Here is a 56988-nt window from a genome sequence, read left to right on the forward strand (position 1 = left end):
ACAGCGCCGTCATCACCTACCTCAACCGCGTCGGACTCGCCGCACGCGACCCCTTCGACTGCCCCATCATCAACCAATACCGCCGACGCTAGACACACACCGAGCGCCCTCGATATCGCATCATGCACCCTGAAACGCAAGCGGTCCGGGATACAGGCTTCGCAGGTTCGTCCGCGACGGCTGATTCGCTACGGTTGGGACATGTTCTTCCTCTTCGGCCTCACCACGCGTGAGAACCTTCAGTTCACCCGATCAGCAACCTGCCATTACTGCGGACTGCACGCTCCGCAACAGGTGATCCTGCGGAAGACCAAACTGTCCGTGTTCTTCATTCCGCTCCTGACCCTGAAGAGGACCCGGCTGCAGGTCTGCACGAACTGCGGCGGCACTTCCCGGCTCAGCGGCTCCGAGCAGCGAGCCCTCGCCCACTAGCCGTACGCACCCTCAGCACCGCAGCTGCGCACCGTCAGACCGGGTCATTCCTCGCCAGGGTGCTACGGAATCTCATCCCTACGGCATCCGACGAATGTCAGCTGCTGGGAAGCTCGACGGTGCCCCTGATCATGCTGACGCTCGAGTGCGCGGGGTTGCCGTCGAATGGTTCGTCAGAGATATCCACGATCGGAAACTGCGCGAGGTCGATATCGGTGGGGACGGCGAAGCTGCCGCTGTCCCCTTCCATCAGGCCGATGCTGTACATCTCCTGAAGGTCCGGGGCAATGAGCCACACCTCGCGGTACCCCTGCGGCTGCGTTCCGGTGATCGCGACGTCCAGGCTGCGCGTTCCATCCTCGGCAAGCGAAACGATCGCCTCACCCGACCCCGAGTATCCAGGCAAGGGTGTCAGCTCCGTCTCGGCCAGGGTGACCCCTTCGCCTCCTCCGCCCAATGACACGATTCCCCACAGCACGCCTCCTCCGATGGCAACACCTACCACCGCAGCTGCCGCAAGTCCCCAGACCGAGAATCGGCGTACCGGCCGGTCGGCACCCTTCGCCTTCAACGGGATCGGGAGCGCGACCCGGCCCGGAACCGCGACGCGGGGCTCGGGGGTGGCCGACGGCAGGTCCACCGAAAGACCGAGCTCGGCCTTGATGGCCTCCCACACCGCCGGTCCGGGTTGCTCGAGCGGACTCACCGACCGGCCGTCCTTTCCGATCACGACGATATTCCGTAGTCCTTCCAGGTCATGGGTGCAGGCGGGGCAGTTTTCGAGATGCTGCCGCGACCATGCATCAAGGGGCTCATCCAGTGCTGCAGGGCCGATGGATTCCGGGTCAAGATGCCGCATTCCATGCCCCCAGTCGATCGCGTAAGTGGATGAGACTCCTTCGTATGTGGCTCTTGACGGTTCCCAGTGGTAGATCGAGCCGGGCCGCGATCTGCTGGTGCGTCATGTCTTCGTAGAAGGCCAGCCTGAGGATGGACTTCTGGGGCTCTCCGAGCAGTTCGAGCTCTGTACCCAGCACTACCCGGTCCGTGATCGTGTCGACATCCTGATGCCGCGTGTCGCCGGCTTCGGCGTTCGCCCCGGTCTGCACCACCAGACGATGTTGCGTGTTCCGCGCGGACAAACCGTCGAGGATGACATTCTTGCTGATGCCGAGGATCCATGCGGGTACCGCCCCTGAGTTCGGGTCGAAGCTGTCCCTGAACCGCCAGGCCCTGACGAAGACGTCCTGGGTGATGTCCGCGGCCGCTGCTCGGTCCTGCATCGCCCTCAAGGCCAACGTGTAGACAAGCGGTGAGAAACACCGGTATGCCGCGGCCATCGCTTCTTCGTCTCCCTCTGAAAATTGCACGTCGAGCTGCCGCGTCCACTCAGTGCCTGGAGGGGTCAAGCTGCACTCCTAAAGCGCGGGCGCCGGTGTCGGTGCCACGCTCGACCGACGCCCTGCGATCCTTGGCACTTACCCCACAAGACTCAGAGCGGTAAGGCTGTGAGCACTACATTATCCTCATAGTCGCCCTCCTCCGGCAGCCAGTCGCCCCCACAGGTGATGATCTTGAGCTGGTGATCGCCGTCACGCTTGAAGATCTCCGATCCATTCAGGGTGGCCTTGGGGACGTTCCGCACATCGGAAACCCGGTAGGTCAGTGAGCGGCCGTCCTCCAGGCCGACCGTCACGATCGTCCCGATGCCCACGTCCTTCAGCTGGGCGAAGGGCATTACCTCCGTGAGGCTGTCGACATGGGCCGCCATCACCGCGTTCCCGGTCTCCGCGCCGGGGGCAGGCCCATACCGATACCAGCCCGCCTCCCAGAAACTATCCGGGATCTCCATCGCGTTCTTGTCGTCGATCCCGACATCGAGCACCCTCACGGAGATGTCGGTACCCGCGATGTCCAAGGCCACGGGCGACGGGTCCCGTGGCTCCCAGGCGGCGTCGGCCGGTCGAACCGGGACGGGCCCCACGGCGATACCAGCGGAGGCGCCGACCGTCGGCTCGGGCGTGGCATCCGCCGCGGCCGGCGCGACAGGATCAGCCGCTGCCGGCGCCACAGGATCCGGCGCGGCCGGCGCCGCAGGATCCGGCGCGGCCGTGAGTGCCGCTGAGGATGGTTGCTCCGCGGGCAAAGAACCAGGACCCTGCGCACATCCACCGAGGAAGAGAGCGGCGAGGACGGCCAGGGAGACCGATGCGTGTCCGGGTTGCACTGTCGAGATCCTTCCGGGAGGAGCGGTATGGGTGTGGGGAGGAGGGGCTGCCCTCCTCCCCACTGAACTGCTGGTTCTAACTCCGCACGGCACGCCTGCGGGAAGCGGCAACTGCACCGCCGAGCAGGACGACCAGGAAGGCGCCGAGGCCGAGTGCTGCTGCGTTGTCATCCTCCGCCGCGAGTCCGGACTGGCCACCGGGCACAGCACCGGGAGCTGAATGCAGTCCTTCGATCACTTGGGTGGCGAGCGCCAGGTTGCCGGCCTCCAGGCTCCCCCAGGCGTAGACGATCGTCGACGTTCCCTCAGCGAGGTTGAGATCTGCAGGGCCGATGACGGGCTCGGTGGTGCCCGTCGCCGCAACCGCTGCCGACACCGTGCCGGCATCGGTGGTCAGTGTCGCCTCGGCCGGATTGCTCAGGTTCTGGACGACTGCCGCGCCACCAGCCAGGACATCGACGGCGGGGGCGGCGGCTACATGCCTAACCGTGAGCCGTGACTTCCCCGCCTCGACGGCCGAGACGTCGTTCGTGAAGAAGTTGGCCGTGGGGTTACCGCCGGCATCGAGATTCGCTGTCGCGGTGTAGTTCCCACCCGCGGCGAGGGTGACGTCGACAGGGCCGATCACGGCCGCGCTCGCATCAGGAGCGTCGGACGCGGTCACGGCAAGCTGGTAGTTTCCGGCGGGCAACTCGAGCGGACCTGCCAGCTCACCCGGGGCGAAATCGTCCAGCGTGAGAGCACCATTGACATACACGTCGACGGTGAGGTCGGGGACCCCGTGCAGGACGGACAGGGACGCGGTCGTCGGTGCCTCGGCGGCAGATGCCGGGGCGGCCAGGGTGGCTCCTCCCAGGATGACGGCGGCTCCTACGGCGTACAAGCTTCTTTGCATGACAACTCTCCTTGATTGGGGCCCGACAGGGGCCACTTTCGCTGACACCCGGTATTACCCGGACGAGCGGCGCTTTGGATGCAAGGAGATGAAACTTTTTCGCCCGCCAGTTTTGGATCAGGCGTTCCAGAGCCCGTAGGAGTCGGCCAGCGAAGAGATCTTCTGTGCGCGTGCCAGCCGCGGCAGGTAGGACCCGTCACCGACGATGGCACCCGCGGCGTGTTCGCGCAGGAGCTCCGTGGCCCAACTGATCTCGGACTCGCTCGGTGACAGGCCGCGGTTGATCGTGTCGGTCGCATCGGTCAGCAGGCACAACTTGCCCGTCATGCCCATGGATGCCGTGACCTTGCATGCCTCGAGCAGCTCGTCACCCAGAGCACCGACGGTGGGCCCGTCGATCGGACCGGGAAGCTGCCCCACGCGCGAAGCCACGACGAGCTTGGACCGCGCATACGCGAGCGCCATCGGATCATCCGAGGCCCCGGTGTCCCGGCGGAAATCGCCGACGCCGAAGGCCAGGCGGAACGTTCCGGGAGCACTGGCGATCGCCGTCGCGTTCTCGATGCCCAGCGCGGACTCGACCAGCGCCAGGACCGGCGTACCGGCCTGCAGGCGCATGGCGGTGTGGGTCACCTGCTCAGGCTTCTCGGTCATGGCGAGCATGACGCCGCGCAGGCCGGGGGCCTTCGACAGGGCGGCCAGGTCATCGGCCCAGTACTCCGTCTCGATCCCGTTGACACGGACCCAGGCGGTCATTCCCGTGGACAGCGCCTCGACGACGCGCTCGCGGGCCTCGCCCTTGCCTGCTGCGGGAACGGCGTCCTCCATGTCGAACACCACGGAATCGGCCTCGGAGGTGAGGGCGGGGATGAAGTTGTCCTCGGAAGCAGCGGAAGCAAGCAGCCAGGATCGGGAGAGCTTGGCGGGCAGCGCGGCGGCGCGGCTGTTTCTGAGGGAGGTGGCCATCCTCAAACAGTACTGAGGACTGCTGCGCATTATCCACCGGAGACGGAGGGTGGCCTGTGAACACTACGACCAAAAGGAGCCCCCTCGGGACCCGGACCTGCACTCCCGACGACCAGCGCCTCCCTCTGCTGACGGCGGACGGGATCCTCGAGCGTCGGCTCGGCTATAGTGACGACGTCGGACGCCATGGGCGTCGTGCCTGAAAAAGAGGCAATAAGGGCGAAGCGGCTCGAGGCACATACGGAAAGCACCCACCAACGTCCGGGGTGACCGTGTGCATCCCTCGCCGCTGCCCCGACGTCCGTCCTGAAAAGATTCCTGATGGCCACTGTCTCCGCCCGTATCGTGTCCGCTCTCCAACCCGCTGTCACCGAGGTATTCGGTGTGATGGGCAACGGGAACGCCCACTTCCTCGACGCCGTCATGGCGCTACCCGATTCCATGCACTACACAGCCGTGCGGCATGAAGCGGGTGCTGTCGCTGCCGCGGACGCCTACTTCCGCGCCAGCGGGCGACTCGCAGTCGCCACCACGACCTATGGTGCGGGCTTCACCAATGCACTCACGCCCCTGGCGGAAGCGGTGCAGGCACAGATTCCCCTCGTCCTGGTGGTCGGCGACGCCCCCACCACCGGCGCCCGCCCCTGGGACGTCGACCAGGTCCATCTGGCGAAGGGGCTCGGTGCCACCACGTTCACCGTCTCCGCCACCCGCGCCCTCGCCGTCACGGCGGCGGCGATGGACCACGCGCTGCGCTACCGGCAGGCTGTGGTGCTCGCCATCCCGTATGACCTGGCGGGCATGGAAGCAGCTCACGAGGACCTGCCTCCCACGACGACGGCCGGTCCCCTGGCGATGCCCCATGCCGACGACATCGAGCGCATCGCGTCCCTCCTGTCCGCGGCGACGCGGCCGCTCATCCTCGCCGGCCGCGGCGCCTGGGTCAGCGGTGCGCAGGACGCTGCGACCAGCCTCGCTGAACGTATCGGTGCCCTGACGGCGACCTCCGGACTCGGTGCCGGATTCTTCGGCGACAACCCGACGGGACTCGGAATAGCGGGCGGCTGGGCATCCGAGCGCACCGCCCGCCTGATCGGGCAGGCCGATGTCGTCCTCGTTCTGGGAGCGCGGCTCAACCAGTTCACGACGCGCTTCGGACACTCCTTCGACAGCTCCGCCAGCGTCGTACAGGTCGATGTGGAGACCGGCCCCACCGCCCCCGAGGTGACGGATTACCTCCGTGGTGATGCCCGAGCGGTGGCTGAAGCGCTGCTCAGGACGGTGGACCGGGTGACGGACCAGCGATGGAGCGACGTCGCCGCAGCAGACGCCCACCACGCCCACCACGCCCGCGACGACGGGGACCTGACCGCCCCCGACGGGCGACTCGATCCACGGAGCCTGTGCCGGACCCTCGATCGGCTCCTCCCCGAGGACCGCTCGATCGTGCAGGACGGCGGGCACTTCATCGGCTGGGCCCCGGGTTACTTCCGCGTCCCGGCGCCGAACCGCCTGATCATGGTCGGGACGGCGTACCAGACCATCGGCCTCGGCCTTCCCAGTGCCGTCGGTGCCGCACGCGCCCTGCCGGAATCGACCGTGGTCCTCTGTACGGGTGACGGCGGCGCGCTCATGGCGCTCGCCGACCTCGACTCCTTCATCCGGACGGCGAGACGGGCGGTCATCGTCGTCTTCAATGACGCCGCCTACGGTGCCGAGATCCACCAGTACGCGGTCCGGGGCATCCATCCCGGGCCCATGATGATCGACGAGGTGGACTTCGCGGCGCTCGCAATCGCTCTCGGCGCCACCGGCAGGACCATCCGGACACTCGCGGACCTCGATGGAGTGAAGGACTGGCTGGCGTCCGACGACGACGGCGTGCTGCTGCTCGACTGCAAGGTCTCGCAGCAGGTCGTGGCGCCGTACATGGAGGAGATCGTCGCCGTCGCGACCGGCGGCAGATAGCCGCGCGACGTCGAGCCGTCGCTGCATCAGGCTGCCGGTGTAGGTTCCGGCGCTGCGGCTCCGGTCCTTCAGGTGCTTCCGAATCTTCCCCTGAGGGATTCCACGCCGGGGCCGGTGACGTGGGCCAGCCCGGCGGACCGACCGGCTGCGACGAGAAGCAGGTCCACCACGCGCCCCTGCACCTGCGGTCCCTCCCCCGATGACCAGCGTGCGTCGGTCGCGATGAGTTCGAGTCCCTGGAGGCGCTGGGGAGCTCCGAGCAACCGGTTTGCTGCAACGTAGGTCAGAACCGGTACCGCGAGGTCGGTGTGCACCGTGTGGAATCGCTTCAGCGGGCGTGCGATGTCCTGGCCGTGTACGAGCAGGTCCATCAGCGGGTCCATGGGACCACTGCCGGGAATCCGGCGGGACGACCTGGCGCTCTCACGCAACTGCTGGATGAGTTCAGCAGTCGTGTATTTCGATGCCCGGTCGCGCGCGGTGTCCGACACCATCCGGTGGAAACTTCCGCGGGCCTTGATCGCTGCCAGCGCGAGGAAACCGACCGACGCCCTGGTGGGGATCGTCAGGTGGGCCACTACCTCCCGCACGGTCCACGCCGAGCACAGGGACCGTGTGGTCCACTCGGCCTCACCGATGCCTTCCAGGAAGTCGCACAGATGGTGCCTTTCAGCTTTCACTGCCGCGTTGATCTCAGCTGGTTCCATGATGGAGGCTCCTCGGCTGGTGGTGCGGTGACACGAGCAGTGTTGCAGTCAGCACTCGGAAGTGCCAGAGGCTCTGGTGGTCCCGATCGACAACACCTTCCGTACAGGCGAGGCTGCGCCTCACTGACCGGCCGTCTGAAGCACAGCGTTATTCCGGCAGGTAGGGCCGGTAGGGGTCGAGGGTTCCGTCGACGACGGGGACGAGGAGGGAGACGTCCCCTTCGCTGGTCGAGGCGGTGAGAGTCGTCCTTGCGCCAGGCGCGTCCCCCGCGGTCCGGAGCACTGTCTCCACTGTGTCGAACCCGACCCTTCCCTGCGCCGGGATGGTGAGGGTGGTGTCTTCGTCGGAGTCGCTGATGGTGATGTCGATCGGCTGGTCGCCGTCGTTCTCGAGCGTGCCCAGGACTCGTGCGGGCTGTTCCTCGCCGGAGGTGACCAGGAGGACACTGCGGAGATCGACCCTGCCGACGCTCTCGTCATCTCCGACGGCTGTTGAATTCCAGTTGTCCCCGCCGCCCGTGGCACAGCCCGACAGCAGGAAGGCAGTAAGGAAGAATGCCCCGGCAGTCGACCTGGATCGGTTGACCGTCGGGCTGGCCTGAGCTGCTTCTGCAGTGTTCATCTGATCGAGTCCTTCGGAGGGAGTGGGGGTAAAGGTCCACTCCGACCGTACTCAGCCCGCGCGACCCGGGGTAAGGGGTGATGCGCGACCGCAACCACACTTCAGGCTCACGTCGAGGGAACACCCAGAGGACCTTCAGGATGACTCCTGGGGTACCGCACCCCTGCTTCGTCCAGAAACAGCCTCAGGCCCTCGGCCGGAGGTCATAGATGCGACGCAACTTGCCGCTGGAGCGGACGAGTGAGCCCTGCTCGACGATCCGGACGGTGCAGGTGGAGCCGATATGCGTCTTGATCTGGTGCTGCAGTTCCTTCGCGGCGGCCGCGCCGTCGGCCGGAGCGACGCCGTCGCGCACCTCGATGTTGATGGTGAGCTGATCCATCCGCTGGCCCTCGGGCCGGGTCAGTTCGAGCTGGAAGTGGGGGCTCAGTGCCGGGATGGCGAGCGCCAGTTCCTCCACCTGCGTGGGAAACAGGTTCACTCCGCGCACGATCACCATGTCGTCGCTGCGGCCTGTGATGCGCTCCATCCTGCGCATGCCCGGACGGGCCGTACCGGGGAGCAGTCGCGTGAGGTCATGCGTCCGGTACCGGATGATCGGCAGGGCCTCCTTGGTGAGCGAGGTGAACACGAGCTCACCCGCTGCGCCGTCGTCGAGCACCTTCTCCGTGAAGGGGTCGATGATCTCCGGTCTGAAGTGGTCCTCCCAGACGTGGGACCCGTCCTTGGATTCGACGCACTCGCCCGCGACACCCGGACCCATGACCTCGGACAATCCGTAGATGTCGCAGGCGTCGAAGCCCATGCGTCCCTCGAGCTCCTGCCGCATCCCTTCCGTCCACGGTTCGGCGCCGAGCACGCCAGTCTTCAGCGACGTCGACCTCGGGTCGATGCCGGCGGCGGCCATGGCGTCGAGGATGGTCAGCAGGTAGGTGGGCGTCGCGAGGATGGCGTCCGGCTCGAAGTCGCGGATGAGCTGTACCTGCCGCTCGGTCTGGCCGCCGGAGATGGGGATCACGGTGCAGCCGAGGCGCTCGGCGCCTGCATGGGCGCCCAGGCCACCCGTGAACAGGCCGTACCCGTAGGCGTTGTGGACCTTCCACCCGGCTTTCACACCGGAGGCCCGCAGGGAGCGGGCGACCAGGGACGCCCACCGTCCCAGATCGCCCGCGGTGTATCCGACGACGGTCGGCTGGCCAGTGGTGCCCGACGACGCGTGGATGCGGGCGATCTGATCCTGCGGCACGGCGAACATGCCGAAGGGATAGGTGCTGCGCAGATCCTCCTTCGTGGTGAAGGGGAACTTCGCCAGGTCCTCGAGACCGTGGAGGTCGTCCGGATGCACCCCGGCGTCGTCGAACTTCCGCTTGTACAGGGGCACGTTCGCGTAGGCGTGGTGGAGCGTGGCCCGCAACCTCTCGAGCTGCACCGACTCCAGGTGATCGCGCGTCCACGTCTCCTCCGGATCCAGCGTCGAGGGATCGGCCGCCGAGGCTCGCAGGGTCAGGGATGGCATGGTGCTCCTTGGAAGTGCAGGATGGCGACGGGACGGACGGGCGGCAGGACTGCCCTAGCTGTGGAGCGCGTTCGTGGCCGACGCCTCGTCCGCCTCGAGCGGTGCACCCTTCGTCTCCTTGGCCAGGGTCGCACCGATGAAGGAGATGACGCAGAGGGCCATGATGTAGAGCCCGATGGAACCGGACCAGCCCGTGCTGCCGAGGAGTGCCTGGGCGATCAGCGGTGCGAAGGCACCGCCGAGGATGGCACCTAGGGCGTAGCCGATCCCGATGCCGGAGTAGCGGACGTTGGCGGGGAACATCTCCGCGTACATCGCGGACATGGGCCCGTAGGACAGTCCGAGTCCGATGGTGAGGATGAAGATGGCGATGCCGTAGGCCCAGATGTTCCGGGTATCGATCATCATGAACATCGGGATCATCCAGACGAAGATGAGTGCGTACCCGATCTGGAAGGTGCGTACACGGCCGATGCGGTCGGAGAGGATGCCGCCGTAGAGGGTGAAGATCAGCCAGCCGAAGGATGCCAGCAGGGTTGCGAGGAGGACGGGTGCTGCAGGCATGCCCAGGCTCTTCTGCGCATAGGAGGAGAGGAAGGCGATGACGAGGTAGCCGGCGGCGTTGTTGCCGATGAAGATCACGGCAGCCAGGATGACCTGCTTCTTGTTGGTCTTCAGCAGGCTCCGCAGCGGGGTGGCCGTATCGCGCTTGCGGTCGATCATGCGCTTGAAGACGGGGCTTTCGGCGACGGCCGAGCGGATGAAGTACCCGACCACGATCAGGACGACGGACAGCAGGAACGGGATGCGCCACCCCCACGCGAGGAAGGCCTCGGCCGACATGGAGCTGCGCAGCAGGAACAGGACCGCGGTGGCCAGGATCATGCCGACCGGAACGCCGATCTGCGGGTAGGCGCCCCAGAATCCACGCTTGTTCACAGGTGCGTGTTCGACGGCCATGAGGGCCGCGCCACCCCACTCGCCACCGGCCGAGAAGCCCTGCAGGATGCGCAGCAGCATCAGGAGGATAGGGGCCCAGACGCCGATCTGCGCGTACGTGGGAAGCAGGCCGATCAGGGCCGTTGCCGAGCCCATCATGACCAGTGTGAAGACGAGCATGGCCTTGCGCCCGATGCGGTCACCGAGGCGTCCGGCGATGACGGCTCCGAGGGGCCGGAAGAAGAAGCTGATGCCGATGGTGGCCCAGGCGACGAGTTGGGCGAGGCCCTCGCTCTCCCCCTCGAGGGGACCGAAGTAGAGGGTCGCGAAGACGAGGCCCGCAGCCTGGGCGAAGATGAAGAAGTCGTACCACTCGATCGTGGTGCCGACCATCGTGCCTGCCAGGACCCTGCGGTCCGCGGCGCTCATGCGCGAACCGGGCTCTGCCTGCGGCCGCTCTGGTGCTAGTGCCATGAAAACTCCCTTGTTTTCCGTTGTGTGCTGCTGATGCCCGCGGGGCTCCGGTCCTTGCAGCAACCAGGGGTGGTCCGCGGTCGGTCGATGCCCCAAACATTACCGAACGATCGTTCATTCGGTATTGCCCCGGTGGATCGTGTTCCTTTTGTGACGTCCTTCCGATTCGTCCTGTGCGGTTCCTCAGAGCGAGGACTCGATCGCCCGAGCGGCTCGGGCGACACGCAGCCCGAACTCCTCGACGGGTGCGTCGTTCCGGACGTAGACGACGGCGATCGCGGCGGGCAGCTGACCCCGGACCTGAATCGGAGCCGCGACGGAGCTGACGCCGGGAAGAACCTCGTCATGGCTCGCTGCATACCCCAGGGCAGCCGCCACCCGTGACTCCTCCCGATAGGGCCGGCCCGGAGCGAGCTGCTCCCACCGCGCCTCGGTCAGGGCCGACTGGATGGCGATACCGGGTGCTCCTGCGTCGAACCGGTGGCGCGAGCCCGGCCGCTGGACCAGCGTGCCCACTCCGTGCGGGGGCTCGACCGCGACGAGCGTGACGCAGTGCTGCCGGTCCCACACCGCGATGAAGGCCGTCATCTGCAGGTCCGCCGCGAGGAGGGTCAGCTCCGGCAGGGCCGCGGTCTGCAGCCGCGGAGCCACTCCCCTGGCCAGGTTGGCGAGGCCGGGTCCCGCAAGGAACCGGCCACCGGCGTCCCGCACAACCAGGGCGTGCTCCTCGAGCGTCCGCAGGATCCTGTAGGCGATCGAGCGATGCACGCCCAGGGCCTCCGAGAGCTGCGCCGTCGTCCTGCCGTCCGGGGCGTCAGCGAGGATCTCCAGCGCGCGGATTCCTCGCGAGAGCGTCTGGGAGGGCGGCGTCGTCGTCGTGCCAGGTGTGCCATCCAGGGTGTCCATGTCAGGCAAATGCCCGTCCTCGCCGGCGGTCCGGCGAGGCGGTCAGGATCGGAGAGAAGAACGAGACCAGCCCTGCCGTGTCGGCCAGCGGCAGGACATGTGCCACGTACTGGTCAGGGCGGACGACGACGACGACGCCCGCGCGGTCCAGCCCACGAAGGTCGAAGATGTCGGCGTGCGGGTCCGCCGCGTACACCTTCTCGTAGTCGGTCAGGCCGAAGGGGCCGACCGCGGGCTTGAACTCCGGCGGTACCCGGGCGATGTCCACCTGGGTGTGGTCCTGCTGGTATACGACCTTCACATCGAACCACGCATCCCTGTCGATCCCCTCGGGCATCGCAGCGAGCGGAGAATCGGCGGCCGAGCCGATCCACCGTGCCAGGTCTGCGACCCCCGATGCAGCACCCGGCTCCGCGCGGTCGGCGAAGACGTAGATCCGCCAGCGGCCGTCTGCCGTCGCGTGGTGGCCGAGATGCACCGGAACGCCGTCGCCGACGCGCACCACGGGAGCGGACTTGAATCGCTTCCCGATGGGGAAGCCTGTCGCCAGTTTCTGGTGCTGGGCTTCTGCGACCAGGATGGAGGGCTGGTACTGGGTCATGAATCCGGCCGGGAACTCGGCGGTGCGTACGTAGAAGTCCTCGAGCTCGGACGGACTGGCGAACTCCTCCGGCCTACGCGCCATGAGCATCGACCATTCCTTGTCGAACTCGATGAGATTCTTCGCGACGACCTGCCGTTCAGCGGAGTACGTGGCCAGGAGCTCCTCGGGGCTCCGGCCCTCGAGCACGTGCCCGAGCTTCCAGCCGAGATTGAAGCCGTCCTGCATCGAGACATTCATGCCCGGGCCTGCCTTGGCGCTGTGCGTGTGGCAGGCGTCCCCCGTGATGAACACCCGCGGAGTGCGGGTGCCCACCTGCTCCGGCAGGACGTCGTCGAACCTGTCGGTGAGGCGGTGCCCCACCTCGTAGACGCTGTGCCACGCGACGTTCCGGACGTCGAGGGTGTACGGGCTGAGGATGGCATTCGCCTTCGCGATGATCTGGTCGATGGTCGTCCGCCGGACTGCGCCGTCGTCATCGGGGCTGGTCTCACCGAGGTCCACGTACATGCGGAAGAGGTGTCCGCCCTCGCGGGGGATCAGGAGGATGCTGCCGCCTCCGCCGGACTGGATGGCGCATTTACGGCGGATGTCGGGGAAGTCGGTGACCGCGACGGCGTCCATCACGCCCCAGGCGTGGTTCGCCTTGTCCCCTTCGAGTGTGCAGCCGATTGCCTGGCGGACCTTGCTGCGGGCGCCGTCGGCACCCACCACGTACTTCGCACGAATGGTGCGGGTTTCGCCCTCGTGCTCGCCCGAGGTGCGGGTGACGGTGACCCGCACCGGGTACTGGTGCTCGTCGTCGACCTCCAGACCTACGAATTCGAAGCCGTAATCGGGCTCCATACGGGTAGGTGCGTTCTTCATGAACTCGGCGAAGTAGTCGAGGACGCGGGCCTGATTGACGATCAGGTGGGGGAACTCGCTGATCCCGGCCGGATCGTCGACGGGCCTGGCCGTCCGGACGATGCGCGAGGGGTCCTGCGGGTCCGGCTTCCAGAAGGCCATCTCGACGATCCGGTACGCCTCCTCCGTGATGCGCTGGGCGAAGCCGAAGGCCTGGAAGGTCTCGACGCTTCGCGCCTGGATGCCGTCGGCTTGCCCGATGGGAAGCCGGCCCGGTCGCCGTTCGACGATGCGCGTGGTGATGCCCGGGAATTGCGAGAGCTGTGCGGCGGTGATCATGCCCGCGGGTCCCGTGCCGATGATGAGGACGTCGACCTCGTCGGGAAGGTCCCGCGGCCGGTCCAGGCCTACACCTGCTGGCGGCTGGACCCGGGGATCGCCCGAGACGTAGCCGTGGTGGTGGAATTGCACGGGCTGACCTCACTTCGTCGTGATGGGGTGCCGGAGGATGGGTTCGATAATCGAACTGCCTGTTCCACTATCGTTCGCCGATGCTAGACCCCGTAACGGTAGAACGTAAAGCCGCCTTTACGGGTCTGCAGTCTCCCGCTACTATTCGTATACGATTTCGTACTCGATGAGGAGTGTTGCGTGGAACCGGTAGCCGAAAGCCTCCTGGCGGCGACCCGCAAGATCATTGCGGTGCACATCAACTACCCCAGCCGAGCGGCACAACGGGGACGCACCCCAGAGCAGCCGTCCTACTTCCTGAAGCCCCCCTCATCCCTCGCTCTCTCCGGTGCGGGTGTCGAACGTCCCGCCGGATGCGAGTTGCTCGGATTCGAGGGCGAGGTCGCCCTCGTGATCGGCGCCCCCGCCCGTCGGGTATCCCCCGCGGACGCGTGGGGTCACGTGCAGTGGGTCACGGCCGGCAACGACCTCGGGGTCTACGACCTCCGCTACGCCGACAAGGGTTCCAACCTCCGGTCCAAAGGCGGCGACGGCTTCACACCGGTGGGGCCCGAGCTGATCCCGGCCGCCGACGTCGACCCTGCCGCTCTCCGCATCCGCACCTGGCACAACGGTGTGCTGGTCCAGGATGACACCACCGCCGATCTCCTGTTCCCGTTCGCCCGCCTCGTCGCCGACCTGTCGCAACTCCTCACCCTCGAGACCGGCGACATCATCCTGACCGGCACCCCGGCGGGCGCATCCGTCGCCCGACCCGGCGACCTCCTCGAGGTCGAAGTGACCTCTGGCGTCCTCTCCACGGGGCGGCTCACCACGCCCGTCAGCAATGGAACGACGCCGTTCGCGGACTTCGGTGCGCAACCCAGGGCCGACGACGTCCAGCGCGAGGAGGCCTACGGTTCCCGGGAGGCAGCAGGACTGGGCGATCCGGTACCGGTGCTCACTCCCGAGCTCAAGGCCCGCCTCGAACGGGTGTCCACCGCAACGCTGTCGTCGCAGCTACGCAAGCGCGGCCTGAACAACGTCAGCATCGACGGGCTCTCCTCCACGAAACCGGGAAAGAGGGTCGTCGGCATCGCCCGCACCCTGCGCTATGTGCCGAACCGCGAGGACCTCTTCACCGCACACGGTGGCGGGTACAACGCGCAGAAACGGGCCATCGACACCGTGAACGAGGGCGAGATCCTCGTGATGGAGGCACGCGGCGAGAAGGGCACCGGCACCGTCGGCGACATCCTGGCGCTGCGGGCCCAGGTCCGGGGTGCCGCGGCGATCATCACCGACGGCGGCGTCCGGGACTTCGCGACCGTGGCCGCCATGGACATGCCCACCTTCTATGCCAATCCCCACCCCGCCGTCCTCGGTCGGCGCCACATCCCCTGGGACACCGACGTCACCATCGCGTGTGGGGGCACCACGGTGCAGCCCGGCGACATCATCGTCGCGGATACCGACGGCATCCTCGTCATTCCGCCGGCCCTCGCCGAGGAGCTCGCCAACGAGGCCGTCGCGCAGGAGCGCGAGGAGACCTTCATCGCCGAGATGGTCACCGAGGGGCACGGCATCGACGGACTGTACCCGCTGAACGCGGCCTGGCGTGCACGCTACGAGGACTGGCGCTCCGATGACTGACGTGACGGCTGCCGTATCGTCGGGCAGTAAATCACAGCAGGCCTACGCCGCGGTGAAGGCGCGGATCGTCGACGGCGCCTACCCTGCGGGGCATCGCCTCGTCCTCGCCAAGATCGCCCATGACCTCGGCGTCAGCGTCGTCCCCGTGCGGGAAGCGATCCGCAGACTGGAAGCGGAGGGGCTCGTCGCCTTCGAGCGGAACATCGGAGCGACGGTCGCGGGCATCGACCCCACAGAATATCTCTACACGATGCAGACCCTGAGCCTCGTCGAGGGAGCGGCCACGGCCCTGTCCGCGCCCCTGATAGGGCCCGACGACATCGCCCGTGCCCGTGCGGTCAACGAGGAGATGCGCGCCTGCCTGGAGCACTTCGACCCGCTGCGCTTCACCCGCCTGAACCAGGACTTCCACGCGATCCTCTTCGAGCACTGCCCGAATCCGCACATCCTCGACCTCGTGCACCGCGGCTGGAACCGCCTCGCCTCCCTGCGGTCGTCGACCTTCCGCTTCGTCCCCGGCCGCGCCCGCGCATCGGTCGGGGAACACGAGGGCCTGCTCCGCCTGATCGAGGGAGCCGCCGACCCCGACGAGATCGAGCGCGCAGCCCGCGCCCACCGCACTGCCACCCTCGAGGCCTACCTCGCGCACTCCGCCAACGACCACCGTTAGGACACCCGATGACGACTCCCAGCGCAGGAACGACAGCAGGACCGCAGCAGTACATCCCCGAGGGCCTGCCCTCCCATATCCAGCACTACATCGGCGGCCGGTTCGTCGATTCCATCGGAGGGGCGACCTTCGATGTCCTCGACCCGGTATCCAATACCACCTACGCGACGGCAGCGGCCGGCCAGACGGAGGACATCGACGTCGCCGTCACAGCCGCCCGTCAGGCGTTCGTGCACGGGCCGTGGCCGCGGATGAAGCCCCGGGAGCGGGCGCGAGTGCTGAACCGGATCGCCGATGCCGTCGAGGCTCAGGAATCGAGGCTCGCGGAACTGGAGACCTTCGACACCGGTCTGCCGATCACCCAGGCGAAGGGCCAGGCCCTCCGCGCTGCGGAGAACTTCCGCTTCTTCGCGGACCTCATCGTGGCCCAGTTCGACGACGCCATGAAGGTCCCCGGTTCCCAGATCAACTACGTCAACCGCAAGCCGATCGGCGTCGCCGGGCTCATCACGCCCTGGAATACGCCCTTCATGCTCGAGTCCTGGAAGCTGGCGCCCGCCCTGGCCACCGGCAACACCGTGGTCCTGAAGCCGGCCGAGTTCACCCCGCTCTCCGCGTCGCTCTGGGCGCAGATCTTCAAGGACGCCGGCCTGCCCGACGGCGTCTTCAACCTCGTCAACGGACTCGGGGAGGAAGCCGGCGACGCCCTCGTGAAGCACCCGAATGTTCCGCTCATCTCGTTCACGGGTGAGACCACCACGGGCCAGACGATCTTCCGCAATGCAGCGGCGAACCTCAAGGGACTGTCGATGGAGCTCGGTGGGAAGTCGCCCTGCGTCGTCTTCGCGGATGCAGATATCGACGCCGCCATCGACTCGGCCCTGTTCGGAGTGTTCTCCCTCAACGGCGAGCGCTGCACCGCGGGGTCCCGCATCCTCGTCGAGCGGGCAGTCTACGACGAGTTCTGCGAGAAGTACGCTGCTCGGGCGAAGACGATCGTCGTCGGGGATCCGCACGACCCGAAGACCGAGGTCGGCGCCCTGGTGCATCCCGAACACTTCGCGAAGGTCGCGTCCTACGTGGAGATCGGCAAGACCGAGGGACGCCTCCTCGCCGGTGGCGGCCGCCCCGACCACCTTCCCGAGGGCAACTACATCGCGCCCACGGTATTCGCCGACGTCGCCCCCGACGCCCGGATCTTCCAGGAGGAGATCTTCGGCCCCGTCGTCGCCATCACCCCCTTCGACAGCGACACCGAAGCCCTCGAGCTCGCCAACAACACGAAGTACGGACTCGCCGCCTACGTCTGGACGAAGGACCTCACCCGGGCACACACCTTCGCGCAGAACGTCGAAGCGGGCATGGTCTGGCTCAACAGCCACAACGTCCGGGACCTGCGCACTCCGTTCGGCGGTGTCAAGGCCTCCGGACTCGGCCACGAGGGCGGTTACCGCTCCATCGACTTCTACACCGACCAGCAGGCCGTGCACATCACCCTCGGCACGGTCCACACCCCGAAGTTCGGGAACATCGAGGACTCAGCCGCCAACGAAGGCTGATCCCCACCTGTTCCCTCAACGGAGAGAGACATCATGTCCCACCGCATCCCCACCCCGTCGGTCCCGGCACCGGACATCGTCCGCTGTGCCTACATGGAGATCGTGGTCACCGATCTCGCCCGCTCACGCGAGTTCTACGTCGACGTCCTCGGCCTGCATGTCACCGAGGAGAACGACGACGCGATCTACCTGCGCTCCCTCGAGGAGTTCATCCATCACAACCTGGTCCTGCGCAAGGGACCCGTCGCCGCCGTCGCGGCCTTCGCCTACCGCGTGAAGTCACCCACGGAGGTCGACGTCGCGGAGGCGTACTACAGGGAACTGGGCTGCCGCACCGAGCGCCGGGCGGAAGGGTTCACCAAGGGCGTCGGGGACTCGGTCCGCGTCGAGGATCCGCTCGGCTTCCCCTACGAGTTCTTCTACGACGTCGAGCACGTGGAGCGCCTCACCCAGCGCTACGACCTCTACTCCGCCGGCGAACTGGTGCGCCTTGACCACTTCAACCAGGTCACCCCCGACGTCCCCCGGGGCCGGGCGTACCTCGAGGACCTCGGCTTCCGCGTCTCGGAGGACATCCAGGACTCCGACGGCGTGACCTACGCCGTCTGGATGCACCGCAAGCAGACCGTCCACGACACAGCCCTGACCGGCGGCAACGGGCCCCGCATGCACCACGTCGCGTTCGCGACCCACGAGAAGCACAACATCATCCAGATCTGCGACAAGATGGGCGCCCTGCGGATCAGCGACCGGATCGAGCGCGGGCCCGGACGCCACGGCGTCTCCAACGCCTTCTACCTCTATATCCTCGATCCCGACGGCCACCGCATCGAGATCTACTGCCAGGACTACTACACGGGTGACCCCGACAACCCGACCATCACCTGGGACGTCCACGACAACCAGCGCCGCGACTGGTGGGGCAACGCCGTCGTTCCGTCCTGGTACACGGAAGCCTCGCTGGTCCTCGACCTCGACGGGAACCCGCAACCCGTCACCGAGCGGGACGAGAGGAGCGAGCAGGCAGTCACCGTCGGTGCAGACGGCTTCTCCTACACCCGCAGGGACGACGGCGGCGCACCCGCGGAGGGTTTCAAGCTCGGCACCCAGCTCTGACTTCTCCCGGACCACCGAAGGACTCCCGATGCTCGATCCGCAGGCCATCAGCGGCATAGCCGACGAACTACTCGACGCTGCCCGGACACGGACGCCCGTCCCCCTGCTCACGTCCCGCTACCCGGGCATGACCGTGGAGGACTCCTATGCCGTGCAGCGGCTCTGGTGCCGGCGCAACGAGGACGCCGGCCGCACGCTCGTAGGGCGGAAGATCGGCCTCACCTCGCGCGCCATGCAGGCGGCCACCGGCATCACCGAACCCGACTACGGTGCCATCTTCGACGACATGGTGCTCGAGACCGGGTGCTCGGTCAGGTGGGACCAGTACTCACACCCAAGGGTGGAGGTGGAGCTCGCCTTCGTGCTGAAAGCCGACCTCACAGGACCGGGCTGCACCATCTTCGACGTGCTGAACGCGACGGACTATGTGGTGCCTGCGCTGGAGATCCTCGACTCGCGGATCGAGATGGAGGGCCGCACCATCGTGGACACCATTTCCGACAACGCGGCGATGGGCGCCATGGTGATCGGCGGCAGGCCGGTGAGGCCGGACGCCGTCGACCTGCGCTGGGTGTCCGCCATCCTCTACAAGAACCAGGTGGTGGAGGAGACCGGGGTCGCCGCCGGGGTCCTCGACCATCCTGCCGCCGGTGTGCACTGGCTCGCCAACAAGATCGCCGCCCACGGTGACGGCCTGAAGGCCGGCGACATCATCCTCGCCGGATCCTTCACCCGACCCATGTGGGTCCACGCGGGCGATACCGTCCACGCCGACTACGGACCCCTGGGAGCCGTCACATGCCGCTTCGTCTAGCCCCCACCTTCGCCGACGCACTGGTCGCGTCCGACCGCCCGCTCGCCGGGATGTGGGCCTGCTCCGGCAGCCCGCTTGTCGCCGAGATCTGTGCCGGATCGGGTCTGGACTGGCTGCTCATCGATGCCGAACACAGCCCCAACGGGCTCGAATCGATCCTCGCCCAACTCCAGGCCGTCTCCGGCTACCCGGTCCAGGTACTCGTCAGACCCCCCGTCAACGACACCGTGATCATCAAGCAGTACCTCGACCTCGGGGCACAGAACCTCCTGATCCCCATGGTCTCCTCCGTCGCGGACGCCGAAGCCGCCGTCGCCGCCACCCGGTATCCGCCCGAGGGTGTCCGGGGCGTCGGCTCCGCCCTGGCCCGCGCCGCACGCTGGAACAGGGTGTCGGACTACCTGGCGGATGCGTCCTCCACGATCAGCCTGACCGTGCAGATCGAGTCCACGGCCGCCGTCGAGGCCGTGGACGACATCCTTGCGGTGGACGGCGTCGACGCGATCTTCGTCGGGCCCTCCGACCTCGCGGCCTCCATGGGACTCCTCGGCCAGCAGGAACACCCACAGGTGCGCGCCGCAGTCGAACACTGCCTCGCAGCAGCCGAGCGGGCCGGCACACCAGCCGGAGTCAATGCCTTCAACCCGACGACGGCCCGGCACTACCTCGACGCCGGTGCCCGCTTCGTCCTGGTCGGGGCCGATGTCGCACTCCTCGCCCGGGGCTCCGAGGCCCTGGCCGCCGACTTCATCCCGGCCTCCGACGGCGATTCCCCGGCCGGTTACTGACGTTGTCTTCGCACGGTGCCGCACTGTCGTGGCTTCGTGCACGGACGTACGCAGGGGCCCGTCAACTTATTTGTCATGGAACCGCCCTGCAACGCTGCCGAAACGGGCGCTTCGCACAGTGGAGTCATGAAACGCTCCACCGGTTCCACTGCTGCTTCACTCCGATGCGACTCCTGCGGGCAACTGCCCGAGCCCGGTAAGGTCCGGCTGACACTCGCCAATGTGGCCGTGATGCTGCCCATAGAACTGGCCGTCCACGCCGTGGTGGTCCAGACGCACCTGAGCTATCCGCTCAAGGTGCTCCTCCTGGCCCTCACGGCGACCGCGCTGGTGATCTGGGTGGCGGAGCCCTCCGTAATGAGGTTCCTGCGGACCTGGCTGCACGCCCCTGCGTTGAAGCAGCGCGGGCGACTCGACGCCGCGGCGGATCTGTGGCGGGCGCGCGTCAGGGTCGACGACACCCCCGGAGCCCTGGAACGCATCTCCCACCAGCTGGCCCGTCGCGGGGTCAACATCATGTCACTCCACATCCACCCCGGATCAGGGTCGAGCGTCGATGAATTCGTCCTCGCCGCACCGACAGGAATCGGGGAGCAGGACCTCGTGCGGGCCCCCCTCCTGGGCGGTGGGGCCTCCGCCCAGGTCTGGCCTTCCACTGCGCTGGCCCTCGCCGACGGACAGACCAAAGCGCTGTCGCTTGCCTGCCACGTGGCGCAGGACCCCTCGGAGCTGCCGTACGCAGTCGCCGAACTCCTCTCCGCTGATCCCGTAGTGCCGCCGTCGCCCGCCGTCCGGTCCTTCGTCGAAGGGGCCGAACTCCTCAAGATTCCCTCCCCGGCCGGGGAACCGATGGTCTTTTCCCGGGCCGGGGAACCCTTCACCGCCGCAGAATCCGCACGAGCCCACCGGCTGTCCGAGTTGGCGGCGATGGCCGCGCACTGCGGCGCGCTTCATGGCCGAGGCGACTGACTGCGATCGGACCTGAGGACAGGGCTGAGCGTGATGGTTCTTCCCCGGTCCTCGCTAGCTCAGGTCTGTGATGAGTGCTGATGCAGCGCAGTCACGGATGCCGTTGATCCCTGCAACCGTGGTGTCCTTGTCCTCATAGGGCTCACTGGTGACGAGGGTGGCACCGTCATCTCCCGTGAGCCGGAACCGGAAATGGTCCTGTTCGCGATATATCTCGAATCGTCCTGCCACAGCTGCCTCCTGGGTCGTGCAGCGCTGTCCCTTGCCCCTCGGGTGTGCCGCGGGGCTACGGCGGAGGGGACGACGCTGTCATACCCATTCGACACGATTCGGTTCCCGTCGGCAACCACTCCCGAGGTTCCACGATAGGCAACGGGCAGGAGCCAGCGGGTGGCAGCGACACGGGCTGCACGCGCACCGTAGGGGAGGTCTGCTTACTAAACTGTGCTGGACCACCGGACGACTTCTCACACCAAGCAGGTGAGCGTCGCCCTCGGTGTCACCGTCTCATCAGCTCCCTGCACGTCACTCCTCGGTGAGGATTGCTGCAGGCGAGCCCTCGCACATCCGACTGGGAGAACAAATCATGACCACCGCACCTACGCCCCGCGCGGGCACCCGTACCAACGTCCAGAAAGCAGCCCTCGCCGTGGGAGCCGTGTTCCTTCTCGTGGGCCTGCTCGGCTTCATCCCCGGCATCACCAGCCAGTACGACCAGCTCNCGGCCTGTTCCAGGTGTCCGTCCTGCACAACATCGTGCACCTGCTCTTCGGGGCAGCCGGGATTGCCCTGGCGCGCACCATCAGCGGCGCCCGCTCGTACCTGCTGTACGGGGGGATCATCTACCTGGTCCTGTGGATCTACGGCCTGGTCATCGACCAAAGCTCGGCCGGCAACTTCGTCCCCCTGAACGACGCCGACAACTGGCTGCACCTGCTCCTGGGAATCGGCATGGTCGCGCTGGCACTGCTGCTCACACGCGACCGCACCGCCACGAAGCACGCGTAACGCACCTGACTGATCGACCCGACCTCACCGGTCGACACACCCCCAGAGTGGGGCTCCGGACGAGTTCCGGGGTCCCGCTCCCCAGGTTCGACGGCACTACCGACAACGGCCCCGGAGCAGTTCGCGTGGTGGTTACTACCTGCTCGGGATTTCGGCGGACTGGCGGGTCCTGATGTCGGCCTTGCCACTGCTGTTGCTGTCCTGTGGTTCGGCCGGTGTGTGCAGGGTGATGAGCATGTCGCCCAATTTCCTGATCCTGGTTCCGCTGTCGGGGTCGATGCCGACGCCGGAGATGATGGCGCCCTGCATGAGAACCAGCCAGCAGTAGGCGAAATCGTCGGGATCAGTGAGTCCCATCGCGGTCGCGGCTGCCTCGAGGCTGGAGCGTATCTCGTTGAGGTAGACCAGGCTGGCTGCACCCACGGGATGAAGGGGACCGGTTTCGAGCAGGGCGCGGATGTAGGGGCAGCCGGTGAAGCCGGGGGTGTGGAACCACTCGTCGAAAATGTCGAAGATCGCGAGCAGCTGCTCCCGGGGTGTATCCGCCCGGCGCTGGGACTCGGCCGTAAGGTAGCCGGTCGTGAAGAGCTGCTGGCGGCGCTCGAAGAACGCCATGACGAGGTCGTCCTTGGACGGGAAGTGGCTGTAGAAAGTGGCCTTCGCGACCTCCGCAGTGGCGATGATCTCGTTGACGCCGACGGCCCGGATGCCCCGCTCCACGAACAGGTCGTAGGAAGCTGCGAGGATCCGCTCCCGCGCATCCTTTACAGGTGTTGTGACTTCAGCAACCACAGGGACTCCTTGAAGTTGAGACACGGTACCTGAATTCTACAAGTAGACAGACTGGTCTGATTTCTGGTTAGAATCGATTCCGGCCATCCCCCCAATGGCCGTAATCGCGGACAAGCTTGAGACCGTATCCGCGATGCTGGCACCGGCGGTTCTTCTGGGACCGTCCGGTGCCGGCACCATTAACCGTCCACCCGGGCATGATCAGGACGGAGTGCAGGTAGGTGAGTACCGTGTACTCCTCGGCGGGGCTCCTGCCCGTGGCCACCAGGTTTCGTCTTCAGGTGCTCGATGACGGGATCCTGGTCCTTCAGTGGGACAGATCCCTCGAAGTGACCGTTGCCGACGCCGTCGAACTCATCAGACACAAGGAACTCCTCGCTCCTGGTAGATGCTCCCCGATACTGGTCGAACTCAATGGAATGGTCACCATGGCGCGGCACGCCTTCGTCCTGATGGCGGAATCACTGGACGTCTCGGCAGCCGCGATCGTCGGCTCCTGCCCTGTCGAGAAGATCCTGGTGACGCACTTCGAAGCCGTTCATCGCCCCCCGTACCCGGTGGCGTACTTCGAAAGCCGGGGTCAGGCCCTCGAGTCGTTGCATGAACGAACCCTCCTCACCCGATGAGCGCCCGGATGATGCTGGTGAGGAAGCACCCGGTCCTCGTGGGTGGCTCCGTCGAGTCGGAGCACATTTCCGGCCCGGTTTCACCACGTCGCACAGCTTGCAGAATTCGTCCTGGCGCCTCTGTCCCGAGGCTTAGACTGGTCATCGCAGGGTCGCCCGTTCGGGCGCATCTGGTGGGCGCCCCAGTCCATGACCAGCCCTCGAAGCCCTCTCTTCTCCTGGTCGATGACGACTCCCATCGACCTTCACCGGTTCCGCGTGCGCGGAATCGGTGTCCGGACCTCCACCACCTCGGAAAGCTACCCGTGCCCCTGCCCCCTGCCGCATCCCGCCTCGCGAACCTGGAGGCATTCCTCTTCGACCTCGACGGCGTGCTCACACCCACTGCCGAGGTGCACATGCGCGCCTGGTCGCGACTCTTCACGTCGTATCTCGCCGCCAAGGGTCTTGACCAGACCTACACGGACGATGACTACTTCACCTTCATCGACGGTCGTCCCCGCTACGACGGCGTGCGGGCGTTCCTCGCATCGCGCGGCGTGACCCTGCCGGAGGGGACTCCCGACGACCCACCGGAACTGGAGACCGTCTGTGGACTGGGGAACCGGAAGAACAGGACCTTCAACGACACGCTTCGGGATCAGGGCGTCACGGCGTACCGGGGCTCCGTCGCGCTGCTGGACGCCGCCGCGGCCAGCGGTCTTCGCGTCGCGGTGGTGACGAGCTCACGCAATGGGACCGCCGTCCTCGCAGCCGCCGGGCTCAGCGATCGTTTCGGGGTCGTCGTCGATGGACTGCTGTCGGCGGGACACGGGCTCCCAGGCAAACCCGCTCCGGACACCTACCTGCACGCCGCCGAGCTCCTCGGTCTTCCCGCCGCGGCATGCGCGGTCGTCGAGGACGCCCCGTCCGGGATCGATGCCGGCCGGGCCGGCGACTTCGGTCTCGTGATCGGTGTGGACCGTGGGGTAGGCGCGGCGACGCTGCTCGCCCGCGGTGCCGACCTCGTCATCGACGACCTTGCCGAACTCATCCCGTTCCTCCCCGCCAGCTAAGTGCTGCCGCTCCCACCCGCACCACAGGACACACCATGAATCTCATCACCGCAGACCCCGTCGACCGCAACCACTTCCCCGTGGACGAGTGGGCGCTCGTCGAGACGGAGTTCGACGTCGCCCAGCAGGGCCGCAACGAGACGCTGTTCACCGTCGGGAACGGCTACCTCGGCTTGAGGGGCAACCTCGACGAGGGTAGGGACGGGCACGCCTACGGTACCTACGTCAACGGTTTCCACGAGACATGGCCGATCCAGCACGCGGAGGAGGCATACGGATTCGCACGCGTCGGACAGACGATCGTGAATGTGCCCGATGCCAAGATCATCCGCCTGTACGTCGACGACGAACCGTTCGTCCTGTCCAAAGCGGACATCCTTCGGCATTCGCGGCGCCTCGACTTCAGCGACGGCCTCCTGACACGTGAGATCGAGTGGCGCACTCCCTCCGGGAAGCACGTACTCATCCGGTCGCGCCGCATGGTGTCCTTCACGGATCGGCACCTCGCGATCATCGACTACGAGGTCGAAATGCTCGATGCCGAAGCCTCCATCCTCATCTCCAGCCAGTTGCTCAACCGGCAGGACGGCGTGGATGAGTACCAGGTGAATCTCCTCAAGGAAGGCGGGGCGTTCGATCCCCGCAAAGCGGAATCGTTCCGCGACCGGGTGCTCCAGCCGCGGCTCAAGCGCATCGAGGACACGCGGTACCTGCTCGGCTTCAGCACGACGAACTCCCGGATGACCATCGCCTGTGGGATCGAGCACGATCTGCTCACCGACAACGAGTGGGATCAGACCTCGCACATTGAGGACGACCTCTCGACCCACGCCTATCGGATCAAGGCCAAGCCGGGTCGACCCATCCGGCTCCTCAAGAACATCAGCTATCACACCTCGCGCAGCGTGCCCGCGCGCGAACTGGCCGATCGCTGCAGCCGCACCCTGGATCGTGCACGCGAAATGTCCACCGAAGAGCACTTCCGACAGCAACGCGCCTGGCTGACCGACTTCTGGTCACGCTCGGACGTCGAGATCGAGGGCCAGCCAGCAATCCAGCAGGCCGTGCGATGGAACCTCTTCCAGTTGGCCCAGTCCACGGCCCGGACCGACGGCGGTGGCATCGCCGCGAAGGGCGTCTCCGGCTCCGGCTACGGCGGGCACTACTTCTGGGACACCGAGGTCTACGTCCTGCCCTTCCTCAGCTACACGGCTCCCGTCGTCGCACGCAACGCGCTCCGTTTCCGTCAGTCGATGCTCGAACCGGCCCGAGCGCGTGCGGCCGAACTCAACCAGCGCGGCGCGCTGTTTCCCTGGCGCACCATCAATGGTGAGGAGTCTTCGGCGTACTACGCGGCCAGCACCGCCCAGTACCACATCGACGCGGACATCTCCTATGCCCTCATGCAGTACGTAGCAGCGACGGGTGACGACGACTTCCTCAACCGCGGCGCGATCGACATCCTCGTCGAAACGGCGCGGATGTGGGCCGATCTCGGCTTCTGGCGGAGCAACGGCGACGACAACTTCCATATCCACGGTGTCACCGGCCCCGACGAGTACACGACCGTCGTCAACGACAACCTCTATACCAACGTGATGGCCCGTGCCAATCTCCGCTCCGCGGTCCGTGCAGTCGCATCGCTCCAGGCCATCGACGGCCCCGCGCATGCCCGGATGGTCGCCCGTCTGGGGCTCGGGGATGACGAGCTGGACGAATGGGCACGCGCCGCGGAGAGGATGCACATCCCCTTCGACGAACGCGCCGGCATCCACCCCCAGGACGCTGCGTTCCTCGAGAAGGAGCTGTGGGACCTGGAGAACACCCCTCCGAGCAAGCGCCCCCTCCTGCTGCACTACCATCCCCTGGTGATCTACCGCTTCCAGGTGCTCAAGCAGGCCGACGTCGTGCTCGCACTGCACCTGCAGGGCCACGAGTTCACGACACGGCAGAAACGCTCCGACTTCGAGTACTACGAAGCCCTGACCACGGGCGATTCGACCCTGTCCGCCGTGGTCCAGTCGATCATCGCCGCCGAGGTCGGATACCACGACCTCGCGCTCCGATACTTTCTGTCCTCACTGTTCGTGGACCTCGCCGATCTGCACCGCAACACCTCCGACGGCATCCACGTCGCGTCGACCGGCGGAGTCTGGAGCGCCCTCGTCTACGGCTTCGGAGGGATGCGCGATCACAATGGCCGGATCACGCTGGAGCCGAGGCTGCCCGAGGCGTGGACCAGGGTGAGCTTCCGCATCACCCTGCGCGGCACCCGTGTGCGGGTGGACGTGATGCAGGACGCGATCACCCTGACGGTGGAAACAGGTGACACTGCCACGGTCTCGGTGCACGGCCGACCCATCGAGGTGACGGCCGGCTTCCCCGTCACCGTCCCGCTCGACGACCAGGGACCGCGCCTCACCGGCACCCCCACCACGAGTGACATCGAAGGGAGCCGCCGCGCTGACGGCTCCCTGGTGACCGCTTCGATCCCGAGGATCACCGTCAACCCGTAGCACCGCGGCGAAGGCTGCGTGGAACCAGTCCTGCGCCCACACGTCAGCCGACCGTGTGGGCCGGGATGTGGCCTAGCGTGCCGAGCTTGTAGCCGTGGCGGGCGCGTCGTCCGCAGTGATGAGGATGTTGCCCTCGGAGATGGACTCGGACAGCACATCGTGTTCGATCGAGGTGGCGAGCGACTTCTCCTTGACGAAGCACATCAGCACGGAGGCGATCAGTGCCAGTGGGACCATCCAGATGAAGATCGGGGTGAGCGCGTCGTTGTAGGAGGAGATGACCGCGTCCCTGATGGGCGCGGGCAGACCAGCTACGAGGGCGGGTGTCAGGGAATTCGATCCTGCGGCCTCTCCCCCGGTTGCCATGGCCGGCAGCCTCTCGGCGAGCAGTCCGGTGAGGCGGCTGGCGAAGAGGCTCCCGACTACTGCCGAACCGAGCGTGGCGCCGATCTGGCGGAAGAAGTTGTTCGACGCGGTCGCGGTTCCCACCTCACGCAGCGCGAACGAGTTCTGCACGATCAGCACCATGATCTGCATGCTCAGGCCCAGCCCGAGCCCCATCACGGCCAGGTATGCGCAGATGGTCCAGAGGGGCGCTTCGGGCGTCAGGGTGGAGAGCAGTCCCAGGGCGACCGCGACCAGCAGTCCGCCCGCGATAGGCATCCATTTGTATCGCCCGGTCCGGCTGACAAGCTGTCCGGAGACGACCGAGGCGACCAGGAGCGCGCCCATCATGGGGATCATGAGCAGACCCGAGGTGGTTGCGTCGACGCTGAAGGCCATCTGGAGATAGGTCGGCAGGTACCCGATCGCACCGAACATGGCCACGCCGATGAACAGACCGGCAATGGTGGCGAGGTTGAAGTTGAGGTCCCTGAAGAGGTGCAGGGGGATGATCGGCTCCGCTGTCCGGCGCTCGACGGCGACGAACGCCGCTGCTGCCACGACGGTCGCGGCGATCAGACCGAGGATGATCGGATCGCTCCACGCGTATTTGCTACCGCCCCAGGTGGCGAAAAGTACGAGGGCCGTGGTCGAGATGGCCAGCAGTGCCATGCCGCCGAGGTCCAGGCGCGGCCTTCCTGAGTGCTTGGGCAGTTTGAGGAAGAACACGGCGCCGGCCAGGGCCAGCAGTCCGAGCGGAATGTTGATCCAGAACACCCAGCGCCAGCCGGGGCCCTCGGTGAACCAGCCGCCCAGCAGGGGACCGGCGACCGAGGCGATGGCGAAGACCCCGCCCATCAGGCCCATGTACTTGCCGCGCTCGCGCGGGGGAACGACATCGGCGATGACCGCCTGGGACAGGATCATCAGACCGCCGCCGCCGAGGCCCTGGATGACCCTCGCGGTGATGAGGACAGCCATGTCATTGGCCAGGGCACCTACGACCGACCCGATCATGAACAGCACGATGGCTGCCATGAGCAGGGCCCTGCGTCCCATCAGGTCCCCGAGCTTCCCGTAGATGGGCATGGTGATGGTCGAGGTCAGGATGAACGCGGTGATGACCCACAGCATGTTGTCGACGCCGTTGAGCTCGCCGACGATGGTGGGCAGTGCTGTGCTGAGAACGGTCTGGTTCAGCGAGGCCAGGAGCATCGAGAGCATCAGCCCGATGAAGAGCAGCACCATATGCTGTTTTCCTTCGGCCGGCGCCGCAGCGGGAACAGCTTCGGTTTTCACAGGAGTTTCCTTTGTACTGAATGGAACAGGGAGAGGGCGGGCGCCAGGTCATCGGGCGCCAGGCCGGCAGCGGGACTGTACCTGCCGGAAGCGACCGTGAAGCGCAAGGGGATGCTGGCCGTCATGACGACGATGCGTGCAACATCAGCCACGTCCGCGGGCTGGTCTTCCTCACCCATCCCCGCGAACCACTGCGGGTTCTCGGCAAGGAGGCCGGTCAGGGCGCTGCGCACCAGGTCCTCGGCCTCGTTCATCCGCTCGACCATACGGTGGACCAGATGGGGGTACTGCCGCGTCAACTCACGGCGTCGGACCTGGTCCACACCCTCGTACGCGCTCAGTGCGACCGCCAGCAGGAGGCGCGAGACCTGACCGAGGACATCGCGGTGGAAGGAGAAGCCCTCGAGCAGGGCCGGATCCATCACCGGCGTCCGCAGGCCCAGCACGGCGTCCTCCTTGGACGGGAAGTAATTGAAGAAGGTGCGCTGTGAAACTCCTGCGCGGGCGGTGATCGTTTCCACCGTGGCGGAATCCAGCCCCCGTTCCAGGACCGACGCAACCGCAGCCTGATGCAGGGTCAACCAAGTCTCCGCCTTCTGGCGGTCACGCAGGGAGGGTAGGACTGTCGAACTCATCCCCCTAGTTTTGCGCATCTGCAAACATTGCACAAATGCACTTCGCGTGATCTACCTCAAAGACCCGAACGATGAGAGGTGCGACCGCCGTCCCGCTCCCTAGAGCTGGTCCTCGAGGTGGAAGACCTCATCGAGCCGCACGAAACCCTCGTCCGGACGCCCATCGAGCGCCACGAAGAACGGCGCCATGTCCGCCTGCCAACGCGCATTGACCTCGGTCCCGGCCATCGCCGCCTGGGAGGCAGCGAAGTCCTCGCACTCGACATAGCCGATCAGCAGGCCATCAGGACGCAGGAACAGCGAGTAGTTGTGCCACCCGGTGTCCTTGAGGGCGCGGGCCATGTCCGGCCAGATCGCGGCGTGGCGCTCGCGGTACTCGGGGATGCGCTCCGGCTGCACCTGGAGTTGGAAACAGACGCGTTCCATGGGTAGTCCTTCTTCCACGAGCAAAGTTGGTCAAATCAGGTCAGGGAGACGTGGCGGTGCTCGACGCCGAGGAGGGAGGCCGCCGCCTTCACGTCGGCCGCACGATGTCCGATGCACAGCGCCCAGTGGTGGCCGATGCCCGTCCGGCTCCACTCGTCCACCCAGAGTCCGGGATCGCCCCCGAAGTCCACGCGCGACGTCGTATTGCCGATGGCGAGCAGCGGGCCGGGCACCACGGTGCCCTCGGACGTGATGAAGACGTAGGAGCCGTCCGGGTCCTGGCCGATGCCGAAGGTCGTCACGGGGCCGTGCCGCACGTCGAACTCGACGGAGACGCCCCAGCCACGCTTCCCGTGGTAGACACCGAGCCCCCGTAGCAGCGGATGGGCCGCGCTGACGGCGAGGTGCGCCGGTCCGTCGTGGCCCATCTCCACAACATTGTCGAAGAAGTTCAGCGCCTGGATCTCGGTGAAGGATCCACCGGCTCCCATGGCCTGGGCAGCGAGCATGGCGATCGAGGTCCGCAGCTCGTACTCGCCGGCCATGGGCACACCTCGCGCGGTGAGGATCGAGGCGCCGAGGATCATGCCGGCCCCGAGGCGTTCGTGCTGCTCGCCGGCGAGGCCGCGGTGGTAGTAGGCAAGGGAATCGAGGTCGAACTCGGTGACGAGCCGGTCGAGTCCCACGGAGACCTTCGCGCCCCACGCGAAGTCGTCGTCGTCCACCGATCGATCCACCGTGAACAGGTTGCGGGCCAGGGCCATGCGCTCACGCACCTGCTCATCCGTGACCTCGCCGACGATCTCGCGCAGATCGTCGAACTCGATCACCTCCACATGCGAGCCGAACGTCGTCGACACCGTCGTCAGATCGGTGGAGACATCGAGCATCCCGGGGTAGACGTGGCCCATGAGTCCGTGGCGGGCGTGCCGGAGCCTGCCACGAACACCGGCCGCGTGCACCCACTGGTTGATGCGCTGCCACGCCGACTCCTGCTTGAGGTGGCCGGACACGGAGTGGAAGGGGATGCCCGCACGCTTGAAGACGTTGGCGACCTCGGGCACCGGGCACTGCCCGCAGTAGGCGAGCCACGCTCCGGTATCGACGTTAGCGTGGTCCATGGCCTCCGTGGGCTGGAGATCGATGACCAGCACCGGGGTCTGCGACCGTTGGGCGATCGGGAGCACCATGGAGGACGTGAGGTAGGTGGTGAGGAAGATGACGATCAGGTCGCAGTCGGCGCGGCGCAATTCCTCCGCGGCCAGTGCCGCCTCTCGAGCGTCGGACACGAAGCCGACATCGGTGACCTCGGCGTCGAGTTCGTTGAACCGGGAGGTCACATAGCGCGCGGACTCCTGCAGCTGCGGCAGGAGGTCGGGGAACTGCGGCCAGTAGGCGCCGAGGCCGCCCGAGACCAGGCCGAGGCGGGTAGGGCGACGGCGGATCGGCTCGAGGAGGGTCGAGGGGACCAGCGGTGCGACGGGCTCGCTTCGGGATTCGGCGGTCATGGGTGGCTCCTGGAGCGGCGGTGGGAACGACGAGAAAGACCTGGATGTGGGCTGACGCGGTCTGGCGAGGCGACGCTCGTGCAATGCCGAAAAGGCGGGGCACCCGCGAGGGCGCCCCGCCCGGCAGACGACTAGAAGTCGTAGTCGTCGATGTTCTCCGCGTTGAACTGTGTGGGCGGACCGACCAGCACGATGCCGCCGTCCCCGATCTCACGTTCGCCGAGCTCTCCGGCCTCGAAGGTGTCGCCGACCTCGCCGGTGATCGTCCCGTCGGCCAGGGCCTTGCCTGCGAAAGCCGCCACATAGCCGAGCTGAGCCGGGTCCCAGAGCGCGAACTCGGAGACCGTGCCGTCCTTGACGAACGGGCGCATCTCGTTCGGCAGGCCGAGACCTGTCAGGGCGACTTTCCCCTTGTACTCGGAGGTGGAAAGGTACCGGGCCGTCGCGGCGATGCCGACCGTGGTGGGCGAGATGATGCCCTTCAGGTCCGGGTACGCCTGCAGCAGGCCCTGCGCCTCCTGGAAGGACTTGGTGTCGTCGTCGTCGCCGTAGACCTTGGCGACGAGTTCGATATTCGCGTAGTCCGGGTTGGACGCCAATTCCTCCTCCATGAACTTGATCCACTCGTTCTGGTTGGTGGCGTTGGCTGTGGCGGACAGGATGGCGATCTCGCCCTCCCCGCCGATCTGCTCGGAGATGAGCTCCAGCTGGATCAGCGCCACGTCCTTGGCGTTGACCTGGCTGACGAAGAGGTCGCGGTAGTCCGGATTGGTGTCGGAGTCGAACGCCACGATCTTGGCGCCCGCGGTACGGGCTTCCTCGAGGGCGGGGCCTACGGCGTCGGGATCGTTCGCCGCGATCACGATCACGTTGGTGCCGCGCTGCGTCTCGGCGTTGATGAAGGACACCTGGCTGGAGGCGCTGGCATCGAGCGGGCCGACCACCTCCGAGGAAGCGAACCCGGCCTCTGTCGCGCCGTCCTCGCCGCCTCCCAGCACCACGTCGGTGTAGGGGTTGTTGAGCTGCTTGGGGATGAAGGTGATGGTCTGCTCGCCGTCGGACCCACTGCCACCCTCGCTGTCGCCGCCTTCGGACGCCGCACCGCCGCCGCAGGCACTGAGGACCAGGGCAGCACTGGTGGCGAGGGCTGCGAACGCTGCCCGCCGTCCGGTCGATCCGGAAGAAATGAACCTCATTGTTTTTCCTTTCGATGGGCGCCGGGGACCGGCGCCGGGTGCAACCCCAGGGGAACGGCTAGGGAAGTGGAGCAGAACGGACACGCCTGGAGTGGCGGGCCTGCTTGATGGCGGCGGCGACGTTGGGTGCCACCACCGAGATGATGAGCAAGGAGCCCGTCACGATGATGAGGACCACCTCGGAGACGCGATCCAGCTTCAGCGCGTAGTTAATGGTGCCGATCAGCAGGACCCCGGCGAGTACGCCCGGGATGGAGCCCTTTCCGCCGAAGATCGATACGCCGCCCAGCAGCACCGCTGCGATGACCGCGAGTTCGAGCCCGCTCGCGTTGTCGCTGCGGGCACTGGAGTAGCGGAGGGTCCAGTAGATGCCCGCCAGGGCGGACACGGTGCCGGTGGCCAGGTACAGGAGGAACTTGGAGCGGGCGACGTCGATACCGACGAATGTCGCTGCCTCCTTGCTGTAGCCGAGCGCGAAGAGCCCCCGGCCGAACGGCGTGAAGTGCAGCACGATCGCGAAGGCGACGATCAATACGACGACGCCGACCATGACGGTGGGGATACCCGTGCCGCCGATCTTCGACGTGAAGAAGGCGGTCAGGCCGGGCGGGAAGTTCGCGACGGCGTTGTCCCCGATCACCACGAGGGCCAGGCCGCGGAAGAGCGCGAGCGTGCCGATGGTCACCGCGAGGGACGGTAGCCCCAGGTAGGCGATCAGCACTCCGTTGAAGGCGCCCGCGACCAGGCCGGCGAGCACGCAGATCACCAGGACGAGTGCGATGGGCATGCCGCCCTGCCACAGCACGCCCATGAGGGCGCTGGTCAGGCCGGCGATGCTCGCGACCGAGAGGTCGATCTCCCCCGAGATGATGACGAGCGTCATGGGCAGGGCGATCAGCAGCGTGGGGATGACGTCGAGGAGCAGGAAGCCGACGGTGACGGGGGAGGCGAACCGCGGTATGACGATGCACGCATACAGCACGACGACGAGGAGAACGTAGATCATGACGGCGTCGCGCCCCAGCAGGATCCGGGCCGCCCCTGTCCGGCCCTTGGGGACGGCCAGCACGGTCGAGGTGTCTGCTGCGCCGCGTCGTCCAGGCTTCTGGCGCTTCTCCGTCCCGGGCCTGGTGCTTCCGGGTGATGCGGTCATGCGCCTGCCTTTCGCTGCAGTCTCCGACGGCTCGCCGTCGGGGTGGACGATGGTCCCGGAACCGGTGGGGTCAGACATTGCGCGCCTCCGCGATCCGGAGCTTGCGGGCGGCCCGCACACCGGCGATACGATCGATGACGACGGCAGCGAGGATCAGGATGCCCACGATGGCCTGCTGCCAGAACTTGTCGACGCGCAGGGCCGTGAGTGCGCTGGTGATGGTGGTCAGCAGCAGGGCGCCGATCGCCGCTCCCACCACGGTGCCGCTGCCGCCGAAGATCGCAACTCCTCCGACCACTGCGGCGGCGACGACGTCGAGCTCGAGTCCTGAGCCCGTCGTGGCGCCCACGGAGTTGAAGCGGCTCGCGTAGAGGACACCGGCCAGTCCTGCCAGCGCTCCGTTCACCACGAAGGCCATCAGGACGCGGCGTGTCACGGGGATGCCGAACAGTCTCGCCGCCTCGGGGTCCGATCCGATCGCGTAGAGGTCACGGCCGGGCCGCGTGCCGAGCATGTAGACCGCCACGATCGCGACGACGACGACGGCGATGAGGGTGATCACGGGGAAGCCGAGGATCGTGTCGACGGAGAGGTTGCCGAACGCCTCGGGGCGATCGCCGGCGAAGTACTGGGTGCCGCCCGCCCAGGCGTTGTTGATGCCGCGGAAGATGTAGAGCGTGCCGAGCGTGATGACGAGGGCCGGCACCTTGGCGACGGTGATCAGCAGGCCGTTCACCGCCCCGAGGACCGCACCGAAGAGGATCCCGATGCCGAAGACGGCGATGATCGGCAGGTTCGGGGCGGCCACGAAGACGCTGCCCGTCCCGAAGGCCACGAGCCCGAGGATGGAGCCGACCGAGAGGTCGATGTTCCGGGTGATGATCACGAGCGTCTGGCCGACGGCGAGGATCATGAGGATCGTGGCGTTCAGCAACAGGTCCTTGATGCCCTGCTCGCTGAGGAACAGCGGGTTGAGGGCAGCCGTCACGGTGACGAGGATGACGAGGGCGAGGATGACGGGCAGCTCGCGGAGCTTCAGGACCGATCCGAGGGCGGAGCGCCGCTGGTGCCCGGGGGCGGGATGTGCGGGAGCCGCACTCTTGCTGTCGAGGCTCATCGCGATGACTCCAGGGCTGCGGTTGCGGCGTGCATGACGGTTTCGGCGGTGGCCTCCGAGCGGTCCAGCCTGCCGGTGATCCGGCCCTCACGCATCACCAGGACACGATCGGCCATGCCGAGGACCTCGGGCAGTTCGGAGGAGATCATGAGGATGGCGATGCCCCGGCCGGCAAGCTCGGAGATCAGGCGGTGCACCTCACTCTTCGTGCCGACGTCGATACCTCGGGTCGGTTCGTCGATGATGAGGAGCTTGGGGTCCGTGGCGAGCCACTTCGCGAGGACGACCTTCTGCTGGTTCCCGCCGGAGAGCGTCGAGACCGGGTGCTCGGGCGAGCTCGACTTCACCTGCAGGCGCTTGCCCCAGGTCTCGGCCGCTTCCCGCTCCGCCCTCGTACTGATGAGGCCGAATTTCGCGAGCGAGTGGCGGAGCGTGAGGGCCGCGTTGCGCTCGACCGACAGCTCCATGACGAGCCCCTGCTTCCGTCGGTCCTCAGGCACGAAGCCGATACCCGCGTCGATAGACGCCCGCGGGTCCTTGCTGCGGAGCTTCTGCCCGAGCATCTCGACCGTGCCCGACTCGTACCGGTCGATTCCGAAGACCGCCCGCGCCACCTCCGTGCGCCCGGCCCCGACGAGTCCGGACAGCGCGACGATCTCGCCGGCCCGCACCTCGAAGTCGATGTCGTGGAAGACGCCGGGGCGCGTCAGGCCGCTGACCCGCAGCACGACGTCGCCCCTCTCCGTCTCGCTCTTGGGGAACAGGGCGTCGATGTCGCGGCCCACCATCTCGCGGACGATCGCCTCGACCGTCATCGCAGGCGTCTCGTGCGTCGCGATGTAGGTGCCGTCGCGCATGACCGTGATGCGGTCGCACAGTCCGAAGACCTCGTCGAAGCGATGCGAGATGAAGAGGATGCCACTGCCGGCATCGCGCAGTCGGCGGGCGACGGCGAAAAGGCGCTCCACCTCGACGCCGCTGAGCGCCGCCGTCGGCTCGTCCATGACCAGGACGCGGGCGTCCAGCGAGATGGCCTTGGCGATCTCGATGATCTGCTGGTCCGCGATGGAGAGGCCCTCCGCAACGCGGTCAGGATCTATGGGGACGCCGAGCTGGTCGAACAGATCCTTGGCCCTTCGGCGCATCTCGGCCCGGCTGATGAGGCCGAAGCGCCCTTTGGGCTGGCGCCCGATGAAGATGTTCTCGGCGACCGTGAGGTCGGGGAAGAGCGTGGGCTCCTGATAGATGACCGAGATGCCCGCGGCCTTGCTGTCGGCGACGTTGCGGAAACTGACAGCCTGCCCATCGACGCTGAATTCCCCGGCGTCGGGCTGGTGCACCCCGGCGAGGATCTTCACGAGCGTCGACTTCCCGGCCCCGTTCTCCCCCACCAGTGCGTGGATCTCGCCCGCGACGAGATCGATGGTCCCGTCGGCGAGGGCAACGACCGGACCGAAGGTCTTCAGAGCTCCCCGAAGGGTCAGCACGGACCGCCGTACCGGAGCGTTCGGGTCCGTGGCACCACTTTCACGACCATCCAGGTGCGTCATTGCAACTCCTCGAGGAAAATGAATCGTTTCAGAGCAACGGTTCATCTCGAATAGTAGGCGTGACCCCCATCACCGTCAACAGCCCGAGACCGACCTGTGACCTTACGTCCGAGAGGCGGACCCGGCCCTCAACCGGCGGCGTGCACCGCCGCCGTCGTGCTGCCGCGCTCCACCAGCTCGGGGTCGAAGATGACCTGCCGGCGGCGTGACGAGGGACTCTCGATCTCCTCGAGGAGGAGTTCGACCGCGGTGCGTCCCATGAGTTCGGTCGGCTTGCGGACGCTCGTCAGGGGCACCACGGCCGACGCGGAGAAGTCGATGTCGTCATAGCCGATCAGTGCCAGGTCCTCGGGGATGCGGAGGCCGCGGATCAGCAGGACGGCCTGCATCACCCCGATGGCGAGGAGATCGTTGGCGCAGAAGATGCCGTCCGGCAGCTCGCCCGGAGGCCGCTGCGCGATCCTGCCCCCGACGTCGCGTCCGGCGAGGACCGTCATCGCGTCCGCCTCCACGACCTCGAGGACGGCGTCGTCGTGCTCCTCGACGGCCTGACGAGCGCCCGCCAGGCGATCAGCAACCTGCTGGAATTCCGCCTTGGCGCCGACGAAGACGATGCGCCTGCGGCCCGCCTCCAGGAGGTGGCGGACAGCCATGTAGCCACCGGCGACGTCGTCCACGGATACCGAGCTGCAACGCCGCTGCGCGTCCACGCGGTCCACCAGCACCACGGGCATACCGCGCTTGCGGAGGGTCTCGACGCGCGGGCCGACGTCCCCGACGGGCGAGATGAGCATGCCCTGGACGCGCTGTTGCTCGAAGACGTCGATGTACCGGGCCTCGCGCTCCACGTCCTGGCCGCTGTCGCCGAGCACCACGGTACTGCCGTTCTCGGCGGCGCAGTCCTCCGCCGCACGGGCGAGTGAGGAGAAGAACGGGTTGCCGACGTCGAGCACGATCAGCCCGATGGTGCGGCTCTGGCCCGCGCGCAGTTGGCGTGCCGCGTCATTGCGTACGAAACCGAGGTGGTCGATGGCGGTCTGGACGCGCTCCCGCGTGGAGGACGAGACGCGCGTGGGGTGGTTGAGCACGTTCGAAACGGTGCCGACGGCGACGCCCGCGCGATCTGCGACGTCCTTGATGCTGACGGGTCGGCTGTCCATGGGTTCCTCGACGCTCGGGTCCTGGCCCGGGGAGTGCGGCAGGACTGTTGACACTCGGTCTGGAGCAAGGATAACTTTGAAACGTGCCAATGAAACGATTCAACGGCGCAGTACTTGTCCTTCTTCTCCCAGGCCGTCCCCTGAAGCGGAAGACACCCGATAAAACGCCGTCCGGGATGTGACGAAGCACCCCGGTCGCCACCACGCTGGAGAGAGTACATGACTGTCATCGACGACATCGCCGCAGAGTTGGATCAGCTCGCTATCGAGGTTCCCTCGTGGGCCTATGGCAATTCCGGGACCCGCTTCAAGGTGTTCGCGACGCCCGGAACGCCGCGCACGGTGCAGGAGAAGATCGCGGACGCCGCCATGGTGCACCGGCTCACCGGCCTCGCGCCCAGCGTCGCCCTGCACATCCCGTGGGACAAGGTAGATGACTACGGCATCCTCTCCTCCTACGCCGCCGACCACGGCATGGAACTCGGCACCATCAACAGCAACACGTTCCAGGATGACGACTACAAGTTCGGCAGCCTGACGCACAGCGACGCCGCGGTGCGGAACAAGGCGATCGACCACATGTACGAGTGCATTGAGGTCATGAACGTCACGGGCTCCCGTGACCTCAAGATCTGGCTGGCGGACGGCTCCAACTATCCGGGACAGGCCGACATGCGCTCGCGCCAGGACTGGCTGCAGGACTCGCTCCGCAAGGTCTACGACCGCCTCGGCGACGGCCAGCGCCTCGTCCTGGAGTACAAGTTCTTCGAGCCGGCGTTCTATCACACCGACGTCCCGGACTGGGGCACGTCCTACGCCCATTGCCTGCAGCTGGGCGAGAAGGCCCTCGTCTGCCTCGATACCGGACACCACGCACCCGGCACCAACATCGAGTTCATCGTGGCGCAGCTCATCCGCCTCGGAAAGCTCGGCTCCTTCGACTTCAACTCACGCTTCTACGCCGACGACGACCTGATCGTCGGCGCCGCCGATCCCTTCCAGCTCTTCCGGATCATGGCGGAGGTGGTCCGCGGTGACGGACTCTCGCCCGAGAGCGGGATAGCCCTCATGCTCGACCAGTGCCACAACCTCGAGGAGAAGATCCCCGGGCAGATCCGCTCCGTCCTGAACGTGCAGGAGATGACGGCGCGCGCACTGCTCATCGACAGGACCGCGTTGACGGCAGCGCAGGAGTCCGGTGACGTCCTCGGCGCCAACGCAATCATGATGGACGCCTTCTATACGGACGTCCGTCCGGGCCTGGCCCAGTGGCGCGAGACGAAGGGGCTTCCTGCGGATCCCATGGAGGCCTACCGCGCCAGCGGCTACCAGGACCGGATCAACACCGACCGACAGGGCGGCCAGCAGGCCGGATGGGGAGCATGACAGTGACGACGACGACGACGACAGGGCAGGCGAGCGCCTCCACGAACGGCTCCACCAACCAGACCGTCAGCGACCTCATCGGGCGGTCCAACCGCCTGGGCGCGGACAAGCGGAACACGAACTACGCCGGTGGCAACACCTCCGCCAAGGGCTTGGGCTTCGACCCTGCCACCGGCGAGGACGTCGAGCTGCTCTGGGTCAAGGGGTCCGGTGGTGATCTCGGGACGTTGAAGGAGTCCGGCCTCGCCGTTCTGCGGCTCGACCGGATGCAGGCCCTTCGCCGCGTGTACCCGGGGGTCGACCGCGAGGACGAGATGGTCGCGGCGTTCGATTACACACTGCACGGCAAGGGTGGCGCGGCCCCCTCCATCGACACCGCGATGCACGGCCTCGTCGACGCCGCGCACGTGGACCACCTGCACCCCGATTCCGGCATCGCGATCGCGACGGCGGCCGACGGCGAGGCGCTGACCAAGACGATCTTCGGGTCGAAGGTCGTGTGGGTGCCCTGGCGCCGGCCCGGCTTCCAGCTCGGACTCGATATCGCCGCCATCAAGGAAGCGAACCCCGAGGCCATCGGCACCATCCTCGGCGGCCATGGCATCACGGCGTGGGGGGACACCTCTGCCGAGGCCGAGGCGAACTCCCTGTGGATCATCGAGACCGCCGAGGGGTACATCGCCGAACACGGCACGGCCGAGCCCTTCGGTCCGGCCCTCGAGGGCTATGCAGCACTGTCCGGGGGTGAGCGCCGCGCGAAGGCTGCTGCGCTCGCGCCGACCATCCGCGGCCTCGCGTCCACGGACAAGGCGCAGGTGGGCCACTTCACCGACGATCCCCGCGTCCTGGACTTCCTCGCGTCCACCGCGCACCCGCGCCTGGGAGCCCTGGGCACCAGTTGCCCCGACCACTTCCTCCGCACCAAGGTGAAACCGCTCATCCTCGACCTCCCGGCCGGTGCCGACGTCGAGAGTTGCCTCCTGCGGCTGCGTGAACTGCACGCCGAGTACAGGACGGACTACGCCTCCTACTACGAGCGCCACGCGACGCCGGATTCGCCTGCCATGCGTGGTGCCGACCCGGCGATCGTGCTGGTTCCCGGCGTCGGCATGTTCTCCTTCGGAGCCAACAAGCAGACCGCGCGGGTAGCCGGGGAGTTCTACCTCAACGCGATCAACGTGATGCGCGGCGCCGAGGCCATCTCGACCTACTCACCCATCGAGGAGAGCGAGAAGTTCCGCATCGAGTACTGGGCGCTGGAGGAGGCGAAGCTGGCGCGCCTGCCGAGGCCGAAATCCCACGCCGGGCGCATCGCGCTCGTGACGGGAGCGGCATCGGGTATCGGCAAGGCCATCGCCACCCGCCTCGCCGCCGAGGGTGCCTGCGTGGTCATCGCGGACCTGAACATCGACAGCGCGAGCGCCGTCGCGGAGGAACTCGGCGGTCCCGACGTCGCCATCGGCGTCCAGGCCGACGTGACGGACCTGGCCCAGGTGCAGGAAGCCGTCCGGGCCACGGTGCTCGCCTTCGGTGGACTCGACCTCGTGGTCAACAATGCGGGCCTGTCCATCTCGAAGCCGCTCCTGGAAACCACCGAGAAGGACTGGGACCTGCAGCACAACGTCATGGCGAAGGGTTCCTTCCTCATGTCGCAGGCCGCCGCAAAGGTACTCATCGAGCAGGACATGGGCGGGGACATCATCTACATCTCCTCCAAGAACTCGGTCTTCGCCGGTCCCAACAACATCGCGTACAGCGCCACCAAGGCTGACCAGGCGCACCAGGTTCGGCTGCTCGCGGCCGAGCTCGGGGGCTACGGCGTCCGCGTCAACGGCATCAACCCCGACGGAGTGGTCCGCGGCTCGGGCATCTTCGCCGGGGGCTGGGGAGCCAAGCGCGCCGCTGTCTACGGCGTGGAGGAGGAGAAACTGGGCGAGTACTACGCGCAGCGCACGCTTCTCAAGCGCGAGGTGCTGCCGGAGAACGTGGCCAACGCGGTCGCCGTCCTGACCTCCGCCGAGCTCTCGCACACCACCGGCCTGCACATCCCGGTGGACGCTGGCGTCGCCGCGGCGTTCCTCCGCTGACGTGGGCGGTCGTCAGGGGGTGGCCTTCGCCGCCATCGACATCGGGGCTTCCTCCGGCCGCGTCATCCTCGGCAGGCTGACGGATGCAGGTCCGGACCTGCAGACCGTGCATCGCTTCGCCAATGGGGCCCAGTTCCTCGGCGGCGCCTTGCGTTGGGACATCGAGGCGCTGTTCGCCGAGGTCCTCGCCGGACTCGCGGCTGCCGCGCAAGCGGCGGCCGTGGCCGGGGACACCGTCACGAGCATCGGGATCGACACGTGGGCGGTGGACTACGGACTGGTGGACGACACCGGCGCCCTCCGCCACCTGCCTTTCAGCTACCGTGATGGCCGGACCGGGACGAGCATCGGCGTGGTGCATCGAGCCGTCCCGCCCGGACAGCTCTACGGGCAGACCGGGCTGCAGTTCCTGCCCTTCAACACGGTGTATCAGCTGGCCGCCGAGCGATCGCTGGAGGGCGTGCAGGCCCTGCTGATCCCCGACCTCCTCGCCTACCGCCTCACCGGCGAGCGACGCACCGAAGCCACGAACGCCTCGACCACAGGCCTGCTCGATGCCCGGACCGGTACCTGGGCAGTGGATCTCTTCGGCCCGCTGGGCCTGCGGGAGGACCTCTTCCCACCCCTCGTGGAGCCCGGCTCCACCATCGGTACCCTGTTGCCCGCGATCGCGCGCAAGACCGGGTTGCCGGAGGTGACCGCAGTTCTCGCGGTCGGATCGCATGACACGGCCTCCGCCGTCGCGGCAGTCCCTGCGGAGTCGGCCCACTTCGCGTACATCTCCTCAGGGACATGGTCACTCGTGGGGGTCGAGCTGGACGCACCGATCCTGACCGACGAGAGCCGCACCGCGAACTTCACGAACGAGCGCGGCGTGGACGGCACCATCCGCTACCTCCGCAATACCGGGGGGCTCTGGCTGCTGCAGGAGTGCCTTCGGGAGTGGTCCGTCGAGGGGCCCTCACCGGATCTGGCCGAGCTACTCGCGGCCGCGGCGGCGCTACCCGCGGGCGGTCCGATCATCGACGCCGACAGCACCGACTTCCTCGCGCCCGACGGCATGCCCGGGCGTATCCTGCGGGCAGCCGTGGCGTCGGGTGGGAGCATCCCCTCGTCGCGGGAGGCACTTGTGCGGTGCATCATGGACAGCCTCGCCGAGGCCTACGCCCGCACCCTCCAGGATGCCGCGCGGCTCTCTGGACACCGGATCGATGTCATCCATGTGGTGGGTGGCGGATCGCAGAACGCCCTGCTCTGCCAGCTGACGGCGGACCGGACGGGCCTGCCGGTCCTCGCGGGCCCCGTGGAGGCCACCGCACTCGGCAACATCCTCGTCCAGGCGAGAGCAGCCGGGTTGCTCGACGCCGGAACGGGCCTCGCAGGCATCAGGCGCGCGGCGCGCGCCGCGGCCAGTACGGTCCGCTACGACCCCGCGGACAAGGCGGCGCTGACGTCAGCGGGGTAGTCGCAACACCACCGGACCCTTCGCCGTCGACGGATCGACAACCACGCCGCGCTGCACCATCTCGGCGAGTCCCCGTTGGACCAGCCGACGGGCAGCACGACGGGCAGGCTCATGCACCGTGGTGCCGTCGGCTCCGAATGCCCCTGCCGCGTCGGTGGGATCGACGTCCGAGCCCCGGGATCCGGCGCTCAGGCGCGCGAGGAGCCACTCCTCGAGGGCTGTGTCGATCGGACGCACCTTCCGGGCCCGGCAGGCGTCGCTGCAGTACGCCACGTCCTCCCAGTTCCGCTCCCACTTCTTGCGCCACTCGATCCGACGGCCGCACGACCGGCAGGTCTTCGACTCGTGGGCAGCTCGGGAGGCCTTCGAACGGGACCCCACTACCGTCTCCGGCCGGGGGTCGGGGGACGGCGTGAAGAAACGCACCGGTCGGCGGTCACATGCGTCCGAAGATGGACCGTATGACCGCGAAGACCCCGTAGCAGATGAGGCCGACGGCAACTGCGGTCAGCACGTACACCCCGCCCGGGTGGTACTGCAACGCCTTCAGGCTGCCGTCCAGCCCGGTGGACTCCTGGGGATTGCGGTCAAGTCCGGCGATGACGAACAGACCGCCTACCAGCAGCAGTGCGATTCCCTTCGCGACATGGCCCACGACGCCGAACACTTCGATCACCCGACCGCGTGCCGTGTCCTCGAACGTCCGGAGCTCCGGGCGGAAAGTCCGGCGCACGCCCTTGATGACGAAATGGGCCCCGATCCCGAGGATTACTCCGGCGGTCACGAACACGAGCACCACTCCGAAGTTGGACGTGAGCAGGGAGCGCGTGAAGTCGACCGTCGACTGGGACGAGTCGGGGCCGTCGCCGAGGGCGAAGCGCGCGAATGTGCCCGCCATGGATCCGTAGATGACCACGAGCGAGCCCGACGAGATGTGCTTGCCGATCCGCTCCCTCCTGCCGAGGTGACGTGCCCGCAGCGTCGCCTCGCTGAACTGCCACAGTGCCAGTCCGGCGCAGCCCACAGCGCAGATCCACATGATCGCGGTGCCGAGGTTCCCCTCGGCCACTTCCTCCAGGGCTCCCGTCGGTTCCGCCTCGCCCTTCCCGCCGAAGGCGAGGCGGAGAGCGATGATGCCGATCAGGATGTGCACCACCGCGAGCGCCGCGAACCCGAGGCGCGCCGCTACATCCAGGGCGCGTGCGTCGGACACCGATTCGACGGCATCGGCGGCCCGGCTTGCCGCGCTCCGCTGGTCGGCGTTGCTGTCCGTCGTCATCGCAACCGCCTCCCGTCGTCGCCTGCGCGTACCGCCGAGGGCCATCGGACGGAAACACCGAGCAGGTGTTGTCCAAGTTTAGGAGAAGGTGACGGCAGGACGGTCGGCAACCGACACCTTGCGCCGGCCGCGCTCCGCTGCCTGCTCCGATCCCTTCCCGGCCTCCATCAGGCACCGATCCGATACCAGCGGCACGGCTCCCAAGCCTTGAGCCGGCCGTCCCGACACGGCACACTGGTCATGCCAGTCCCTTCGGCATGTCAGCGCACACCGTGGTCTCACCCAAACCGATTCGTCGGACGTCGCTGCCCCGACTACTTGGAGCGCCCATGCTGAATGACGACATCGTGACGGAGAGCGGTTCGCTGCGCCTGGCGCAGGAGCGTGACCTGATCACCGCCCTCGAGGGGATAGAAATCAGCGCGGACCTCGCGCTCGCTGTGATCGAGGCAGCGGACGTCCGGGCGTTCGCCGAGGCGCTCGGTCGGCTCGACGTCGCCTTCTGGGCCGAGGTGACCGGACTCGACGCCCTGGCGCGGATCGAGGGAGCCCCGGGAGCACGGACGCGAGGACAGGAGATCCTCGACTGGGCGACCGAGCAGGGTGATGCCCGCCTGGCCAGTCGCTGTCATGCCCTGATCGCCATGATGGATCTCCTCGCAGGGCATTCCGGGTCGGGCGCTGAACAGGCGACCATCGCCGTGACACTCCTCGACGGTTCGGAGCTGCCGCGCCTGCGGGCGAAGCTGCTGACGCGGCAGGCCATCGGCTTGCTGGGCGCGGGTCTCCTCCAGCACGGATTCGCCGTGTCACGGCGAGCGCTGGCCCTCGCCGAACACCTGGACGACAATGATCTCCTGGCACAGCTCGCTTCCAATGCCTTCCATGCGGCACTCGACGAGGCCATGCCGGAGGAGGCGACGTTCTGGCTGGAGCGGCTCCAGGCCGTGATAGCCGCCTCTCCCGAGCTCGAGACGGAGTTGGGAGACGTGCTCGCGCGCGGTCACCTCGCAGCCCACCGCCCCTGGGATGCCCTCGAAGTCCTGCAGCGTTCGGACGAAGCCGACACCGCGACGTCCCAGCCGGAGACGAAGGCCTACCGGATGCTCCTTCTCGCTCAGGCCCATCATGGAGTCGGTGACCTGGCTTCCGCACGGAGCGCACTCGACCGGGCGGAGCATCTCACTGCGCGCCACGCGCTCGAGGAAGTGGCTTCGATGATCCTCGAGGAGCGCGCTGCCGTGGCCGCGTCCGCGGCCGATTTTCGTCTTGCCTACGAACTGCACCGGCAGTTCCACCACACCGCCAGGACGCGCTGGATCGAAGCGCGACGTTCACAGGTGGACCATCTGTTCGCCGAGCAGAACGTGACGGAGGCCATCGAGAGGGCCGAGCAGGCGGAGGCCGCCGTCGCCGTCGATCCACTCACCAAGGTACGCAACCGACGTTGGGTCGAGGACTCACTTCCCGAGGTCGTCCGCAGATGGCAGACCGGCGGGAGATGGACGGGTTCGCTGGCGATCCTCGACCTGGACCACTTCAAGCAGGTCAACGATCGCTACGGGCACCCGGCGGGGGACGACGTCCTCGTCGCCGTCGCCGGGTGCCTGGAACAGGGCTCGGGCGTCAGGTATGTTGCCCGCATCGGCGGTGAGGAGTTCCTGCTGGTCCTGGAGCAGCAGGCTGACCAGCAGGAAGTAGCGGGCGGCGTCCTGTCCTCCCTGCGCAGCCTCGAATGGCCCCACATACACCTCGGGCTGCATCTCACCGCGAGCATCGGCTTCGCGGACTGCACACCGGGGGCGTCATCGGCGGACCTTCTGCGGGAGGCGGACCGGAATCTGTACAGGGCGAAGCGGGCCGGCAGGGACCGGGCGGTCGGCCCCTGGTAGTCCGGGGCGCTCTCCGCCAAGGCAGCTCGACCCGCCCCACCTATCGGCCCCCGCATGCGAACCCCGTGGAACGACGCTGACGGGACCGGAGTGGTCAGTCCCGTTGCACGAGCCACTCCCCGAGCGCCGCGCGCACCAGTTCCGCACCACCCTTGCCGCCGTAATGCGCGGCGAAGCGCGGGTCCGCCACGTACATGTCACCGAGACCGCGAAGGTACTCCTCCGACAGGGAGCCGTCCTGTTCGCGGGGAACCCCCGGAACATCCGACAGCCAGGCGATGTGGCGCTCGGCGAGACGCTGGGCCTCGTCGCTATCAGGCGACGCGCCCCTCGATGCGGCGGCGATCCAGCGGGCGGTGAGGTCTGCCACGTCCCGCTGGAATTCCGCCCGCTCGTCGTCGCTCTTGCCGCGCCACCACGAGTTGCCCTGCCCATAGGCGTCCTGCCCCCACCGATCCACCACCTCCCGCTCGTAGCGCGTGTGGTCGAATCCGCTGAACATCCTCTCCGGCATGGGTTCATCTCCTCGCTCGAGGGCCTCCACCGTGGTGAGGACCGCACTGATCTGCAGGTCGAGCCGTTGCTGCTCGCCGCGGAGGTGGTCAAGGTGAGCCCGCAGGGCCGACGCGGGGCTGTCGCTGCGCCCGTCGTCGATCACGTCCCGGATGACCGGCAGCGGCAGTCCCAGCGACCTCAGCAACAGGATGCGCTGGAGCCTCACGAGGGCCGCGGAGTCGTAGTACCGGTATCCGTTCGCCCCGATGCGGGTCGCGTCCAGCAGACCGATGTCGCCATAGTGGCGCAGTGTCCGGCTCGTGGTTCCGGCCAGCCGGGCAACAGCCGCGATGGGATGGTCCACCTCGTCCTCCTCCGTCCGCCGCACGGGAGGCGCCGGTACCTACAACGGTAGGAATTGACGCACGGTCAAGGTCAAGTCCCCTGGTTGCTGGTTGCGCCCTGCGCATCGATCAGGGAGGGTGACGAGGTCCCACCCGTCCGGCGATCAGCTGTACCAGAACCACTGCGGCGGGCGCCACGAGGCCGGGACTATGTGCGCATTGAACGTGCCACATTCGGAGCAGCTGTAACTGGCGCTCGCAGGAATGAGGTCCGTGGAATGCTCCGCCTGCCGAGCGGGGACGAACTCCTCGAAGATCAGGTACTCATCTGTGCGGCACTGGGGGCAGGAGGGTGATTCGCCCGTGTCCGCGAGTGGAAGGGATGAGCTGCTGGTGTGCAGGCTTCGCCCGTGGTGGATTGTTGTCATGAGATGCACCATTCCCGTCTTGCAACCGACGCTGGGTGCAAGGAGTGAGGGTATTTGTCCCTCGAATATAGACTCCCGCCACGTATTGCGGAAGGACCCGTCTCGTGCTGCCCGCAGCCATGCGGCTGGATTCCTACCGGCTGGCACAATGGGCCACATGACCGCCAGGGCTCCGAGATCCGCAGCAGCACTGCCTCCCGAGCAGGCCGCACCCATGCGCCGCGCCCTCGGGCAGAGTGCCGACGTCACCGTCTTCGTGGACGGCACCGCCCACCGCCTCCCCGCGGAGGCACAGGCAGCCGTCGTCGACCTCCTCTCCCGCCTGTCCGACGGCGACGCCGTACAGGTGACCTCCGTGGCTGAACTGCTCACCACCTCGCAGGCGGCCGAGCTCGCCGGGATCTCCCACAGCTACCTGCGCAAGCTCACCGATGCCGGCACCCTGCCGGTCGAGTACCGCGGTTCGCACCGGCGTATCCGCCGGGCCGACGTCGAGGACTGGTTGCGGAGCCAGCTCCGCCGCAAGGAGCTGTCCGCGGTCACTGACGTGACCGGCTCCCCGGATCAGCCGCCCTCCTGAGCGCACTCCTCGACGCCGGTCAGGCCCGCTCGAAACGGGGCCGCGACAGCCACCGATCGGCCTTGAGGGCGAGGTGCAGCTCGAGCCGCACCATGCCCGCGAGCGGATCGACGCCGATGATGGAGCGGATCCTCGTGAGTCGGTTGTATACGCTGCTGCGGTGGAGGTGCAGCTGGGTGGCGACGTCCTGCACCGAGCCGTTCTTGTCGTACAGCAGCTCGAGGACAGGCAGGAGTTCGCCGAGCCGGTCGGCCTCGCGCAATTCCGCGAAGTGGATACTGCCGAGGGCGGGAGCCTGCCAGCCGACGGCGCCCAGGAACTGGTAGACGCCGATATCGGCGTACGAGCATGGCACGCCCAGTTGCGGATCGACGGCGACCGCCTGCACCGTGTGCTGCGCCTGCAGCAGGGCCCCTGCCAGCGCCCGGGGATCGGCGGCCGGCTCGCTCAGCCCGAGGACGGATCGACCTGCGAGGCGGCCGGCACGCTTCGCCACCTCGGCCCGGTACCTGTCGAGGACCTGATGCAGGGCATTGCGTCCGACCTCGGAGTGGCACAGCAGGACCGAGAACTCCGCGGCACCGGCACTGAAGAGGACGGGTGCGACGCCGACCGTCGCCTGGAGCGCGAGCGTGCGCTGAAGGAGCGCGGCCTCGTTGGGATCGGCGGCGTCTCCTGACGGTGCGGCCTCCGGCAGTTCGTGGACCACCGCCACGCGCCACGGACCGTGCCCTGCCAGTTCCCGCCACCCACGGAGCTCCTCGACGGCTGTGGCAACACCGCGGCATGCCGCGAGGAAGGTTGCCTCGCGCTGCGTCCGCCGCTCGGACGACGCCGTGTCCGTCTCGAGGAGCAGTTCTGCGAGACGATCGATGGTCGGCCGCACCGCGGGCAGCGCGGCGAGGATGCCCTCGGCGGGATCCTCGTTGGACTGCTGCTGCACCCACAGGTACCCCACGCGGAAGCCCCGCACCAGCAGGGGCACGCATACCCGCCCGAGCATGCCTAGCTCCTCGTTGGCTGGAACGGCAACGGGGCGGACGGCCTGGCCGATCCCGTGGCGCAGCTGCCACTCGCTCACGTCCGCGGGGACCTTTTTGCTCAGGAGGAAATTGACCCGGACACGGTCCGCCGACGTCTGGTGGCTGCTGTAGGCGAGGAGGACGCCGTCGGGATCCTCGAGCGAGAGCCCGCGTTCGAGTCCCCGAGCTATGGATTCGACGACGTCCTCTATGACCTGGTTCTGCACAGCCCAAGAGTAAGCAGGTGGGACGCCTGGGCGACATCTGCCGCCACTCTGCTCGACATCTGTCGAGCGCGTCGCCGCGCATCGACGTGCTAGTGGCGCAGGTCACATGCGGCAACAGTCCCGGATCGACGGGCCTCCCAGCTCACGAGCTGATTACCGGTACCGTTCAACTCCGTTCGAGCGACGAAAGGAGTGGAGCCGAGCAGGCACACGGTCCTTATTCTGGTTCTACCCCCGTCCGCCCCGATCGCAGCCTGGAGAATCCCATGATCATCGGCGTCCCCAAAGAAGTGAAGAACAACGAGTTCCGCGTCGCCATCACCGCGTCCGGCGTCCACGAGTTCAGGGCCCACGGCCACACCATCCTGGTGGAGCGGGGAGCAGGAATCGGTTCCAGTATCACCGACGCCGCGTATGAGGCGGCGGGCGCGGAACTGGTCGATGCCGCGGACGAGGTCTGGGCGCGGGCGGACATGGTCATGAAGGTCAAGGAGCCGGTCCCCGCCGAGTACCACCGTTTCCGCGAGGGACTTCTCCTCTTCACGTACCTCCATCTGGCCGCCGAGCCCGAGCTGACTCGTGCGTTGCTCGACTCCGGTGTTACGGCGATCGCCTACGAAACGGTGCAGGACGGCCGCTCGCTCCCCCTCCTGGCGCCGATGTCCGAGGTCGCGGGCCGGCTCTCCGTTCAGGTCGGCGCCCAGGTGATGACCGCGCCCGCCGGCGGGCCCGGCCTGTTACTCGGCGGTGTCGCGGGTGTCCGTCCCGCCAAGGTCGTTGTTCTCGGCGCGGGTGTGGCGGGAACCAACGCGACGGCGATGGCTGTCGGCACCGGCGCGGACGTCACGATCCTCGACATCAACATCGCGCGGCTCCGGGAGATCGACGCCCTCTATGCCGGACGCGTGAAGACCGTCGCGTCGAACGCGCTCGAGATCGAGACGTCCGTCCTCGAGGCCGACCTCGTGATCGGGTCCGTGCTCATTCCCGGCGCACGTGCTCCCAAGCTCGTCACCAACGCCCTCGTGGCGCGCATGAAGCCCGGTAGCGTCCTCGTGGACATCGCGGTGGACCAGGGCGGCTGCTTCGAGGACTCGCGCGTCACCACCCACGAGGACCCGACGTTCACCGTGCACGGGTCGCTGTTCTACTGCGTGGGCAACATGCCCGGCGCGGTTCCCCACACGTCCACCTACGCCCTGACCAACGTCACCCTCCGCTACGCCGTCGCACTGGCCGACAAGGGCGTCCGCCGTGCATTCGAAGCCGATCCCGCGCTCGCGCGTGGCCTGAACGTCGCCTCGGGCAGGGTGGCCCACCACTCCGTGTCAGAGGCGCACGGGCTCGATCTCGCGGGTGACTGGTCGGCACTCGTCTAGTCGGGACGTAGGTGGGAATGTTCCTCACCGCGCCGCGACGGCCAGGAACGTGATGGGAAGTTCGAGGAGGTCGAGCGGTCCGTGTGGTCCTTCCCCGTCGAGCAGGAGGGAGTCCCCGGATTCCATCGTGTACTCGTACGGCCCGTGGCCGTACACCATCCTGCCGGACAGCAGGAAGATGAATTCCGTACCCGGGTGCTGGAACAGGGGGAAGACGTCGGAGGCGTCGGTGAGCGTGACAAGGGTCGGCTCCAGCGCGTCACTCCGGCCCTTGAGGGCTCCGAGGACGCGGTATTCGTGTCCGTGCTGGGTGCCACTGCGGACCGTGACGCTACCTGCACCGCTCTTGGTGAACGTAGCATCGCGGTCCGTGTCCGCGCCCCGGAAGAGCGCGGTCACCGGGATCGCCAGTCCGTCCGCCAACCGTTGCAGCGTCGTCAGCGAACAGGATGTGCTGGCCGTCTCGATCTTCGAGATCATGCCCTTGGAGAGTCCTGTCCGGGCCGCGAGTTCGGCGGACGAGAGGTTCTGGGCTGTTCGGTAGTGCCGCACCTGCGCGCCGATGACCTGCTCGATCTTCCCGCTGACGTCGTCGTGGGCATTTTCGGTCATGCACGCCATCCTAGGTCGGGCTACAGGTAGGGCCGGGACAGGGTGCAGGTCTCCGTAGGGTGCCAGGCGTCCGGCACGGCCCGTCTTTCAGCGGTGGCCGGCGCTCAGGGTGGGGCGGAAGCGCGCAGGAATGTCGGCCGAACCAGTAACCAGATCGGCCGCCCACCGACCGATGAGCGGAGCGAACTTGGCTCCGTGCCCGGAGCAGGGTGAGAGCACCGTCAGTCCGCCCACCCTGTCGATGATGAAGTCCTCGGTGGGAGTGTTGGTGAACAGGCAGGTGGTCTCGGCGTACGGCTCCGGGTCCAGACCAGGGAGGTACTGGCGGACGTACCCCACCACCCTGTCCCGGTTCGCGGGGTCCACGCGACCTGTCTGCTCCGCGGCGGAGGGGATCAGGGAGCCTCCGTTGAACTCGGCGACCTTCTGCCCGGCGAAATCCGCGTCCCGTCCTCCGGGAAGCCCGTAGACCTGCATGGTCGCGGCCTTGTGGATGAAGGTCGGCCAGGTGCCGGCACTCCCGGTGTCCCTGTACCGGAAGTGGAAAGCCTGCTCCTGCATGACGGTCACCTGTGGGAGTCCGCGGAGGAAACCGGCAGGGAGTGCCAGCCGGCCGAGCAGGTGCGGCAGCCAGCCGCCGGCACTGATGATGACGTTCCCGGCATCGAGCGTTTCGCCTGTAGTAGATGTCAGCCGGTAGCCGGTCGCCCGCTGCTCGAGGTGGTGCAGTTCCCAGCCGGTCAGGAGCCTGGCACCCTTCCCCACGGCGAGTCCGACCATCGTGGTGACGGCCGTCTCGGCGTCGAGAACCCCGGCGCCGGGATGCCACAGGACGTCACTGTCGAAGGCTATGGAGGGCCATCGCTCACGAGCCACGGCCGCCGGGAGCAGTTCGTGATCGATCCCCGCATCGGCCAGCACTTCGGCCAGGAGTGCCGGCTGACGTCCGAGCCCGTGGTCCACGGCGCCGGCTGCGCTGATGAGATCATGCCCGCCTTCCGAGCTCAGCGTGTCCCACAGCGCCCGGGACTCGGCCACGGCCCGAGCGTAGAAGGGGTCGGGGTAGGCGTAGCGGAAGATGCGTGCCGAGCCGTGCGAGCTGCCGTCGGGGCTCGCTGGAACCGTGCGCTCGACGAGGGTGACCTGATGTCCACGGGAGGTGAGCTGCCAGGCTGTTGCGGCACCTGCGAGGCCGGCACCCACGACGACATAGTCGGATGATCCGGTCATAAAGTTCCCTGGCCTGCGCCGGGGATCCAGCTGGTGCCCGCCAGGGGAACTCGCGCCATGGCCGAGGCCTCGATGGTCAGGGCGACGAGATCCTCCGGTTCGAGGTTGTGGAGATGGGACTTCCCGCAGGCCCGGGCGATGGTCTGGGCCTCCATCGTGAGGACACGGAGGTAGTTGGCGAGCCGCCTCCCGCCCGCGATGGGATCGAGACGGGACGCGAGCTCCGGGTCCTGCGTGGTGATACCGGCCGGGTCGCGTCCGTCCTGGAAATCGTCGTAGAAGCCCGGCGCGGAACCCAGGGCGGCATACTCGGCCGCGTACCGGGGGTCGTTGTCGCCGAGGGCGATCAGCGCGGCGGTGCCGATCGCGACGGCGTCGGCACCGAGTGCCATCGCCTTCGCGACGTCGGCGCCGGTCCTGATGCAGCCGGAGACGATGAGCTGGACCTTGCGGTGGACGCCCAGCTCCTGAAGCGCCTGGACTGCCTGGGGGATGGCAGCGAGGGTGGGGATGCCGACGTTCTCGATGAACACCTGCTGGGTTGCAGCGGTGCCGCCCTGCATTCCGTCGACCACCACCACGTCCGCGCCGGCTTTCACGGCCAGAGCCGTGTCATAGTAGGGGCGCGAAGCGCCGATCTTGACGTAGATGGGGGTCTTCCAGTCGGTGATCTCCCGCAGTTCGCCGATCTTGATCTCGAGGTCGTCCGGTCCGGTCCAGTCGGGGTGGCGGCTGGCGGAGCGCTGGTCGATGCCCACGGGCAGTGTGCGCATCCCGGCGACCCGTTCGGTGATCTTCTGGCCGAGCAGCATGCCGCCGCCGCCCGGTTTGGCGCCCTGGCCCAGCACGATCTCGATGGCGTCCGCCTTGCGGAGGTCGTCCGGATTCATTCCGTAGCGGGACGGCAGGTACTGGTACACGAGGTGCCGGGACTGGCCGCGCTCCTCGGGGGTCATGCCGCCGTCGCCCGTGGTGGTGGACGTCCCCACCTCACTGGCCCCGCGTCCGAGCGCCTCCTTGGCGTTGGCGGACAGGGCGCCGAAGCTCATGCCGGCGATCGTGACGGGGATCTGGAGGTGCAGCGGCTTCGATGCATGACGGTCACCGAGGACGACGTCGGTGTCGCACTTCTCCCGGTACCCCTCCAGCGGGTAGCGGGACATCGAGGCTCCGAGGAACAGCAGGTCATCGAAGTGGGGAACCCTGCGCTTGGCGCCCCACCCCCGGATGTCATACACGCCGGTTGCGGCAGCGCGCTGGATGTCGGCGATGGTCGCGCGGTCGAATGTCGCGGATTCGCGCAGGCCCAGCGCAGCGATGTCCGGGGCGGGAACCTGGACGGAATCGTCCTGCGGGAGGGAGGTGAGAGTCATGGCGGCGTCCTAGTAGGCGGTCGAGTTGTCGACGTGGAAATGGTAGAGGTTCCGGGCCGACCCATAGCGCCGGAAGTCGGACGGGTCCTCGGACCGCCCGGCAGCTGCCAGCAGCGCACCCAGTTCCTCGAGGTGCTCCGCCCTCATCGGTTTCTCGATGCAGTCGGCACCGAGAGAAGCTACGGAGCCCCGGACGTAGATCCGCGCCTCGTAGATGGAGTCACCGAGCGCGTCGCCCGCGTCGCCGCAGACCACGAGGCGCCCGGCCTGCGCCATGAAGGCGGACATATGGCCGATGTTGCCCCCGACGACGATGTCCACACCCTTCATGGAGATGCCGCAGCGGGCTCCGGCGTTCCCGTCGATGACGACCAGGCCGCCGTGGCCTGTGGCTGCAGCTGACTGGGATGCATCACCCCTGACGTGGACCGTGCCGGACATGATGTTCTCGGCCAATCCGACTCCCGCATTACCGTTGATGGTCACTCTTCCCTTTTGTAGCATCCCGGCGGCGTAGTAGCCGGCATGCCCCTCGATCGTGACATCGACGTCTGCGGTGATGCCGACGGCGAGGCTGTGCTTGCCACCCGGCTTGGTGACGGTCCAGGATGCTGCGCCCACGGAGTCGTGCAGCGCCTGGTTGAGATCACGGACGGAAGCCGTGTCGAGGTCCGTCGTGGTGTCGCCCGCGTCCGACCCGGGGCGGACGTCGGTGCTGCTGTCCGAGGTGGGTGCTGTGGCGTCGGGAGCCATCAGAGTGACCATGTGTAGACCTTTCCGGGTTCTGGTTCGAAGATGCGGGCGCGCTCGATACCGGGCAAGGCGGCCAGAGCGCGGTATTCGGACGCCATCGCGACGTAGTCCTCGGTCTCGGCGAGGATGGCGGGCTTGCAGGCGATAGGGTCGCGGACGACCGCCATGCTGTCCGCGGTGGTGACGACCAGCGTGTAGAAGCCGTCGAGGACCTTCCCGAGGTTGATCAGGGCTTCTTCCAGGGTGTCGCCCTGCTGGAGACGGGAAGCAATGTAGCGGGCACCCACTTCGGTGTCGTTGTCGGAGTCGAAGACCACTCCTTCACGCTCGAGGTTCCTCCGGACGGTCGCATGATTGGAAAAGGACCCGTTGTGGACCAGGCACAAGTCGTCGGCGACGGAGAACGGATGGGAGCCGCTGGCGGTCACCGCTGATTCGGTCGCCATGCGGGTGTGCGACAGACCCTGGCTGCCTGCCATCGATTCCAGGCCGTGGTGGGCGGCGATGTCCATGGGATGGCCGACGCCCTTCATCACGGCAACGTGCTCTCCGCGCCCGATGATGGTCGATGCCGGCAGCGTCTCACCGACTGCCTTGACCAGCAGTGCGGTGGGTACCGCGGCGCTGATCAGGGTCGTGTCGCCGATGATCTTGACGGTCGATCGGGCGTCAGGCGAGAGCATGTCGTTCAGGGATGTCAGGATTCCGTCGATCTCCATGCCGTGGTGTTTCCCGAGGAGGCTCACTGTCGACGTTCCATCGGAGACCAGACCGGGTGTGTCGTACACGGCCAGACCGGCCGAGTCCGGTCCGCGGTCCACGATCTGGCACAGCATGGAGGACAGCAGGGAGCCCATCCGTGGGTGCAACGAGGGATTACGCAATTGAAGCGCGGCGATTCCGCACATGAGGCTTCCTTATCCAGTGGGGCGGGTTATATCGACGTGAGGTAGGTGCGGATCTCCCAGTCGCTGACCTGGTTGTGCCAGCTCAGGAACTCCTCCTCCTTGGCGTCGGCGTAGTACTGGCCGATCTCCGGATCGCCACTGAGGCTGGAGAGAATGACCGGGTCCTTCCTCAGTGATTCCACGGCGTGCAGCAGGGTTGCCGGCAGGGTGTGGGCCTCCGGCTTCGACTCGCCGGGCCCCGATGGGGCGCCGGGATCCGCAGCACCGGCCACGCCGTCCAGTCCGGCCAGGAGGGCCGTTGCGATGGCGAGATAGGGGTTGGCTGATCCATCTCCGGAACGGAGTTCGACCCTCTTGTTGTCCGGCACCCGAATCATGTGCGTCCGATCATTCCCGCCGAAGGAGGCCTTGCGTGGCGACCAGGTGGCGCCCGACGAACTCGTGGTGGCCCCGCTGCGCTTGTACGAGTTGACCGTGGGGGCGAGGAACGCCTGCAGGGCGGGAGCGTGATCGAGGATCCCTGCGATGAAGGAGTACGCGAGCTGCGACAGCCCGAGGCCCCGGTCACCGTCATCCCCCGGGAACAAGGCCTTGGTGCCGGACCAGAGGGACAGATGGAAGTGGAGTCCCGTGCCGGTCCGGTCGGTGAACGGCTTCGGCATGAACGTTGCCGTCATCCCCCGTTGCTCGGCGAGGATGTTCAGGATGTATCGAAGCGTGATGACGCGGTCCGCGGTGGTCAGAGCGTCGGCGTAGTCGAAGTTCTGCTCGAACTGGCCGGCTGCATCCTCGTGGTCATTGGCGTAATTGCCCCAGCCCAAACCATTCATCGCTTCGGAGATCGCGGCCAGGTGGTCGTACATGCGTGTGACGCCTCGGGCGTCATAGCAGGGGCGAGGAGAATCATCGCGCGGATCTGCCGTACTGAGAGTTCCGTCGTCGTTCTTGTTGACCAGGAAGTATTCGACCTCCGCTCCGACCTTCGCCTGCATACCTTGATCGGCCAAGCGCTGCAGGGCGCCCTTGAGGATGACGCGCGGCGCATAGGGCCATGGTTGTCCGTGGACGTGCGGGTCGCAGTGAATCACCGCCAGCCCCTCCTTGATGAAGGGGACGGGCGTGAACGAGGAGAGGTCGGGTACCGCAATCAGGTCCGCGTCGTGCGGTTTCTGCCCGATGAGCCCCGCCGCATATCCCGCGAAACCCATCGATCCGTTCTCGAGCTGATCCGCGGCCTCGACCGGCACCAGTTTGGCGCAGGGTTTTCCCGTCATGTTGACGAAGGTGGCCAGGAGAAACCGAACATCGTTGGCCTTCGCAATGTCTGCGAGGGATATCCGCCCCGTGTCGACTGCTGCTGTCATGGCGGTCTGTTCCCCGGGAGTTGCAAGACGTGTCACGGAAGATTCCTGTCGCTTGCTGTTGCTTCTAGTGAAACGGTGTTGAGCAACAGTAGACAATCAGGTGTTACGGCCGATGGGGCGCTGTGTTAACTTTGCGTGACACGAGCGGTTCTACGAGCGGTCGTACGAGCGCAGGAGCAGAAGGATGGGTACTGGTTGACCCGCCATGATCCTTCAAGCCGGTTCCGGCCCTCTTCGCGCTCGATCGTCAGCACGGGGCAGGTCCCGGCAACTGCTTGGAGAAACGGGGCGGGGAACACACGGGAGATAGCAGCGTTCAGAAGTGCAGGTTCCACGGTCGACTTCGCCTGGCGGGTGAGCGTCGCCGACCTGGCTCGCAACGCCCCTTTCTCGCGCCTTCCCGGTGTGGACAGGACACTCCTCATCGCATCAGGTGATGGCATCGTCCTGGACGTCGCCGGCACGTCCACACAGCTCGACGAAAGGGCGATCCTGGTTTTCTCCGGCGAGGATGACGCGGCTGTCACCCTTTCGCACGGCCCTGCGGTCGCCGTCAATCTCATGACTGCTCGTTCGCGCTGCTCCGGGGGGATGGACGTACTTCCTGTCGAAGGAGCAAGG

At 67.2% G+C, this 56988-nt stretch carries 52 protein-coding genes and 1 pseudogene (1 of these 53 only partly in view); 21 read left to right on the top strand and 32 right to left on the bottom strand.

Annotated features, from left to right (window positions below):
* Positions 1-201: 201 nt before the first annotated feature.
* On the top strand, positions 202-432 hold the full coding sequence (locus D6T63_RS16495; protein ID WP_120150154.1) for a zinc-ribbon domain-containing protein: 231 nt from the start codon (positions 202-204) through the stop codon (positions 430-432).
* A 97-nt stretch (positions 433-529) separates the two neighbouring features.
* Here the strand turns inward: D6T63_RS16495 and D6T63_RS16500 are convergent, their stop codons facing one another.
* The 5 genes from D6T63_RS16500 to D6T63_RS16520 form a co-directional block, all read right to left on the bottom strand.
* A complete protein-coding gene (locus D6T63_RS16500; RefSeq protein ID WP_182977067.1) occupies positions 530-1162 on the bottom strand; it encodes an anti-sigma factor in 633 nt (210 codons plus the stop codon).
* Between the two features lie 115 nt (positions 1163-1277).
* Positions 1278-1772 carry an RNA polymerase sigma factor gene (locus tag D6T63_RS16505; RefSeq protein ID WP_120150218.1) on the bottom strand — a complete coding sequence of 165 codons (495 nt, stop codon included), beginning with the start codon at positions 1770-1772 and terminating at the stop codon, positions 1278-1280.
* Between the two features lie 152 nt (positions 1773-1924).
* Positions 1925-2659, bottom strand: coding sequence for a class F sortase (locus D6T63_RS16510; RefSeq protein ID WP_182977068.1), 735 nt, complete (start codon positions 2657-2659; stop codon positions 1925-1927).
* Between the two features lie 76 nt (positions 2660-2735).
* Positions 2736-3554 carry a DUF4397 domain-containing protein gene (locus tag D6T63_RS16515; RefSeq protein ID WP_120150157.1) on the bottom strand — a complete coding sequence of 273 codons (819 nt, stop codon included), beginning with the start codon at positions 3552-3554 and terminating at the stop codon, positions 2736-2738.
* Between the two features lie 117 nt (positions 3555-3671).
* Positions 3672-4520, bottom strand: a complete 849-nt coding sequence (locus D6T63_RS16520) for an HpcH/HpaI aldolase/citrate lyase family protein (RefSeq protein WP_120150158.1) — start codon at positions 4518-4520, stop codon at positions 3672-3674.
* A 56-nt stretch (positions 4521-4576) separates the two neighbouring features.
* On the opposite strand from D6T63_RS16520, the gene D6T63_RS19375 reads away from it, so the two are divergent.
* Together D6T63_RS19375 and D6T63_RS16525 are read left to right on the top strand one after the other, a co-directional pair.
* The gene (locus D6T63_RS19375; RefSeq protein WP_182977069.1) at positions 4577-4723 is read left to right on the top strand and encodes a hypothetical protein; all 147 of its coding nucleotides are present in this window, start codon (positions 4577-4579) and stop codon (positions 4721-4723) included.
* A gap of 118 nt (positions 4724-4841) precedes the next feature.
* Entirely contained in the window at positions 4842-6488 is a 1647-nt protein-coding gene (locus D6T63_RS16525) for a thiamine pyrophosphate-binding protein (RefSeq protein ID WP_120150159.1), read from the top strand.
* 68 nt (positions 6489-6556) lie between these two features.
* Here the strand turns inward: D6T63_RS16525 and D6T63_RS16530 are convergent, their stop codons facing one another.
* From D6T63_RS16530 to D6T63_RS16555, 6 genes are all read right to left on the bottom strand, one after another.
* Positions 6557-7195 (bottom strand): maleylpyruvate isomerase family mycothiol-dependent enzyme, encoded by a 639-nt coding sequence (locus D6T63_RS16530; protein WP_120150160.1) that lies wholly within the window; start codon positions 7193-7195, stop codon positions 6557-6559.
* A gap of 148 nt (positions 7196-7343) precedes the next feature.
* Positions 7344-7817 (bottom strand): hypothetical protein, encoded by a 474-nt coding sequence (locus D6T63_RS16535; protein WP_120150161.1) that lies wholly within the window; start codon positions 7815-7817, stop codon positions 7344-7346.
* Positions 7818-8001: 184 nt separating this feature from the next.
* Complete coding sequence (gene paaK / locus D6T63_RS16540) at positions 8002-9333, bottom strand: phenylacetate--CoA ligase PaaK (RefSeq protein ID WP_120150162.1); 1332 nt, start codon at positions 9331-9333, stop codon at positions 8002-8004.
* 54 nt (positions 9334-9387) lie between these two features.
* Positions 9388-10746: an MFS transporter gene (locus tag D6T63_RS16545; RefSeq protein WP_235830820.1), complete on the bottom strand. Its 1359-nt coding sequence runs from the start codon at positions 10744-10746 to the stop codon at positions 9388-9390.
* A gap of 183 nt (positions 10747-10929) precedes the next feature.
* Positions 10930-11652, bottom strand: coding sequence for an IclR family transcriptional regulator (locus tag D6T63_RS16550; protein ID WP_120150163.1), 723 nt, complete (start codon positions 11650-11652; stop codon positions 10930-10932).
* A gap of 1 nt (position 11653) precedes the next feature.
* Complete coding sequence (locus D6T63_RS16555; RefSeq protein WP_120150164.1) at positions 11654-13570, bottom strand: FAD-binding monooxygenase; 1917 nt, start codon at positions 13568-13570, stop codon at positions 11654-11656.
* 180 nt (positions 13571-13750) lie between these two features.
* Here D6T63_RS16555 and D6T63_RS16560 point away from each other — a divergent pair, with 180 nt between their 5' ends.
* From D6T63_RS16560 to D6T63_RS16590, 7 genes are all read left to right on the top strand, one after another.
* Positions 13751-15202 carry a fumarylacetoacetate hydrolase family protein gene (locus D6T63_RS16560; protein WP_120150165.1) on the top strand — a complete coding sequence of 484 codons (1452 nt, stop codon included), beginning with the start codon at positions 13751-13753 and terminating at the stop codon, positions 15200-15202.
* Positions 15195-15872 carry a GntR family transcriptional regulator gene (locus D6T63_RS16565; RefSeq protein WP_120150166.1) on the top strand — a complete coding sequence of 226 codons (678 nt, stop codon included), beginning with the start codon at positions 15195-15197 and terminating at the stop codon, positions 15870-15872. Before D6T63_RS16560 ends, D6T63_RS16565 begins: the two co-directional genes overlap by 8 nt.
* Before the next feature lie 8 nt (positions 15873-15880).
* Positions 15881-17431, top strand: a complete 1551-nt coding sequence (gene hpaE / locus D6T63_RS16570; protein ID WP_120150167.1) for a 5-carboxymethyl-2-hydroxymuconate semialdehyde dehydrogenase — start codon at positions 15881-15883, stop codon at positions 17429-17431.
* Between the two features lie 33 nt (positions 17432-17464).
* The gene (hpaD, locus tag D6T63_RS16575) at positions 17465-18547 is read left to right on the top strand and encodes a 3,4-dihydroxyphenylacetate 2,3-dioxygenase (RefSeq protein ID WP_120150168.1); all 1083 of its coding nucleotides are present in this window, start codon (positions 17465-17467) and stop codon (positions 18545-18547) included.
* A 28-nt stretch (positions 18548-18575) separates the two neighbouring features.
* A complete protein-coding gene (hpaH, locus tag D6T63_RS16580; RefSeq protein ID WP_120150169.1) occupies positions 18576-19361 on the top strand; it encodes a 2-oxo-hept-4-ene-1,7-dioate hydratase in 786 nt (261 codons plus the stop codon).
* Positions 19346-20149 (top strand): HpcH/HpaI aldolase family protein, encoded by an 804-nt coding sequence (locus D6T63_RS16585; RefSeq protein WP_182977070.1) that lies wholly within the window; start codon positions 19346-19348, stop codon positions 20147-20149. The genes hpaH and D6T63_RS16585 overlap by 16 nt, the downstream gene beginning before the upstream one ends.
* A gap of 126 nt (positions 20150-20275) precedes the next feature.
* Positions 20276-21118: an ACT domain-containing protein gene (locus D6T63_RS16590; RefSeq protein ID WP_120150170.1), complete on the top strand. Its 843-nt coding sequence runs from the start codon at positions 20276-20278 to the stop codon at positions 21116-21118.
* Positions 21119-21172: 54 nt separating this feature from the next.
* On the opposite strand, the gene D6T63_RS16595 is transcribed toward D6T63_RS16590, so the two are convergent.
* Complete coding sequence (locus tag D6T63_RS16595) at positions 21173-21349, bottom strand: YegP family protein (RefSeq protein ID WP_120150171.1); 177 nt, start codon at positions 21347-21349, stop codon at positions 21173-21175.
* 355 nt (positions 21350-21704) lie between these two features.
* Here D6T63_RS16595 and D6T63_RS16600 point away from each other — a divergent pair.
* Positions 21705-22126 (top strand): annotated as a pseudogene (locus D6T63_RS16600) (DUF4383 domain-containing protein).
* A 135-nt stretch (positions 22127-22261) separates the two neighbouring features.
* Here the strand turns inward: D6T63_RS16600 and D6T63_RS16605 are convergent.
* Complete coding sequence (locus tag D6T63_RS16605) at positions 22262-22918, bottom strand: TetR/AcrR family transcriptional regulator (RefSeq protein ID WP_182977071.1); 657 nt, start codon at positions 22916-22918, stop codon at positions 22262-22264.
* A gap of 221 nt (positions 22919-23139) precedes the next feature.
* On the opposite strand from D6T63_RS16605, the gene D6T63_RS16610 reads away from it, so the two are divergent.
* The 3 genes from D6T63_RS16610 (at position 23140) to D6T63_RS16620 (ending at position 27115) form a co-directional block, all read left to right on the top strand.
* Positions 23140-23544 carry a DUF7793 family protein gene (locus D6T63_RS16610; RefSeq protein ID WP_120150173.1) on the top strand — a complete coding sequence of 135 codons (405 nt, stop codon included), beginning with the start codon at positions 23140-23142 and terminating at the stop codon, positions 23542-23544.
* Positions 23545-23855: 311 nt separating this feature from the next.
* Complete coding sequence (locus D6T63_RS16615; protein WP_235830825.1) at positions 23856-24599, top strand: HAD family hydrolase; 744 nt, start codon at positions 23856-23858, stop codon at positions 24597-24599.
* 35 nt (positions 24600-24634) lie between these two features.
* Positions 24635-27115, top strand: a complete 2481-nt coding sequence (locus tag D6T63_RS16620; protein ID WP_120150174.1) for a glycoside hydrolase family 65 protein — start codon at positions 24635-24637, stop codon at positions 27113-27115.
* Between the two features lie 72 nt (positions 27116-27187).
* Here the strand turns inward: D6T63_RS16620 and D6T63_RS16625 are convergent, their stop codons facing one another.
* From D6T63_RS16625 to D6T63_RS16665, 9 genes are all read right to left on the bottom strand, one after another.
* A complete protein-coding gene (locus D6T63_RS16625) occupies positions 27188-28747 on the bottom strand; it encodes an MDR family MFS transporter (protein ID WP_120150175.1) in 1560 nt (519 codons plus the stop codon).
* Positions 28748-28794: 47 nt separating this feature from the next.
* A complete protein-coding gene (locus D6T63_RS16630; RefSeq protein ID WP_182977072.1) occupies positions 28795-29433 on the bottom strand; it encodes a TetR/AcrR family transcriptional regulator in 639 nt (212 codons plus the stop codon).
* Between the two features lie 99 nt (positions 29434-29532).
* Positions 29533-29859 carry an L-rhamnose mutarotase gene (locus D6T63_RS16635; RefSeq protein ID WP_120150177.1) on the bottom strand — a complete coding sequence of 109 codons (327 nt, stop codon included), beginning with the start codon at positions 29857-29859 and terminating at the stop codon, positions 29533-29535.
* A 35-nt stretch (positions 29860-29894) separates the two neighbouring features.
* Positions 29895-31367 (bottom strand): L-fucose/L-arabinose isomerase family protein, encoded by a 1473-nt coding sequence (locus tag D6T63_RS16640; protein WP_120150178.1) that lies wholly within the window; start codon positions 31365-31367, stop codon positions 29895-29897.
* Between the two features lie 131 nt (positions 31368-31498).
* A complete protein-coding gene (rhaS, locus tag D6T63_RS16645; protein ID WP_120150179.1) occupies positions 31499-32563 on the bottom strand; it encodes a rhamnose ABC transporter substrate-binding protein in 1065 nt (354 codons plus the stop codon).
* A gap of 58 nt (positions 32564-32621) precedes the next feature.
* The gene (locus tag D6T63_RS16650) at positions 32622-33794 is read right to left on the bottom strand and encodes an ABC transporter permease (RefSeq protein ID WP_235830821.1); all 1173 of its coding nucleotides are present in this window, start codon (positions 33792-33794) and stop codon (positions 32622-32624) included.
* Positions 33787-34833: an ABC transporter permease gene (locus tag D6T63_RS16655; protein WP_120150180.1), complete on the bottom strand. Its 1047-nt coding sequence runs from the start codon at positions 34831-34833 to the stop codon at positions 33787-33789. The genes D6T63_RS16650 and D6T63_RS16655 overlap by 8 nt, the downstream gene beginning before the upstream one ends.
* Positions 34830-36383 carry a sugar ABC transporter ATP-binding protein gene (locus D6T63_RS16660; RefSeq protein ID WP_120150181.1) on the bottom strand — a complete coding sequence of 518 codons (1554 nt, stop codon included), beginning with the start codon at positions 36381-36383 and terminating at the stop codon, positions 34830-34832. The genes D6T63_RS16655 and D6T63_RS16660 overlap by 4 nt, the downstream gene beginning before the upstream one ends.
* Before the next feature lie 128 nt (positions 36384-36511).
* Positions 36512-37543: a LacI family DNA-binding transcriptional regulator gene (locus tag D6T63_RS16665; RefSeq protein WP_120150182.1), complete on the bottom strand. Its 1032-nt coding sequence runs from the start codon at positions 37541-37543 to the stop codon at positions 36512-36514.
* A 219-nt stretch (positions 37544-37762) separates the two neighbouring features.
* Here D6T63_RS16665 and rhaI point away from each other — a divergent pair, with 219 nt between their 5' ends.
* Genes rhaI through D6T63_RS16680 form a run of 3 tightly spaced genes read left to right on the top strand, consistent with a single transcriptional unit; the run spans position 37763 to position 42481 of the window.
* Positions 37763-38929, top strand: a complete 1167-nt coding sequence (rhaI, locus tag D6T63_RS16670; RefSeq protein WP_182977073.1) for an L-rhamnose isomerase — start codon at positions 37763-37765, stop codon at positions 38927-38929.
* A complete protein-coding gene (locus tag D6T63_RS16675) occupies positions 38926-41016 on the top strand; it encodes a bifunctional aldolase/short-chain dehydrogenase (RefSeq protein ID WP_120150183.1) in 2091 nt (696 codons plus the stop codon). The genes rhaI and D6T63_RS16675 overlap by 4 nt, the downstream gene beginning before the upstream one ends.
* 1 nt (position 41017) lies before the next feature.
* Complete coding sequence (locus D6T63_RS16680; RefSeq protein WP_120150184.1) at positions 41018-42481, top strand: rhamnulokinase; 1464 nt, start codon at positions 41018-41020, stop codon at positions 42479-42481.
* Here D6T63_RS16680 and D6T63_RS16685 read toward each other — a convergent pair.
* Both D6T63_RS16685 and D6T63_RS16690 read right to left on the bottom strand, forming a co-directional pair.
* Positions 42470-42862: a DUF2256 and DUF3253 domain-containing protein gene (locus D6T63_RS16685; RefSeq protein WP_120150185.1), complete on the bottom strand. Its 393-nt coding sequence runs from the start codon at positions 42860-42862 to the stop codon at positions 42470-42472. The two genes, D6T63_RS16680 and D6T63_RS16685, sit on opposite strands and share 12 nt — an antisense overlap.
* A gap of 55 nt (positions 42863-42917) precedes the next feature.
* On the bottom strand, positions 42918-43760 hold the full coding sequence (locus tag D6T63_RS16690; protein WP_120150186.1) for a DUF1206 domain-containing protein: 843 nt from the start codon (positions 43758-43760) through the stop codon (positions 42918-42920).
* 329 nt (positions 43761-44089) lie between these two features.
* On the opposite strand from D6T63_RS16690, the gene D6T63_RS16695 reads away from it, so the two are divergent.
* On the top strand, positions 44090-45652 hold the full coding sequence (locus D6T63_RS16695; protein WP_120150187.1) for a GGDEF domain-containing protein: 1563 nt from the start codon (positions 44090-44092) through the stop codon (positions 45650-45652).
* A gap of 94 nt (positions 45653-45746) precedes the next feature.
* On the opposite strand, the gene D6T63_RS16700 is transcribed toward D6T63_RS16695, so the two are convergent.
* Positions 45747-46511: a MerR family transcriptional regulator gene (locus D6T63_RS16700; RefSeq protein ID WP_120150188.1), complete on the bottom strand. Its 765-nt coding sequence runs from the start codon at positions 46509-46511 to the stop codon at positions 45747-45749.
* A gap of 565 nt (positions 46512-47076) precedes the next feature.
* Here D6T63_RS16700 and D6T63_RS16705 point away from each other — a divergent pair.
* Positions 47077-47499 carry a helix-turn-helix domain-containing protein gene (locus tag D6T63_RS16705; RefSeq protein ID WP_120150189.1) on the top strand — a complete coding sequence of 141 codons (423 nt, stop codon included), beginning with the start codon at positions 47077-47079 and terminating at the stop codon, positions 47497-47499.
* A 19-nt stretch (positions 47500-47518) separates the two neighbouring features.
* Here the strand turns inward: D6T63_RS16705 and D6T63_RS16710 are convergent, their stop codons facing one another.
* Positions 47519-48748 (bottom strand): PucR family transcriptional regulator, encoded by a 1230-nt coding sequence (locus D6T63_RS16710; RefSeq protein ID WP_120150190.1) that lies wholly within the window; start codon positions 48746-48748, stop codon positions 47519-47521.
* 266 nt (positions 48749-49014) lie between these two features.
* On the opposite strand from D6T63_RS16710, the gene ald reads away from it, so the two are divergent.
* Positions 49015-50127, top strand: a complete 1113-nt coding sequence (gene ald / locus D6T63_RS16715) for an alanine dehydrogenase (protein ID WP_120150191.1) — start codon at positions 49015-49017, stop codon at positions 50125-50127.
* Between the two features lie 24 nt (positions 50128-50151).
* Here the strand turns inward: ald and D6T63_RS16720 are convergent, their stop codons facing one another.
* From D6T63_RS16720 to glnT, 6 genes are all read right to left on the bottom strand, one after another.
* Positions 50152-50739 carry a helix-turn-helix domain-containing protein gene (locus tag D6T63_RS16720; RefSeq protein ID WP_235830822.1) on the bottom strand — a complete coding sequence of 196 codons (588 nt, stop codon included), beginning with the start codon at positions 50737-50739 and terminating at the stop codon, positions 50152-50154.
* Positions 50740-50826: 87 nt separating this feature from the next.
* Positions 50827-51969: an FAD-dependent oxidoreductase gene (locus D6T63_RS16725; protein WP_120150193.1), complete on the bottom strand. Its 1143-nt coding sequence runs from the start codon at positions 51967-51969 to the stop codon at positions 50827-50829.
* On the bottom strand, positions 51966-53342 hold the full coding sequence (locus D6T63_RS16730) for an FMN-binding glutamate synthase family protein (protein WP_220725958.1): 1377 nt from the start codon (positions 53340-53342) through the stop codon (positions 51966-51968). Before D6T63_RS16730 ends, D6T63_RS16725 begins: the two co-directional genes overlap by 4 nt.
* 9 nt (positions 53343-53351) lie before the next feature.
* Positions 53352-54107 carry a GltB/FmdC/FwdC-like GXGXG domain-containing protein gene (locus D6T63_RS16735; protein WP_120150194.1) on the bottom strand — a complete coding sequence of 252 codons (756 nt, stop codon included), beginning with the start codon at positions 54105-54107 and terminating at the stop codon, positions 53352-53354.
* Complete coding sequence (locus D6T63_RS16740; protein ID WP_120150195.1) at positions 54095-55003, bottom strand: class II glutamine amidotransferase domain-containing protein; 909 nt, start codon at positions 55001-55003, stop codon at positions 54095-54097. The genes D6T63_RS16735 and D6T63_RS16740 overlap by 13 nt, the downstream gene beginning before the upstream one ends.
* A gap of 26 nt (positions 55004-55029) precedes the next feature.
* On the bottom strand, positions 55030-56403 hold the full coding sequence (gene glnT / locus D6T63_RS16745) for a type III glutamate--ammonia ligase (RefSeq protein WP_235830823.1): 1374 nt from the start codon (positions 56401-56403) through the stop codon (positions 55030-55032).
* Positions 56404-56502: 99 nt separating this feature from the next.
* Here glnT and D6T63_RS16750 point away from each other — a divergent pair, with 99 nt between their 5' ends.
* Positions 56503-56988, top strand: the 5' portion of a protein-coding gene (locus tag D6T63_RS16750; RefSeq protein WP_120150197.1) for a HutD/Ves family protein. 207 nt of this gene lie beyond the right edge of the window; the window shows 486 of its 693 coding nt (coding positions 1-486); the start codon lies at positions 56503-56505; its stop codon lies beyond the right edge, outside the window.

It is taken from the genome of Arthrobacter cheniae (assembly GCF_003602275.1).
Classification (GTDB): domain Bacteria; phylum Actinomycetota; class Actinomycetes; order Actinomycetales; family Micrococcaceae; genus Arthrobacter_D; species Arthrobacter_D cheniae.

Bases quoted from the DNA above. Each gene is read 5' to 3' on its own strand.
- hpaH (WP_120150169.1), top strand. From the start codon at position 18,576: ATGCTCGATCCGCAGGCCATCAGCGGCATAGCCGACGAACTACTCGAC.
- ald (WP_120150191.1), top strand. From the start codon at position 49,015: ATGATCATCGGCGTCCCCAAAGAAGTGAAGAACAACGAGTTCCGCGTC.
- D6T63_RS16695 (WP_120150187.1), top strand. From the start codon at position 44,090: ATGCTGAATGACGACATCGTGACGGAGAGCGGTTCGCTGCGCCTGGCG.
- D6T63_RS16625 (WP_120150175.1), bottom strand. From the start codon at position 28,747: ATGGTGCTGCTCTTCATCGGGCTGATGCTCTCGATGCTCCTGGCCTCG.
- D6T63_RS16620 (WP_120150174.1), top strand. From the start codon at position 24,635: ATGAATCTCATCACCGCAGACCCCGTCGACCGCAACCACTTCCCCGTG.
- D6T63_RS16530 (WP_120150160.1), bottom strand. From the start codon at position 7,195: ATGGAACCAGCTGAGATCAACGCGGCAGTGAAAGCTGAAAGGCACCAT.
- D6T63_RS16730 (WP_220725958.1), bottom strand. From the start codon at position 53,342: ATGACTCTCACCTCCCTCCCGCAGGACGATTCCGTCCAGGTTCCCGCC.
- D6T63_RS16665 (WP_120150182.1), bottom strand. From the start codon at position 37,543: ATGGACAGCCGACCCGTCAGCATCAAGGACGTCGCAGATCGCGCGGGC.
- D6T63_RS16640 (WP_120150178.1), bottom strand. From the start codon at position 31,367: ATGACCGCCGAATCCCGAAGCGAGCCCGTCGCACCGCTGGTCCCCTCG.
- hpaD (WP_120150168.1), top strand. From the start codon at position 17,465: ATGTCCCACCGCATCCCCACCCCGTCGGTCCCGGCACCGGACATCGTC.
- D6T63_RS16585 (WP_182977070.1), top strand. From the start codon at position 19,346: ATGCCGCTTCGTCTAGCCCCCACCTTCGCCGACGCACTGGTCGCGTCC.
- D6T63_RS16675 (WP_120150183.1), top strand. From the start codon at position 38,926: ATGACAGTGACGACGACGACGACGACAGGGCAGGCGAGCGCCTCCACG.
- rhaI (WP_182977073.1), top strand. From the start codon at position 37,763: ATGACTGTCATCGACGACATCGCCGCAGAGTTGGATCAGCTCGCTATC.
- D6T63_RS16660 (WP_120150181.1), bottom strand. From the start codon at position 36,383: ATGACGCACCTGGATGGTCGTGAAAGTGGTGCCACGGACCCGAACGCT.
- D6T63_RS16705 (WP_120150189.1), top strand. From the start codon at position 47,077: ATGACCGCCAGGGCTCCGAGATCCGCAGCAGCACTGCCTCCCGAGCAG.
- D6T63_RS16725 (WP_120150193.1), bottom strand. From the start codon at position 51,969: ATGACCGGATCATCCGACTATGTCGTCGTGGGTGCCGGCCTCGCAGGT.
- D6T63_RS16535 (WP_120150161.1), bottom strand. From the start codon at position 7,817: ATGAACACTGCAGAAGCAGCTCAGGCCAGCCCGACGGTCAACCGATCC.
- rhaS (WP_120150179.1), bottom strand. From the start codon at position 32,563: ATGAGGTTCATTTCTTCCGGATCGACCGGACGGCGGGCAGCGTTCGCA.
- D6T63_RS16720 (WP_235830822.1), bottom strand. From the start codon at position 50,739: ATGACCGAAAATGCCCACGACGACGTCAGCGGGAAGATCGAGCAGGTC.
- D6T63_RS16550 (WP_120150163.1), bottom strand. From the start codon at position 11,652: ATGGACACCCTGGATGGCACACCTGGCACGACGACGACGCCGCCCTCC.
- hpaE (WP_120150167.1), top strand. From the start codon at position 15,881: ATGACGACTCCCAGCGCAGGAACGACAGCAGGACCGCAGCAGTACATC.
- D6T63_RS16545 (WP_235830820.1), bottom strand. From the start codon at position 10,746: ATGGCACTAGCACCAGAGCGGCCGCAGGCAGAGCCCGGTTCGCGCATG.
- D6T63_RS16565 (WP_120150166.1), top strand. From the start codon at position 15,195: ATGACTGACGTGACGGCTGCCGTATCGTCGGGCAGTAAATCACAGCAG.
- D6T63_RS16505 (WP_120150218.1), bottom strand. From the start codon at position 1,772: ATGGCCGCGGCATACCGGTGTTTCTCACCGCTTGTCTACACGTTGGCC.
- D6T63_RS16515 (WP_120150157.1), bottom strand. From the start codon at position 3,554: ATGCAAAGAAGCTTGTACGCCGTAGGAGCCGCCGTCATCCTGGGAGGA.
- D6T63_RS16630 (WP_182977072.1), bottom strand. From the start codon at position 29,433: ATGAGTTCGACAGTCCTACCCTCCCTGCGTGACCGCCAGAAGGCGGAG.
- D6T63_RS16650 (WP_235830821.1), bottom strand. From the start codon at position 33,794: ATGTCTGACCCCACCGGTTCCGGGACCATCGTCCACCCCGACGGCGAG.
- D6T63_RS16690 (WP_120150186.1), bottom strand. From the start codon at position 43,760: ATGACGACGGACAGCAACGCCGACCAGCGGAGCGCGGCAAGCCGGGCC.
- D6T63_RS16735 (WP_120150194.1), bottom strand. From the start codon at position 54,107: ATGGTCACTCTGATGGCTCCCGACGCCACAGCACCCACCTCGGACAGC.
- D6T63_RS16655 (WP_120150180.1), bottom strand. From the start codon at position 34,833: ATGAGCCTCGACAGCAAGAGTGCGGCTCCCGCACATCCCGCCCCCGGG.
- D6T63_RS16495 (WP_120150154.1), top strand. From the start codon at position 202: ATGTTCTTCCTCTTCGGCCTCACCACGCGTGAGAACCTTCAGTTCACC.
- D6T63_RS16740 (WP_120150195.1), bottom strand. From the start codon at position 55,003: ATGTGCGGAATCGCCGCGCTTCAATTGCGTAATCCCTCGTTGCACCCA.
- D6T63_RS16635 (WP_120150177.1), bottom strand. From the start codon at position 29,859: ATGGAACGCGTCTGTTTCCAACTCCAGGTGCAGCCGGAGCGCATCCCC.
- paaK (WP_120150162.1), bottom strand. From the start codon at position 9,333: ATGCCATCCCTGACCCTGCGAGCCTCGGCGGCCGATCCCTCGACGCTG.
- D6T63_RS16590 (WP_120150170.1), top strand. From the start codon at position 20,276: ATGAAACGCTCCACCGGTTCCACTGCTGCTTCACTCCGATGCGACTCC.
- D6T63_RS16520 (WP_120150158.1), bottom strand. From the start codon at position 4,520: ATGGCCACCTCCCTCAGAAACAGCCGCGCCGCCGCGCTGCCCGCCAAG.
- D6T63_RS16525 (WP_120150159.1), top strand. From the start codon at position 4,842: ATGGCCACTGTCTCCGCCCGTATCGTGTCCGCTCTCCAACCCGCTGTC.